At 46.4% G+C, this 46,819-nt stretch carries 50 protein-coding genes and 1 riboswitch; of the genes, 15 read left to right on the forward strand and 35 right to left on the reverse strand.

Features of this window, described 5'->3' with window-relative positions; all coding sequences use genetic code 11:
* Positions 1–100: 100 nt before the first annotated feature.
* The 14 genes from AC3WTF_RS18390 to AC3WTF_RS18455 form a co-directional block, all read right to left on the reverse strand.
* Entirely contained in the window at positions 101–1,285 is a 1,185-nt protein-coding gene (locus AC3WTF_RS18390; protein ID WP_047936043.1) for an MDR family MFS transporter, read from the reverse strand.
* A gap of 195 nt (positions 1,286–1,480) precedes the next feature.
* Positions 1,481–2,200: a YwaF family protein gene (locus tag AC3WTF_RS18395; protein ID WP_015240419.1), complete on the reverse strand. Its 720-nt coding sequence runs from the start codon at positions 2,198–2,200 to the stop codon at positions 1,481–1,483.
* A 107-nt stretch (positions 2,201–2,307) separates the two neighbouring features.
* Positions 2,308–4,248, reverse strand: a complete 1,941-nt coding sequence (locus AC3WTF_RS18400; protein WP_007408811.1) for an FtsX-like permease family protein — start codon at positions 4,246–4,248, stop codon at positions 2,308–2,310.
* Positions 4,245–5,000 (reverse strand): ABC transporter ATP-binding protein, encoded by a 756-nt coding sequence (locus AC3WTF_RS18405; RefSeq protein WP_007408812.1) that lies wholly within the window; start codon positions 4,998–5,000, stop codon positions 4,245–4,247. Before AC3WTF_RS18405 ends, AC3WTF_RS18400 begins: the two co-directional genes overlap by 4 nt.
* Positions 5,001–5,102: 102 nt before the next feature.
* Positions 5,103–6,107, reverse strand: coding sequence for a sensor histidine kinase (locus AC3WTF_RS18410; RefSeq protein ID WP_015387827.1), 1,005 nt, complete (start codon positions 6,105–6,107; stop codon positions 5,103–5,105).
* On the reverse strand, positions 6,100–6,795 hold the full coding sequence (locus tag AC3WTF_RS18415; protein ID WP_047936045.1) for a response regulator transcription factor: 696 nt from the start codon (positions 6,793–6,795) through the stop codon (positions 6,100–6,102). The genes AC3WTF_RS18410 and AC3WTF_RS18415 overlap by 8 nt, the downstream gene beginning before the upstream one ends.
* Positions 6,796–6,858: 63 nt before the next feature.
* A complete protein-coding gene (locus AC3WTF_RS18420; protein ID WP_015240422.1) occupies positions 6,859–8,169 on the reverse strand; it encodes an ABC transporter permease in 1,311 nt (436 codons plus the stop codon).
* The gene (locus AC3WTF_RS18425; protein ID WP_007408816.1) at positions 8,159–8,854 is read right to left on the reverse strand and encodes an ABC transporter ATP-binding protein; all 696 of its coding nucleotides are present in this window, start codon (positions 8,852–8,854) and stop codon (positions 8,159–8,161) included. The genes AC3WTF_RS18420 and AC3WTF_RS18425 overlap by 11 nt, the downstream gene beginning before the upstream one ends.
* Before the next feature lie 15 nt (positions 8,855–8,869).
* Complete coding sequence (locus tag AC3WTF_RS18430; protein WP_129003212.1) at positions 8,870–9,850, reverse strand: ABC transporter permease; 981 nt, start codon at positions 9,848–9,850, stop codon at positions 8,870–8,872.
* A gap of 36 nt (positions 9,851–9,886) precedes the next feature.
* Entirely contained in the window at positions 9,887–10,873 is a 987-nt protein-coding gene (locus AC3WTF_RS18435) for an ABC transporter permease subunit (RefSeq protein ID WP_047936049.1), read from the reverse strand.
* Between the two features lie 15 nt (positions 10,874–10,888).
* Positions 10,889–11,869 carry an ABC transporter permease subunit gene (locus AC3WTF_RS18440; protein ID WP_047936051.1) on the reverse strand — a complete coding sequence of 327 codons (981 nt, stop codon included), beginning with the start codon at positions 11,867–11,869 and terminating at the stop codon, positions 10,889–10,891.
* On the reverse strand, positions 11,863–12,741 hold the full coding sequence (locus tag AC3WTF_RS18445; protein ID WP_020956239.1) for an ABC transporter ATP-binding protein: 879 nt from the start codon (positions 12,739–12,741) through the stop codon (positions 11,863–11,865). Before AC3WTF_RS18445 ends, AC3WTF_RS18440 begins: the two co-directional genes overlap by 7 nt.
* The gene (gene ytrA / locus AC3WTF_RS18450; RefSeq protein WP_003152275.1) at positions 12,734–13,126 is read right to left on the reverse strand and encodes a GntR family transcriptional regulator YtrA; all 393 of its coding nucleotides are present in this window, start codon (positions 13,124–13,126) and stop codon (positions 12,734–12,736) included. The genes AC3WTF_RS18445 and ytrA overlap by 8 nt, the downstream gene beginning before the upstream one ends.
* A 347-nt stretch (positions 13,127–13,473) precedes the next feature.
* Positions 13,474–13,746 (reverse strand): YtzC family protein, encoded by a 273-nt coding sequence (locus AC3WTF_RS18455; protein ID WP_016938496.1) that lies wholly within the window; start codon positions 13,744–13,746, stop codon positions 13,474–13,476.
* 237 nt (positions 13,747–13,983) lie between these two features.
* Here AC3WTF_RS18455 and mnmL point away from each other — a divergent pair, with 237 nt between their 5' ends.
* The 3 genes from mnmL (at position 13,984) to AC3WTF_RS18470 (ending at position 15,847) form a co-directional block, all read left to right on the forward strand.
* Entirely contained in the window at positions 13,984–14,952 is a 969-nt protein-coding gene (gene mnmL / locus AC3WTF_RS18460; RefSeq protein ID WP_007408822.1) for a tRNA modification radical SAM protein MnmL/YtqA, read from the forward strand.
* The gene (gene mnmM, locus AC3WTF_RS18465) at positions 14,949–15,530 is read left to right on the forward strand and encodes a tRNA 5-(aminomethyl)-2-thiouridylate-methyltransferase MnmM (protein ID WP_032868307.1); all 582 of its coding nucleotides are present in this window, start codon (positions 14,949–14,951) and stop codon (positions 15,528–15,530) included. Before mnmL ends, mnmM begins: the two co-directional genes overlap by 4 nt.
* 122 nt (positions 15,531–15,652) lie before the next feature.
* Positions 15,653–15,847 (forward strand): hypothetical protein, encoded by a 195-nt coding sequence (locus tag AC3WTF_RS18470; protein WP_003152265.1) that lies wholly within the window; start codon positions 15,653–15,655, stop codon positions 15,845–15,847.
* Positions 15,848–15,864: 17 nt separating this feature from the next.
* Here the strand turns inward: AC3WTF_RS18470 and AC3WTF_RS18475 are convergent, their stop codons facing one another.
* From AC3WTF_RS18475 to AC3WTF_RS18485, 3 genes are all read right to left on the reverse strand, one after another.
* A complete protein-coding gene (locus tag AC3WTF_RS18475) occupies positions 15,865–16,674 on the reverse strand; it encodes a glycerophosphodiester phosphodiesterase family protein (protein WP_216448321.1) in 810 nt (269 codons plus the stop codon).
* A 110-nt stretch (positions 16,675–16,784) separates the two neighbouring features.
* On the reverse strand, positions 16,785–17,864 hold the full coding sequence (locus tag AC3WTF_RS18480; protein WP_007408825.1) for a tetraprenyl-beta-curcumene synthase family protein: 1,080 nt from the start codon (positions 17,862–17,864) through the stop codon (positions 16,785–16,787).
* 20 nt (positions 17,865–17,884) lie between these two features.
* Positions 17,885–18,664, reverse strand: coding sequence for an alpha/beta hydrolase (locus AC3WTF_RS18485; protein ID WP_003152261.1), 780 nt, complete (start codon positions 18,662–18,664; stop codon positions 17,885–17,887).
* 46 nt (positions 18,665–18,710) lie between these two features.
* On the opposite strand from AC3WTF_RS18485, the gene AC3WTF_RS18490 reads away from it, so the two are divergent.
* On the forward strand, positions 18,711–19,226 hold the full coding sequence (locus AC3WTF_RS18490; RefSeq protein ID WP_025285156.1) for a gamma carbonic anhydrase: 516 nt from the start codon (positions 18,711–18,713) through the stop codon (positions 19,224–19,226).
* 176 nt (positions 19,227–19,402) lie between these two features.
* Here AC3WTF_RS18490 and alaP read toward each other — a convergent pair whose 3' ends face one another.
* The 3 genes from alaP to metK all read right to left on the reverse strand — a co-directional run bounded on the left by alaP (position 19,403) and on the right by metK (position 24,253).
* Entirely contained in the window at positions 19,403–20,806 is a 1,404-nt protein-coding gene (gene alaP / locus AC3WTF_RS18495; RefSeq protein ID WP_017418420.1) for an alanine permease AlaP, read from the reverse strand.
* A gap of 202 nt (positions 20,807–21,008) precedes the next feature.
* Positions 21,009–22,907 (reverse strand): asparagine synthase (glutamine-hydrolyzing), encoded by a 1,899-nt coding sequence (gene asnB / locus AC3WTF_RS18500; RefSeq protein WP_492314328.1) that lies wholly within the window; start codon positions 22,905–22,907, stop codon positions 21,009–21,011.
* Positions 22,908–23,050: 143 nt separating this feature from the next.
* Positions 23,051–24,253, reverse strand: coding sequence for a methionine adenosyltransferase (gene metK, locus AC3WTF_RS18505; protein WP_003152253.1), 1,203 nt, complete (start codon positions 24,251–24,253; stop codon positions 23,051–23,053).
* Positions 24,254–24,422: 169 nt separating this feature from the next.
* A riboswitch (SAM riboswitch) is annotated at positions 24,423–24,562 on the reverse strand.
* A gap of 197 nt (positions 24,563–24,759) precedes the next feature.
* On the opposite strand from metK, the gene pckA reads away from it, so the two are divergent.
* Positions 24,760–26,343: a phosphoenolpyruvate carboxykinase (ATP) gene (pckA, locus tag AC3WTF_RS18510; RefSeq protein ID WP_020956242.1), complete on the forward strand. Its 1,584-nt coding sequence runs from the start codon at positions 24,760–24,762 to the stop codon at positions 26,341–26,343.
* Between the two features lie 42 nt (positions 26,344–26,385).
* Here pckA and AC3WTF_RS18515 read toward each other — a convergent pair whose 3' ends face one another.
* Together AC3WTF_RS18515 and AC3WTF_RS18520 are read right to left on the reverse strand one after the other, a co-directional pair.
* Entirely contained in the window at positions 26,386–26,628 is a 243-nt protein-coding gene (locus tag AC3WTF_RS18515; protein ID WP_003152249.1) for a DUF2584 domain-containing protein, read from the reverse strand.
* A 57-nt stretch (positions 26,629–26,685) separates the two neighbouring features.
* Positions 26,686–27,459, reverse strand: a complete 774-nt coding sequence (locus tag AC3WTF_RS18520) for an alpha/beta hydrolase family protein (protein WP_007408829.1) — start codon at positions 27,457–27,459, stop codon at positions 26,686–26,688.
* Between the two features lie 138 nt (positions 27,460–27,597).
* Between AC3WTF_RS18520 and AC3WTF_RS18525 the strand changes: the two genes are divergently transcribed.
* Genes AC3WTF_RS18525 through AC3WTF_RS18535 form a run of 3 tightly spaced genes read left to right on the forward strand, consistent with a single transcriptional unit; the run spans position 27,598 to position 30,183 of the window.
* Positions 27,598–28,602, forward strand: coding sequence for an ABC transporter substrate-binding protein (locus AC3WTF_RS18525; protein WP_032871656.1), 1,005 nt, complete (start codon positions 27,598–27,600; stop codon positions 28,600–28,602).
* A gap of 11 nt (positions 28,603–28,613) precedes the next feature.
* The gene (locus tag AC3WTF_RS18530; protein ID WP_007408831.1) at positions 28,614–29,396 is read left to right on the forward strand and encodes an ABC transporter ATP-binding protein; all 783 of its coding nucleotides are present in this window, start codon (positions 28,614–28,616) and stop codon (positions 29,394–29,396) included.
* Positions 29,371–30,183 carry an ABC transporter permease gene (locus AC3WTF_RS18535; RefSeq protein WP_014418698.1) on the forward strand — a complete coding sequence of 271 codons (813 nt, stop codon included), beginning with the start codon at positions 29,371–29,373 and terminating at the stop codon, positions 30,181–30,183. Before AC3WTF_RS18530 ends, AC3WTF_RS18535 begins: the two co-directional genes overlap by 26 nt.
* A 34-nt stretch (positions 30,184–30,217) precedes the next feature.
* Here the strand turns inward: AC3WTF_RS18535 and ytkD are convergent, their stop codons facing one another.
* The 3 genes from ytkD to AC3WTF_RS18550 all read right to left on the reverse strand — a co-directional run bounded on the left by ytkD (position 30,218) and on the right by AC3WTF_RS18550 (position 31,823).
* Positions 30,218–30,697: an RNA deprotection pyrophosphohydrolase gene (ytkD, locus tag AC3WTF_RS18540; RefSeq protein WP_007408833.1), complete on the reverse strand. Its 480-nt coding sequence runs from the start codon at positions 30,695–30,697 to the stop codon at positions 30,218–30,220.
* Between the two features lie 132 nt (positions 30,698–30,829).
* Positions 30,830–31,234, reverse strand: coding sequence for a phage holin family protein (locus AC3WTF_RS18545; RefSeq protein WP_007408834.1), 405 nt, complete (start codon positions 31,232–31,234; stop codon positions 30,830–30,832).
* 151 nt (positions 31,235–31,385) lie between these two features.
* Positions 31,386–31,823, reverse strand: coding sequence for a Dps family protein (locus tag AC3WTF_RS18550; protein ID WP_007408835.1), 438 nt, complete (start codon positions 31,821–31,823; stop codon positions 31,386–31,388).
* 123 nt (positions 31,824–31,946) lie between these two features.
* On the opposite strand from AC3WTF_RS18550, the gene ytzI reads away from it, so the two are divergent.
* The gene (gene ytzI, locus AC3WTF_RS18555) at positions 31,947–32,096 is read left to right on the forward strand and encodes a YtzI protein (RefSeq protein WP_007408836.1); all 150 of its coding nucleotides are present in this window, start codon (positions 31,947–31,949) and stop codon (positions 32,094–32,096) included.
* On the opposite strand, the gene AC3WTF_RS18560 is transcribed toward ytzI, so the two are convergent.
* A complete protein-coding gene (locus AC3WTF_RS18560; RefSeq protein WP_020954287.1) occupies positions 32,093–32,536 on the reverse strand; it encodes a FixH family protein in 444 nt (147 codons plus the stop codon). The genes ytzI and AC3WTF_RS18560 overlap by 4 nt on opposite strands.
* A gap of 114 nt (positions 32,537–32,650) precedes the next feature.
* Entirely contained in the window at positions 32,651–33,124 is a 474-nt protein-coding gene (locus AC3WTF_RS18565) for an S-ribosylhomocysteine lyase (RefSeq protein ID WP_003152237.1), read from the reverse strand.
* Between the two features lie 124 nt (positions 33,125–33,248).
* On the opposite strand from AC3WTF_RS18565, the gene yidD reads away from it, so the two are divergent.
* Positions 33,249–33,476 (forward strand): membrane protein insertion efficiency factor YidD, encoded by a 228-nt coding sequence (gene yidD, locus AC3WTF_RS18570; protein ID WP_007408838.1) that lies wholly within the window; start codon positions 33,249–33,251, stop codon positions 33,474–33,476.
* On the opposite strand, the gene AC3WTF_RS18575 is transcribed toward yidD, so the two are convergent.
* Positions 33,473–34,042, reverse strand: coding sequence for a beta-class carbonic anhydrase (locus tag AC3WTF_RS18575; RefSeq protein WP_216448320.1), 570 nt, complete (start codon positions 34,040–34,042; stop codon positions 33,473–33,475). The two genes, yidD and AC3WTF_RS18575, sit on opposite strands and share 4 nt — an antisense overlap.
* A 118-nt stretch (positions 34,043–34,160) precedes the next feature.
* Positions 34,161–34,409, reverse strand: a complete 249-nt coding sequence (locus AC3WTF_RS18580) for a type B 50S ribosomal protein L31 (protein WP_007408839.1) — start codon at positions 34,407–34,409, stop codon at positions 34,161–34,163.
* Positions 34,410–34,606: 197 nt separating this feature from the next.
* On the opposite strand from AC3WTF_RS18580, the gene AC3WTF_RS18585 reads away from it, so the two are divergent.
* The 3 genes from AC3WTF_RS18585 to AC3WTF_RS18595 are packed head-to-tail and all read left to right on the forward strand — an operon-like array spanning position 34,607 to position 37,217.
* Positions 34,607–35,938 carry a cytochrome ubiquinol oxidase subunit I gene (locus AC3WTF_RS18585; RefSeq protein WP_003152226.1) on the forward strand — a complete coding sequence of 444 codons (1,332 nt, stop codon included), beginning with the start codon at positions 34,607–34,609 and terminating at the stop codon, positions 35,936–35,938.
* 22 nt (positions 35,939–35,960) lie between these two features.
* The gene (locus tag AC3WTF_RS18590) at positions 35,961–37,001 is read left to right on the forward strand and encodes a cytochrome d ubiquinol oxidase subunit II (protein WP_020956244.1); all 1,041 of its coding nucleotides are present in this window, start codon (positions 35,961–35,963) and stop codon (positions 36,999–37,001) included.
* A gap of 57 nt (positions 37,002–37,058) precedes the next feature.
* A complete protein-coding gene (locus tag AC3WTF_RS18595; RefSeq protein WP_007408842.1) occupies positions 37,059–37,217 on the forward strand; it encodes a DUF1540 domain-containing protein in 159 nt (52 codons plus the stop codon).
* Positions 37,218–37,602: 385 nt separating this feature from the next.
* Here the strand turns inward: AC3WTF_RS18595 and menC are convergent, their stop codons facing one another.
* The 6 genes from menC to AC3WTF_RS18625 form a co-directional block, all read right to left on the reverse strand.
* Entirely contained in the window at positions 37,603–38,718 is a 1,116-nt protein-coding gene (gene menC, locus AC3WTF_RS18600) for an o-succinylbenzoate synthase (protein WP_492314329.1), read from the reverse strand.
* Entirely contained in the window at positions 38,715–40,178 is a 1,464-nt protein-coding gene (locus tag AC3WTF_RS18605; protein ID WP_020956246.1) for an o-succinylbenzoate--CoA ligase, read from the reverse strand. The genes menC and AC3WTF_RS18605 overlap by 4 nt, the downstream gene beginning before the upstream one ends.
* An 87-nt stretch (positions 40,179–40,265) precedes the next feature.
* Positions 40,266–41,084, reverse strand: a complete 819-nt coding sequence (gene menB, locus AC3WTF_RS18610) for a 1,4-dihydroxy-2-naphthoyl-CoA synthase (protein ID WP_007408846.1) — start codon at positions 41,082–41,084, stop codon at positions 40,266–40,268.
* A gap of 58 nt (positions 41,085–41,142) precedes the next feature.
* Entirely contained in the window at positions 41,143–41,967 is an 825-nt protein-coding gene (gene menH / locus AC3WTF_RS18615; protein WP_012118267.1) for a 2-succinyl-6-hydroxy-2,4-cyclohexadiene-1-carboxylate synthase, read from the reverse strand.
* Entirely contained in the window at positions 41,955–43,691 is a 1,737-nt protein-coding gene (gene menD / locus AC3WTF_RS18620; RefSeq protein ID WP_492314330.1) for a 2-succinyl-5-enolpyruvyl-6-hydroxy-3-cyclohexene-1-carboxylic-acid synthase, read from the reverse strand. The genes menH and menD overlap by 13 nt, the downstream gene beginning before the upstream one ends.
* Positions 43,688–45,103, reverse strand: a complete 1,416-nt coding sequence (locus AC3WTF_RS18625) for an isochorismate synthase (RefSeq protein WP_033574247.1) — start codon at positions 45,101–45,103, stop codon at positions 43,688–43,690. Before AC3WTF_RS18625 ends, menD begins: the two co-directional genes overlap by 4 nt.
* Positions 45,104–45,385: 282 nt before the next feature.
* Here AC3WTF_RS18625 and AC3WTF_RS18630 point away from each other — a divergent pair, with 282 nt between their 5' ends.
* The gene (locus AC3WTF_RS18630; protein ID WP_007408850.1) at positions 45,386–46,105 is read left to right on the forward strand and encodes a TraR/DksA C4-type zinc finger protein; all 720 of its coding nucleotides are present in this window, start codon (positions 45,386–45,388) and stop codon (positions 46,103–46,105) included.
* Positions 46,106–46,254: 149 nt separating this feature from the next.
* Positions 46,255–46,725 (forward strand): TspO/MBR family protein, encoded by a 471-nt coding sequence (locus AC3WTF_RS18635; protein WP_020956249.1) that lies wholly within the window; start codon positions 46,255–46,257, stop codon positions 46,723–46,725.
* The last annotated feature ends 94 nt before the right edge of the window (positions 46,726–46,819 follow it).

Consider the following 46,819-nt stretch of genomic DNA (forward strand, 5'->3'; position numbering starts at 1 on the left):
CTAATTTCGGATAACAACGATCCGTTTTCAAACTTGAAGGTGTTTTTTGTTTGTCTCATATTATGGGGTCAGTCCCAAACAGCGGGATTTTTTTATGTCGTCATCGCACTTGGACGTTTTGTTTATTAACGGTTTTCAGGCGTTTGTCGTACAGCACCGTCGCTGCGATGCTGACAACAAGAAGCACCATCAGGATCAACAGCAGCACGCTCATTCCGTACTGATCAACCAGCACGCCGCCAAGGAGCGGCCCGATCATTCTGCCGCCCGTCGCCGCACTGTTGACGAATCCTTGGTAAAATCCTTCTTTCCCCTTAGGCGCAAGCTGATTGGCAATGGTAGGCACGGCAGGCCAGACAAGCATTTCTCCGACGGTTAAAATCACCATTGCGGTGAGGTACATCGGAAATTGCTTGGCGCTGAGAAGCACGCCGAACGAGACGATAAAAATACAAAAGCCGATGACCATCTGCGTTTTTAACGCACCGGACCATTTTTTCAGAACAGCTCCCATGAGAGGCTGTCCGGCGACAATTAATATTCCGTTTACGGTCCAGAGCACACTGTATAATGAAAGCGGCATACCGATGCTTTGAGTATGTGACGCAACGGTTGTGGACCACTGCGAATAAGCGATCCACCCGAGAACATACCCGCCGCTCAATATGAGAAGCGCCGTAAATTTCGTTCTGCTGCTGACAGGCTCGTAGTCCAGAACAGAAACCTGGCTCGCATGCTGGGTTTTGATATTTCGAAACCCGAAAAATACGATAAGGAAAAACAGCACATACAGCAAAGCATTGGCTAAAAACACGTACGTAAACGAGTACGCCGCAACCATCCCGCCGAGTGCCGAGCCCACGGCGACACCTGCGTTCTGAGCTACATAAATCGCATTAAAAGCTCTCCGCCCGCCTTCTTTCCATACCGCTCCCGCCATGGCGTAACTGGCCGGAAACACGATACCGGAACCGAAGCCGACAATGATGAGCAGCCAAATATAAACGGGCCATTGATGAAACAGAACGAGTCCGAGAAGACTTGCCAATGTGATCATAATGCCCAGCATAATGGATTTGAATCCGCCGATTTTATCAAACAAAAATCCGCCGCATAAATTCCCCGCCACACTGGCCCCGGAATTCAGCATCAGAACAACCCCCGCAACAGTCAGCGATTTCCCTAAATGATTATGAATATAGATCGTATTAAGCGGCCACAAAAAAGATGCGCCCGTCACATTGATAAACATTCCGATGATTAATATCTTCAAAGCGCGCGGCATACCGATCCCCCTCTCTCTATAAAAAACCCCATGAAAAAACGGAAACCGCAAGCCGCGGCTCCGTATCGAACACGTTATCATAGCACATTCATTCTATCGCCGCGGACGTCTTTTTTCAACAACAGAATCTGAAAAAAATAATGCCGGAATGTTGAAAAAATTACAAATGATTGGATTCATAAAAACAGGCCGGCCTCATGCTCTTTTCCTCAGCAGCCAAAACGGAATATACAGAATGAAAAAGCTCAATATCACCGCCGCTTCCATTGATAGAAGATACCACGGCCAAGGTCCGAAAACATTCAGAAGCGAAGCGGTCTTCGGTTTTTTCATTAAATATAAGTAATTTGCATTCAGCACACGATCAATAAAAAAGACACACGCCCCGTACAGATTTACGATCAGCACAGACACCCACAGTCCGCGCGCCGACGGTCTGTACCTTTCTGAAGCGGCCATGAATAGGCAGGTAAGAAAAACACAGCCGTGGGAGACGAAAAACACGATGTACCGAAAATGAGGGAAAGAATACGCCCCTAAATCAGGTGTTGCCATCGCCTGTACGGCGCTGCCCAAACCGGCAAAATAGAGGAAGGCGAACAGTTTTTTGCTTTTTGTCATGACCATCAGCATTGCCAAATAGACGGAAAGGTCGCTCAGCTGCAGCGGCAGAGCTGTTTTCAGCGACCAGGCATGATGACAAAGCAGCCATATATGATAGCTGATCTGCGACACGGCAAGGAGAATGAACAGTACATAGCGGAAAACGCGATTCGGCCGGCCGTGATTGAGCTGTTTCCGGAATATGATCACGCACACCCCAAGCAATCCGATGACCAAAAGCGTGAAAATGTGTTCCTTGGAAAAAAGATGAAAGGCTCCTGTTTCAGATTTCAATTGAAAATACTTCTGCATAAGGCTCCCCCGCGCGAGAAAATGACGTATGTCTATTCTTTTAAAAATCGCTTTCTTCTATTCATACAAAAAAAGCCTCCGCTTATGCGGAGGCTCCTCAACTTGTTTTACAATGCGGATTGAATGACCTTTTTATAGTATAGCACCGACAGCATGCCGAAGATGGAGTACAGCAGCGTATACAGCGCCATGACGATGATCATCGGCGTCCACACTTCCGTTCCGAATAAAAACCATCCTGACTGAACGGCAAAATAGCTGTGGAACAGCCCGAGAACGAGCGGAATCCCGAAATGATACGCCTGCTTCCGGCGGATGCCTTTCAGCAGATCCCCCGTTGTGAAGCCGAGCTTCCGCAATATCGTGTAATCAGCCTTCTCATCCTCACACTCGCCCATTTGTTTAAAATAAAGGATACAGCCTGAGGTGATCAGAAAGGTTAACCCCAAAAAGCCGACAATAAACATGATCAGCCCCATGTTTTTCTTTTGGGTGTCAGCCGTTTCAAATTGTGAAAGCGCGCCGTCAGAATAGTGCTGCGCCTGAAACAGACCATCAGCTTTTTGGATGTCCTCTTCACGTTTGAGTGTAATGCCGAAAAACCGATTTGATTTTCCCTGAATGGACGGGTCGATATCTTTCTCGATCCGGTCAAATACCTGCTGCGTGACGATAACGGTCGGCAGCCCTCCGCTTGTAAATGTATATGACAGAAGGAAGTCGTTCTTCAAGCCCTTATACGCCAGCGGTATTTTATCCGTTTTGCCGTTTATATCAATGGAACCTGACGTTTTCAGGTCGAGAAATCTTTTCATCATATCATTATATCCGGTAAACACGGCTTCTCCGTCAGAAAGCTCCGTCCCTTCTGCGTCTTTCTCGCTTATAATCGGCAGCGCCAAGCTGGACGGGTCTTGTTGAAAGCTTTTCATGTCGCCGTTTATGATGTTCTTCATATTGACACCGGCTTGAATGGTCTTGATTGTTTTCACTTTGTGTTCAATTCCGTTTTTCTTCAATAAAGCGGTAAATGAGTCAGTCTCCTTTTGGTTATCAAACGCAAAGTCCGCGGCTGTATTTTGCTCAGCCGATTTTTCCGCGGAATAGTACGAGATATAGCTTAAAGACAGCAAACCGATTGCCAGCGCCGAAAGAGTCGTAATAATCGTCAGCAGGACGGCGTTTGACTTCATCCGGAACATGATGGATGACAAAGACAGCACTTCACTGACATTCAGATACCCGCCTTTTGATTTCCGGATGAGATTTGCCAGAAAGCTGACCGAACCTTTATAAAACAGATAGGTTCCGATAATGACCGAGCCGAGAATAAACACCATGGCCGAAAACAGTTCATTCATGCTCGTAAAACTGCCTCCGAATAAATCCGCGGACACGGCATAGCCGGCGATAATGGCCGCAATACCGACAACACCGATCGACATCTGCACCCAAGAAAGCCGTCTTATGCCGCTTTCTGACGATGACGCGGTTTTAAATAAAGACAAAATGCTTTGCCGTTTAATAAATAAGTAATTCATCATCATAATCAGCACGTAAATCGCCCCGAACACAATTAACGTCTGAACGAGCGCCTTGCTTGAAAAAAACAGTGAGACAGAGGCTTTCACACCGACTGTATGAAACAGCATCATCATACATAATTTCGAGAGAGAAAAGCCGGCAAAAATACCGATCCAAATCGATCCGAAATACAAAATGAAATTTTCTGTGCTGAGTATGCGGAAAATGTGCATTTTCGTCATGCCGATTAATCGGAATAAGCCGATTTCCCGGCCGCGCCGTTTAATAAAAATGGTGTTGGCGTATAAAAGAAATACCGACACGATCGCCACAAGCAGTACAGAGGCTGCCCGGATTGCCGCCGCTCCTTTTATGGAGCTTTTCATTTCATCAAGCGCAGGATCGTATTGCATCGTGACAAACGCGAAATAAAGGGCGGCGCTGAACACCAGCGCAAAAACGTAAAGGTAATAGTTTTTCAAATTCTTTTTCAGGTTCTGGAAGATCAAATGATGAATACTCATGCCTGAACCCCGCCCAATACACTTTGCGTTTTCATAATATCCTGAAAAAAGTCCGGTCTGTCCTGGCCGCCTTTATTCAGCTGTGTATACACACGGCCGTCTTTAATGAAAACCACACGTCCGGAATAGCTGGCGGCAACCGGATCATGCGTCACCATCACAATGGTGGCGCGGCGTTTTTGATTCAGACGGCTGAGTTTATTCAGTAAATCCATGGCAGCCTTTGAATCGAGCGCTCCGGTCGGCTCATCAGCAAAAATAATGCCCGGCTCGTGAATAACAGCTCTTGCGGCAGACGTCCGCTGTTTTTGCCCGCCGGAAATTTCACTTGGATACTTATGTCGCAAATCATAGATCCCAAGCTCCTCTGCCGTCTCGGCAAATCGCAGGTCCGCCTCTTTCTTAGACATTTTCGTAATGGATAACGGCAGGAGTATGTTTTCTTTCACGGTCAGGGTGTCCAATAAATTATAATCCTGAAAAATAAAGCCGAGATGCCGTTTTCTGAATTCGGCAAGCTGCTTTTCTTTCATGGATGTAATCTCCGTCTCATTCAGTTTAATGGTGCCCGCGCTCACTTTATCAATGGAGGAAAGCACATTCAAAAGGGTCGTTTTCCCTGATCCCGAAGGGCCCATAATGCTGACGAATTCCCCTTTGTGAATCTGAAGATCAATTCCTTTCAGCACCTCTTGTTTATTCAGCTTGTTTCCGTAGCTTTTTTGGATATTGCCTGCTTCTAAAATCATCACGTTCTGATTCTCCTTTTACATTGGTTATCTTTATTTTAAAAACAGAAGCCGTTTTTTTCGTTTGATTAAGCGAACAAAAGAGAAAAGCATGTGACACTTTTGTCACACGCTGAACATGCTGACGGCATCGTTCTGTTTCGGAAACACCAAGGTAAAAACCGTGCCGCTTTCCGGCTCAGAGCGCACGCTGATCTGGATAAGAAGCGGAGCCGCGGCTTTTTGAGCCAAATACAGGCCCATCCCCGTTGACGCGTGATCACGCCTCATTCGCGTCGAGGTAAATCCCTTTTCAAAAATGCGCGGAAGATCTTTGGGCTCGATGCCGATGCCGCGGTCTTCGATATCCACATGCACCCGGCCGTTTTGTTCATAGCTTTTTACGGTAATGTCATCCGCCTCACTGTATTTGACGGCATTGCTTAACAGCTGCCTGATGATGAAGGAAAGCCATTTTCCGTCACTGTGAACGTCTGGTGAATCAAGCTGAATGTCAAACCCGATCCCTTTTTGTATACACCATGATTGCAGATTTTTAATTTCTTTGAAAACGAGCGGTCTGAGCTGAATTCGCTGGAATGATAAATCATTTTCAATAAAGGACAATCGTTTCTGATGAAGCTGCTGGTCCAGGAGATGGTGAATCCGCAGCCATTCATACAGCAAAGGGGCTTTCAGCGGCTGTTCATCAAGGCGCTCGATCATGAGATGCATCGCTGTCAGCGGTGTTTTGACCTCGTGAATCCACGACATCAGATCGTCCTTTTCATGCTCTGACGCCGCCTGAAGATCAAGTGAGCTTTTTCTTAACTGCTCTGTCTGCCCTTCAATGCTTTCTTCAACGATAGACTCAAACGGACTGTCAGGCGCTTTAAGGTAAGACATGTCTAAATTGGCGTCCCACTCTCTTAAGCTTTTATAATAGGCGGTCTCTTTACGATAGCGGAACAAGAGAAATACAAGAAACACAAGAAGCGACAGGTAAACGAAATACAGCACCGAAAAAAACGGAATAGACGGATCAATATATGCCGCAAAAAGGAGCACAGCCTGCTGCAAAAGAAACATCGCGATCCAGCTCTTTCTTTCGAGCAGAAATGATTTAATCATAAAGACCGTCTTCTTCCTTTGCGATGTATCCCTGCCCCACTTTGGTTTCAATCATTTTCCCGATGCCTAATTGATCGAGTTTTTTCCGCAGACGATTGACATTCACCGTCAGCGTATTTTCACTGACGAAACGCTCATCATTCCATAGGCTTCTGATGAGTTCTTCCCGGCTGACGATTTTATTTTTCTGCTCAGCCAGCAGTTTTAAGATCAGCATTTCGTTTTTGGTCAGCTCGACCGAACCGTTTTTACGGCTTACCGTGTTGGTTTCTGTGTCAATGACCGCCCCGCACCATCTTTTCATCAGCGCAGGTTCTGTACCGTATTGATGCACACGGCGGAACACCGCCTGTATTTTCGCGATTAACACATCAAAGTGAAAAGGCTTCTGAATAAAATCATCTGCCCCGAGCTGCATCGACATGACCATATCCGCGGGATGATCGCGCGAGGACAAAAAGAGAATCGGCACGTTTGATAGGGAGCGTATCATTCTGCACCAATGAAAGCCGTCAAATTTCGGCAGCTGTACATCAATGATCACCAAATCAGGCTTAATTTCGGAAAACTCCCGGATGACCCGGCTGAAATCTTTTATTCCGTGCACCGCAAATGACCAGCCCGTTAATCTCTCTTTCATCTCATGAAACAAAGTGTTATCATCTTCTATTAACAAAATGTGAAACATGGTATCCGCCCTTTTCTGATAGATAGAGGAAAAACCGGCTGATGTCCAGCCGGCTTTTTTCCTTTACAGTTCTCTTCTTAATGCAGTCAGAACGTTGGTCTTTGTCGCTTTGCGGGCCGGATTCATACCGGAAATCACCGCGACCCCCGCACAAATGACAACTGCGATCACAACGAGGCTGAGCGGGATATAGGAGAAGGTATAATGAAGATCTTCGGCTCCGGTGTTTCCCCCTACCGCTTTCAAAATAACCGGCACAGCCAGATTGACGGCAAAACTCACTCCGTAAGAAATGATAATCCCGATGACAGAACCTAATATCCCGATATAGGCGCTTTCCATCAGGAACATTCTGCGGATGATGGACGGGCTTGCGCCAATTGCTTTCATAATCCCGATTTCCTGCGTTCGTTCCGTCACCGCCATCGTCATCGTATTGAAAATACCGATGGCAGAAATCACGACGGCGATAAAGCCGACAAAGATCAGGCCGATTTTAAAGACAAGGAAAAAGGTGTTGACGCCCTTCAGCTCGGTAGTGACAGATCTGACATAAAAGCCGTCATCCGTGAGGTCATGGGTAAGCTGATCGACATGATCGAATTTGTCCGCATACACATTGATGCTTTTTTCCGCATTTCCATTCTTCAGATCCAAGAATGTTGAGAAGTCTTTCTTGAATTGATCACTCACAAAAATATTTGTATCCTCCATCCAATCTTGGGACGGTTTTTTTGTAATTCCGACTACTTTGAAGTCGTATGTTTTCGTTTTCTCAACGTCTCCGTCTTTGTTTGTTTTGGAGATGCTCAGCTGTATCGTTTTATTAAGCAGGTCTTTCGTATAGCCTTTTGGTTTTTTCACCTCCGACATGTCGCCTTGGTGATCATTTAACTCTTTGTCGTAAGCGTCAGCCTCTTTTTTCGTCAATAGGTTCTTCGCAAAATCATAGCCGACCACGATTTCATTCTCTGTGCGGGCGACTCTTCCCTGATCAAGCTCCATATTGGCTTTGACTTCATCGTTCATGTTTGTCAGCACAATGGCTGAATCTTCATTTGTTCGGTTTCCCAATGACGCTTTGTTCGGTTCATACACTTGTGTTCTTTCAACGACAGACTTGACATTTTTATACTTTTCCAAGTCTGATTTCTTCACGGCTTTTCCGTTCTCTTGGCCGAGCACATTGATTTCCGTAACAATCTGCTGGCTCATCGTAATGTCTGTAATCGTTTTTTGGATGCCGAATCCGACGGAAGCCAGCACCACTAAAAACGCGCACGCCATTGTCGTCGCCAGCACCGTCATGAAAACACGCAGCCGGTTTTTCTTCATATTTCTTCTGATAAAGTGAATCTGATCCTTAAATCTCAACAGTAACGCCCCCTTTTAATACACCGTCATGCAGCTGGAATTTTGAATGCGCGATCGAAGCGACTTCATCGTCATGCGTAATGATGACAAATGTAATCCCGCGCTCCCGGTTCAGCTGCTGAATTAATGCAAGCACCTCAAGTTCCGTTTCTGAATCAAGGCTTCCCGTCGGCTCATCAGCTAAAATAATTGACGGATTTAAAATCAGGGCTCTTGCGATACTGACACGCTGCTGCTGGCCGCCTGACAGCTCATTCGGATAATGATTCGCATGATTCTCAAGTCCGACCCGTTTCAGCATGTCCGCGACTTTCTGCTTGCGTTCAGACGGTTTGACGCCTTTTAAGGCAAGCGGCATTTCAACATTTTCATAGGTTGTCAGACTCGGAATGAGCTGAAAACTTTGAAAAATAAAGCCGAAATGCCCGAGGCGGAACTGCGCCCACTCTTTTTCACTGAAGCCCGTCACATCAGTGCCGTTAATGACGATACGGCCCTTCGTCGGCGCTATGTATCCGGATATTAAATTCAGAAGCGTTGATTTTCCGGAACCGCTCCGACCGACGATACAGGCAATTTCCCCTTTTTCAACGGTCAAAGAGACATCCTTCAATACCGGAACCTCACTCTCTCTGCCTTTCCTGCCGATTTTAAATGAATGATCAATATGCTGTACTTCTATCACGTACACCACTCCCCCTTATATCTGTTTCGTTTTTTTATAGATGAAGTAATAACTGATGAAAAACCCGATAACCGCGCCGATAAGCATGCCGAATATGTAACCGGTATACGAACCGTTATAAGCATATCCGCATACCCCCGCACTTCCCAGCATACTGAGCGACATGACGAGCACTTGAATGGTGCGTTCAATGTGTTTGCTTAGGATAAAATGTCCGCTTCGTTCACTCGGCATTTTCAGGAAATTCACATAGCCGAATAGATAGAAACAAAACCCCATTAATGCGGAGATTAACAATGCGTGTTTCATGTAATACATCCATGATGTATGGATGTAAGCGGCAGGCATGAAATAGATCAGAAATCCGCTCCAAGGGAAATCAATATCCGGCACAGCCTGCCTGCCAAAAAGGAACTCAGCGTTTAACAGGTAAATCGTCATAACCACGATCGGAAAGACGGAAACCGTGAACGCTGTGATCAGCTGCGCCGCTAAATTGCCCGTTATCGTGCCGGCAGCTGTCACTAATGCATAAATCATCAAGCTGATGACTAGCATCCCTGCACTGAATGATTGAAAATGATGGACAGCGTCAGGTTTAAGCGCTAGAAACAATATGTCAGATACTCCGTAAGAAACAAACTGCGAGCCGGCTAACACGGCTGCTCCCAAGAAAAACTTCGTATGAAATATCCGGCTTCTTGAATACGGAAGACTCAGTGTAAACATCCTTTCAGCCCGGCCTCCTCTTATCAGAAAAAGCCCCATCATAACCGGAGGAATGAAATGAAGCCCAATCAAATTCCGATTGCTGTAATCAATGCTGAACGTACAAACTGAACCTGAATATTGATGAAGCGCACTCAAACAATCCTTATAGTGAAAATACTCATTTATAATTGCCAATGGGCCTAAGATAGATAAGAACCCCGCTGTGAGAAGCAGCAGTGTCTGCCGCTGCTTCCATTCTTTATAAAGCAAACCGCTAATCGGCACCTTGCCTTCCTCCAAACTGCTCATTTTCAAACGGTTCTACACATGCTTTGACTGCCTGTAAACCGTAAAATAACTGATGAAAAACCCGATAACCGCACCGAAGATAATGCCGGCAAAATAGCCGAACATCGTGTCTGTGACCCCATATCCGAAAACGCCGAAACCCATAACGGCAAACGCAATCACCAAAATCTGCACCGGCCGGTCCAATTTTCTCCAAAGAAAGAATCTGCCGTTCCGTTCATTCGGATATTTCAGAAAGCTGACGTAACCGATCAGATAAAAGACAAGGCTCATCACCATCGGAATGATTAAAATCAAATCCCTTTCTCTGATCCAGTCGTTCAACACATATCCAATAGGTGTTACAAATATAAAAAGACGGGATTCGATATATCTGCTGATAATAGAAAATTGATCTCCGACACTAAAATCGAAAACGACCTCCAAATTCGCGGCCGGCAGACCGATGAGTAAAAAAGGCAGACTCGTTACGGTAAACGCCGTTAACAGCTGGGCGAATACATATCCCGTTATTGCTCCGGATGCCATTAACAAGGCGTAAGCCATAAAACTGATGACAATCATTCCGATTGAGAAATGATCAAAATCGTACGTATGGCTCGGTTTCAGCAAAGATATCAGCAAAGACGCCGCTCCATAGCCTATCGCCTGGGGAACAACAATGACTGCTGCGCCAAGCCAGAATTTCGTCTGAAAGATTTGGCCTCTGCTGTAAGGCATGCTTAACAAGGCATCCATCGTTCCCTTTGTCCGTTCCAAGCCTAATAAGAAGACGGCAATGATGACACTCACAATCCAGCTGAAGGAAAGAAGCGATCCATTCGTATAATTGACAACGAATTCACAATCTTGAAGAGCTGGGTTATTCAAACATTCTTGATATGTTGAGTAGTTGTTATAAACCAAAAAAGGGTTTGCCGCCATTAAAAGAATGCCGCTGCATAAAAACAACCACTGATTTTTCTTCCATTCTGTGTACAACAATCCCCGCGGTATCATTCCGGTCCTCCTCTCTTACACATGCTTCGTTTTTTTATATATGGCAAAATAACTGACCAAAAATCCGATCGCTCCTCCGACCAGCATCCCGGCCACATACCCTGTCATCGTCTGTCCCGTCGAGTACCCCGCCAGGCCAAAACCGAGAACGGCGATTATAATCACCACAATCTGAATGGGCCGGTCAAGCTGTCTCCAGAGAAAAAAACGGCCGTTCCGTTCCGCCGGCTGTCTGACATAGCAAAAGTACCCGATGGCATAAAATACAATGCTCATCACTGCCGGGATGATTAATATATACTTGCTGGCAGATACCCAGTCCGTATTAACATACATGATCGGAATCAGATATTGAAACGAATCGTTTAGGTAAGCATTGACTGACGGCATCAGCTCATACATGCCGACCCCGAAAATGACTTCCGCATTTGTCAGCGGCAACGTAATAATCAGGTAAGGCGCTATCGACACGGCAAACGCCGTTAACAGCTGGGCGAACGTATTGCCCGTTAAGCAGCCTGCACTCGCGACCAATGCAAAAGCCAAAATACTCACAATAATCTCTCCGACGCTGTAATGGTGGAAGAAATATACGCGCTCAGGCTTTAACAGAAGAATGAGCAGCTCAGCCAGCCCGTAGCCGATCACCTGAGCGCCGGTAATGACCGCCGCCCCGAGCCAAAATTTAGTGTGAAACACCTGGGCGCGGGAATAAGGCAGACTGAAAAGCGCATCAATCGTTCCTTTCGTACGTTCCAGTCCGAATAAGCAAACCGCTAAGATGACAGCGGGCGCCCAGTTCAAGTTCAGCATTCCACTATCCAAAGAATTCACATAAAACTTACAATATGCTCCGTGGGTGTCCAGACAGCCTTGATAAACCAGATAGGTATTTAACATTTCAAATGGATTGACCGCCGCTAAAAAAATGCCGACCATCACAAGAACAGTTCGATTCTGCACCCATTCCCTGTACAGCAATCCCCTGTCTACCATCTCCGGTTCCCTCCAAACTTCGCGATGAAGACCTCTTCTAAGTTCACAGGAAGTTCATTCCATACTTTCGGCCGCAGCTCTTGCAGAAAGTTCTTTTTCTTCTCATCGTTCTTTTGAATCAGCACCGTATAAAACACACCGGCATGGTCGAGAATCGGTATGTTTTGTTCTCTGATCTTCAAGGCGACGTCCTCTTCAAATGCCATTTGGATTTTCATGTACTCTTCCTTCATATCATCCAAGTCCATCACATTCGTCAGCTGATTTCCTTCCAAAAATCCGATCCGGTTGCACATTCGCTCAATATCTTCTAAACGGTGTGAAGTAATCAGAATACTCGTTTCCCGTTCAGCCACTTCATCCACCATAAGCTGCAGCACGTCATGACGCGTTACGGCGTCAATTCCGTCCGTCGGTTCATCCAAAAGGATAAGAGCCGGGCGTGAAGCAAAGGCAAGGACGAGCGCAAGCTGTTTTTTCAGGCCTGTCGATAATTCACGGTATTTCTTCGTTTCCGGAATACCGTACCTGTTCATCAGCTCATTGGCGTAAGTCACATCAAAATTCGGATAGATTCTGCTTACAATTGCAACAAGCTGTTTATATGTATACTTGTCATAAAAAGGATTTTCAACAGGCATATAAATGATGTTCTGTTTTACTTTCGGATGCCGCTTTATTTCCACCTGATTAAATAAAACCGTCCCTTGATCCGGCAGCAGAATCTGCTGAATGAGCCGGAGCAGTGTTGTTTTCCCTGATCCGTTTCGTCCGAGCAGCCCGAAAATTTCCCCTTTTCCGATGGTGAGCGAAATATCCTTGAGCACTTCTTTACCGTCTATCGTTTTTGAGAGATTCCGCAATTCAATCATGATCCTTGCCTCCTTTCACATCAGCGCTGATTTCCTTTATCCATTCCTGCAGCTTCTCCAGCTCAACTCCCGCGTAATGGGCATCGATGATGAGCTGTTTCAATTGCTCTTTTATCATCGTCATCTTCCCTTCAACCAATGTCGTTTTTGCATTCTCCGATATATACGTTCCTCTTCCCCTCAGCGTTTCAATGACACCATCGCGTTCGAGCTCCTTGTACGCTTTGCTGACTGTGTTCGGATTGGCGATAATGATCGTTGCCAATTCCCTGACAGAAGGAAGTTTATCCCCCGGCTTCATGATCCCTTTTAAACAAAGCTCTTTCAATTGCTGTATGATCTGCTCATAAATCGGAGTTGAGCTTCTCGGATCGATTTGAATCATTTACTTCCCTTCTTTCTTTTACGAGCTGCTCTCTTTCTTTAAATGTTCTGCCATTGAAAACCGATGACGACAAGAACGACAAACAGACTGCTTGCCAAAACCGAGGCGGCGATAATAAGAGGCACATCTTGTTTTACGGATCTTTTGTTTTTCATGAAAGTTCCCCTTCCCTATGCTTAACATTTATATGTCGATTTCATTTTTTGAGTGTTTTATGTGTATTACATCAAGTAGTACACGTAATACAATAAACACACTCCGCCCTATTGTCAATTCTTTTTTAAAAGAAATACAAAAAAACCCGCCGGGATTCCGGCAGGTTTGCTGAACCATTTGAAACGGCGCGGTCAGTAATCAAAATTACGCTGCAAAATCATATTGTTTTGCAAGGTCTGCAGCTGCAATCTCATTCGGTAAAGCTGCTCTCTTTGCTGATCATTCGCAGATAATGACAGCTTGTTTAATTCATTCACCGCGTTTTCAAGCATCATTTGCGCTTCACTGTACTCATTATCATTATAATGCTCTTGTTTCGAAGCGGTTATAAATTGCTCATTCGCAAATTCATACGCCTGTTCGCTTCTTTGGAGATGTTCATCTACTGATTGTCTTGTTGCCAACGAAACCCCTCCTCAGTGAATGGGAAATCAAACTTAGTTTGAGCGGACCAAAAATAATAACACCCGAAGGTTGCAGGAAAGAGAACCAAATTTTCCGAGTTTAAACTAAAGGAATGAGAATCCTGCCTGCAGTCATAATAAACAAAAGAAAGCCGCATCCTGTTTTCAGATTGTGAACCCCCATCATTCATGCTACAATTTTAGGATGCATCTGATGTGAGGGAGGCTTTTTGAACATTGAACGAGAATAACCCTTTTCCTTATTCAAATACGGAAAAACGGTACCATACATTAAATTATCATCTGCGGGAGCATTTCGGGCATAAAGTGTTTAAAGTCGCGCTTGACGGCGGTTTTGACTGCCCGAATCGGGACGGCACGGTTGCACACGGAGGCTGCACATTCTGCAGCGCGGCGGGCTCCGGCGATTTTGCCGGCAATCGGGCCGATGACTTACTCACGCAATTTCACGATATCAAAAACCGCATGCACGAAAAGTGGAAAGACGGCAAATATATCGCATATTTCCAAGCGTTCACGAATACGCATGCTCCGGTAGAGGAGCTGCGAGAAAAATTCGAATCCGTCCTCAAGCTTGACGGCGTTGTCGGCATGTCGATCGCGACCCGTCCGGACTGCCTGCCGGACGATGTCGTGGAATATTTGGCCGAACTGAATGAGCGGACCTATTTGTGGGTTGAACTCGGGCTGCAGACCGTGCATGAGCGGACCGCCCTTCTGATCAACCGCGCCCATGATTTTGACTGCTATGTTGAGGGTGTCAATAAACTGAGAAAACACGGCATCCGCGTTTGTTCCCATATCATTAACGGGCTTCCGCTTGAAAACAGGGACATGATGATGGAGACGGCCAAAGCCGTCGCTGATTTGGATGTCCAAGGCATTAAAATTCACCTGCTTCACTTATTAAAAGGCACACCGATGGTGAAGCAATATGAAAAAGGAAAGCTGGAGTTCCTTTCTCAAGAAGAATATGTAAGTCTTGTATGTGATCAGCTCGAAATCATTCCCCCGGAAATGATCGTTCACCGCATTACGGGAGACGGGCCGATCGAATTAATGGTCGGACCGATGTGGAGCGTCAATAAGTGGGAAGTACTGGGCGCCATTCAAAAAGAGCTGGAAACACGGGGAAGCTATCAAGGAAAGCTCTTCAGAAAGATCGGGGAGGAGACCGCCCTATGACCTTGATGCACATCCTCCCTTTCAGTAAAGAATTGCTGAAGTCCGCCGCACAGGAAGGTGATATCACGGTTGACGCGACGATGGGCAACGGACATGATACATATTTCCTGGCCAGCCTTGTCGGTGAAACAGGACATGTCCATGCCTTTGATATTCAAGCGGACGCACTCGCTAAAACGAAGGAGCGGCTCGGTGCCGACTTCAGTCCGCGCGTCACGCTTCACCATAAGAGCCATGATCAAATAAAGGCATCGCTGCCTGAGGATGCGCACGGTCGTGTGGCTTGCGCCGTGTTTAATCTCGGCTATCTGCCCGGCGGCGATAAAAGCATTACGACAAACGGCCACTCAACCATTTCCGCGATCGAACAGCTCCTTGAACTGCTGAAGGAGAACGGGCTGATCGTTCTCGTTGTGTACCACGGGCATCCTGAAGGCAAGACGGAAAAAAGTGCATTACTGGAGTACTGCAGCAATCTTGATCAGGAAAAAGCGCGCGTGCTGAGCTACGGCTTTCTCAACCAGCGAAACGACCCGCCGTTTATTATAGCGATTGAAAAGAAATCTGCCGGCAAATAAAGAATCGGCCTGACATAAGCGGGCCGATTCTTTTTGTGTTTACTTTTTCTGAAAAATCAATTACTATGAAATAATGGAAAAAAGTTCATCTTTTAAGTGTAACATCTGGGAGGAGCGGCAGTTTGAATATTCTTCGCATCATATTTTCAAGTGTTCCCTATGTGATGTTCGTCATCATTTTATCAAGACATTTAGGATTTGAGTTCGCAAAAACCTATTACTGGTGGTTTGCTGCATTTTTTGTCATCGGGCTGATCGGCAAATTCGCAATGCACCTTGCGGCAAAAAAGAAACCGTTAAAAAAAGAGACAGCGTAAAATGCGCATGTCTCTTTTTATTTACTGTTTTGCAGCACGCCGCGTGTATAAGCGGGATTGTTTGTAAAGACACCATCTGCTTTTTGTTTCAGCATAATAGGCGTCAGCGTATGCTCGTCTTCCTTATCAAAAAACACGTGCACTTTCATCTTATTGTGATGAATGCGCTTCACGACTGCTTCATTTGCCAATTTGGCGTTGAGCCCGACTGTATCAGCATACGTTCTGATGGTTTGCAGCTGCTTATCATTTATCTCCTCAGCCTCGTTATCTTTTAATAATCGAACAAGAGGAACTTTTTTATCCATAGATCGAACTTTTTTTAAGCTCTTCCCGCTAAAAGACTCAATGACTGCTTTATGGCTGGAAATCAGCTTATGTTTTTGTAATATGTCAATCAGTTTCTTTTCCATCACCAGGCTGCCGTTGCTTTCTCTTGTCTCAATATAGTAATTGGCAGTTTGTCCGAATTTCTGTATGATTTCTTCTAATGTTAAAATCTTTTCTCCTTTTCCCGCATTCAGTTTCTTAATCTGAGCCAAAGACAGATCATCTGTCATCCCTTTACCATCTGTTGTCCGATCTACCGTTTTATCGTGAATTGCAATCAGATGGCCGTCCTTCGTCTTCCGTAAGTCTATCTCAATATAATCTGCTTTGTCTTTAATGGCACGCGCATAAGACAAAGCTGTATGTTCCGGCTCAATCGCAGAAGAGCCCCTGTGCGCTATCAAGACAGGATGATAGCCGGCGGAAGCATGGATGACGGAGCAGCCTCCGGAAATGGAAAGTAATGCTATGACCGCTAAATACTTTAATTTTTTCATAAAATTAAAGTATCATATTCTGCAGGCGCAAACAATGTTTCATTTCATACTTCACGTCATAAATAAAAAACTGCGCCGTCATGATTTACACGAGAGGCGCAGTTCACCCATTACGAACTTTTCGTCCAAGCCATCTTCTGAAATTTGCGGTAGGCTCTTCCGTTGATATAAAAGAAAAATGACGTTTTTCCGCTAGCCCTGATCAGCTTTCGCGCGAGGCGGCCCATTTCTTTTTGGCCGGCGACTTTGTCATCGGATAAATAGACGCCGAGCAACCCTCTGTTGATCAGCCGGTGAAAATTTTCATGCGGAATGCCTTGCAAATGTTCATCCGCTTTTTCAATAAAATGCTGCAGTCTCTGCATCATTTCTTCATGAGACTGATAATACGTACAGAAATTCAGATCGCCTTCAAGCAGATCCTCTTCCTGGTCAATTAAATAATCAAGCAGTATATGCAGCCCTTGTATGTACGGAAAATAACTGCTGCGGATTTTCTCAGCGGTATGTTCGTTAAAATCAGGCTGGAATGAGTAAGCAACGAGACAGAAAATGCCTAACGTCGATCCGGCGCAGGCCGAGAACTCAAACCACTCCATTTCCGGAAGCTGTGACCGGTACTGCTCAAACCAGCCTTTAAGCCTCGGAACGCGTTCATGCTCAACGACATGCTTATGAACCTGAAGGTCGCAATAATAATCACACAGCTCAAGCAAATAAGGTTTAATGATACCGTAATGTTCTATTGACCCGAGCACCCGCTGGCATGTTCTGACCAGCTCATGAAGATAACCGCCGTCATCCTGCTCGTCTCTGTACTGATAGTACGGCCGCACCTCGGCACCGACCGTCAGCGCGTCACGCATGGAGAGATGAAGCATGCGGAAGTCCTCGGGATCAAGCGAGGTGCTGCGGTCGCACAGATTGTCCAGATAATCACTGATTGTCTGATACGCGATGATAAATTGCACGCATTTCTGTTTCTGCTCTCCTGAAAGCAAGGCTAAAATGCCGCCGCCTTCACAATGAAACGACTTATCACGGATACTTGCGGCCGCCTGCTGCCGCAGTTCGGTATTTTTAATGGAATCTGATTTTTCCCGCCACATGTTCAATTCCTGATGAACGAGCGGAAAAATTTCCCGATACACTTTTGCCATAAGGTTAAAAGGATGTTCCGGTACTGTCAACATATGCACCCCCAGCGAATTCAAATATACTGATCTGTAAAGGCTTTTGCCGCCTTAAACACAGTTTCTCTTTCCGGTTCATTAAAAATTTCATGATAGAGCCCTTCCCATTCCCGGTACGATTTATTATGGGAAGCCACACCGGAAAACCATTTGCGGACCTTCATTTTATCGACGATTTTGTCATCACCGCCCTGCATAAGCAAAAGCGGCACCTTTAAAAACGCATCAGTCGGCACCATAGCGGCATCAATGGTTTTTAAAAGCTCTCTGTACCATCTTACGGATACCTTCGTGACATATAAAGAATCGTTTTGATCCGCTTCAATCATATCCGCATTCCTCGTTGCCATATCAGGTGATAAACCGGAATCCACTCTGAGGGACGGAGCGAGGACGTTCAGTCCTTTAGACGCAAAATCAAGGACTTTATTGACTTTTATTTGCAGACCCAGACAAGGTGATGATAAAATGAGTGCCGTAATGCGGGGATTTCTCTGCTGCTTAAACCATTCTATCGCAATCAGTCCGCCCATGCTGTGGCCCAAAAGGAAAACGGGCGCTTCAAGCGTTCTCGCTTTATCAATCCATATATCTACTTCATCAATGTATTCTTGGAAAGAGCGAATATGCCCTCTGGCGCGGGTCGACGTTCCCTGACCGGGCAAATCGCCCATCACCACGTTATATCCGGAAGATCTCCACATTTCAACGAGCCATTTATAACGTCCGTGGTATTCGCTTGCCCCGTGGATAATGACAATGGTACCGACGGGCCTGTCTGCTTTCCAAGTCCACATGCAGTTCACCTCTTACATAAATTTAGAGAAAGAAGGATGAGACATGATAATCTACCCTTATAAACAATTTACGCCTGACATACATCCTGAAGCGTTCATTGCGGATAACGCCGTCATTACGGGCGACGTCGTGATCGGAGAACAATCAAGCATTTGGTTCTCAGCCGTCATCCGGGGGGATGTCGCGCCGACAAGGATCGGAAAAAGAGTCAGCATACAAGACTTGAGCTGTCTGCATCAAAGTCCGAACCGCCCGCTTCTTATTGAAGATGACGTCACGATCGGCCATCAGGTTACACTGCACAGCGCAATCATCAAAAAGAATGCTTTAATCGGTATGGGCTCCGTCATTCTTGACGGGGCGGAAATCGGAGAAGGCGCGTTTATCGGCGCCGGAAGTCTCGTTCCTCCGGGCAAAACCATTCCTCCCGGCTGTCTTGCGTTCGGCCGGCCCGCAAAGGTTATCCGCCGGCTGACAGAAGAAGACATACGGGACATGGAAAGAATCAGAACGGAATATGTTGAAAAAGGCCGATACTATAAAACACTGCAAGAGAAATAAAAATAGATCAGCTTTGTTTTACTACTGTACCATTTTTCAAAATATTATTTAAGTAAAAACCATTTGCATTCTCCCGATTGTCAGGAAACAGAAGCAAAATGTTCAGGAATTTGTTTTATTCTTCCCCCGCCGGCCCGATCCTATGAAAAAAAGAGCCCATGTCCCGGGCTCTTTTTTTACGCTTTTTCGGCGAATGTCTGTCCGTTTTCCAGACCTATGTCTTTTCTTTTATGGAAACCTTTCCCGTAATAAGCGGCTAATAATATGCCGAACCAGACAGGACCGATAATGACGGCCACCCGGGTCTCTGCATCAAAAGCCATCAGCACAACGACAAAAGCGAGAAATGCCAATGAGATATATGAGGAAAAGGGATATAAAGGCATTTTATATTTCAGTTTTTTCCGTTGTTCCGGCTGTAAGCTTTTACGGTATTTCATTTGGGAAAGCAAAATAATCGACCATGTCCAAATCGCCCCGAACGTCGCAATGCTCGTCACCCACGTAAACACTTTTGCCGGCACCACGTAGTTCAGCAAAACGCCGATGCATAACGCGCCCGCTGAAACCAATACCGCTTTTCCCGGCACACCGCCTTTTGTGACCGTACCGTATGCTTTAGGCGCTTCATTTTGTTCCGCCAGATTGAACAGCATGCGCCCCGTGCTGAAGATCCCGCTGTTGCAGGAAGAAAGGGCCGCCGTCAATACGACAAAATTAATGATTCCGGCTGCAGCAGGTATTCCGATTTTTTCAAATGTCAAAACAAACGGGCTTCCGCCTGAACCGATTTCCTGCCACGGATAAATTGACATAATGACAAACAAAGCTCCGACGTAAAAAATGAGAATGCGCCAAAAAACAGTATCTATGGCACGCGCCAGTGATTTTTCAGGATTTTTGACCTCACCGGCTGTGACACCGATCAGCTCAATCCCGAGATAGGCAAACATGACCATTTGAAGCGACAGCAGCACCCCTTTAATCCCATTCGGGAAAAAGCCGCCGTGGCTCCATAAATTGCTGATTCCGAGCGCAACGCCTCCGTTTCCGAGACCGAATACGATCATCACCAGACCGATCGCGATCATTGACAGAATCGCCAAGACTTTAATGAGCGCAAACCAGAATTCAAGCTCACCGTACGCTTTGACCGCCAGAAAGTTGACAGCCGTCATAATGACGAGTGCACAAAGCGCCCAGATCCATGACGGCACGTCAGGGAACCAGTAGCCCATATAAATGCCGACCGCGGTGATTTCCGCCATGCAGGTAACAACCCATAAAAACCAATAATTCCAGCCTGTTAAAAACCCGGCAAGCGGACCGAGGTAATCTCTGGCATACCGGCTGAATGAGCCGGCTACAGGCTTTTGAATCGCCATTTCCCCTAATGCCCGCATAATAAAAAACATAATCAGCCCGCTGCAGGCGTAAGCGGCTAAAATCCCCGGCCCGGCAAGCTTTATGGCAGAAGCCGACCCGAGAAACAGCCCGACTCCTATCGCGGCGCCCAACGACATAAGCGAGATATGCCGCTCTTCCAAGCCGCGGTGAAGCGTTTTTTCTTTGTTTTGCATAACTCTCCCTCCCCCTGATTTTGACAAAGAAACACAAACCGAGACGAAATAGCCAGAAAACACTTTCCGGAATCTACCCGATTAGTCCTATTATAACCTTTTTCTGAATATTGCGTAATACTTTGTCGAAAACAGAGCGGAATAGACGGTTTACAAAAAACAATAGAAAAAAGGCTTTCGATAACATCGAAAGCCTTTTGGATTAAACGAAAATGACTTCTTTCGGCTGATGATTCAGCTCTTCCGGCACCAGTCTTTTTTCAACATTGATGCTGTGCCAGATCATGAAGATCAGGACGGTCCAGATTTTGCGGCTGTTGTCCGCTCTGTCGGCACAATGATCTTCCAGAAGCTGAAGGACATAATCCTTTTCAATATAAGCATCTGTTTCACTTTCACGAATGATGTTGCGAACCCATTCGTTCATCTCATTTTTCAGCCAGTGGCGGATCGGCACAGGGAAGCCGAGTTTTTTGCGGTTAAGCACATGATCAGGCACTACCCCTTCAGCAGCTTTGCGCAGAAGGTATTTCGTCGTGCCGTTTTTCGTTTTCAGTTCATCCGGAATTTTAGAAGCCACGTCAAACACGACTTTATCAAGGAACGGCACGCGCAGTTCCAAAGAGTTGGCCATCGTCATTTTGTCAGCCTTTAACAGGATGTCGCCGCGCATCCACGTATGGATGTCAACGTACTGCATTTTATTAATGTCGCTGTATGAACGGCTTTCCGTAAAGTACGGCTTCGTGACATCACGGTATGAAAGCTCTGGATTGTAATGTTTGAGCAGCTGTTTTTTCACGGGCTCTTCAAAAATCTTCGCATTACCGATATAACGCTCCTCAAGCGGTGTGCAGCCGCGGACTAAGAGGCTTTTCCCTCTCATTCCTTCAGGTATGACGGACGCCACATGAAGAAGCATTTTTTTCAGACCGGACGGAATGCGTTCAAACGGTTTAAGCGAAAGCGGTTCGCGGTAAATATTGTACCCGCCGAACAGCTCGTCCGCGCCTTCCCCGGATAACGCGACCGTTACATGTTTTTTCGCTTCTTTCGCGACAAAGTACAAAGGAATCGCCGCCGGATCTGCAAGCGGGTCATCAAAGTGCCAGACGATTTTCGGAAGCTCGTTCATATACTCCTCAGGAGAAATGACTTTGCTGATGTTTTCAATCCCGAGCGCGGCAGCCGTTTCCTTCGCTACGTCAACCTCACTGAAGCCCTGCTGCTCAAAACCGACGGAAAATGTTTTGAGGCTCGGGTGAAATTCTTTCGCAACTGAGACGATAAAAGAAGAGTCGATACCGCCGGATAGAAACGAACCGACAGGAACGTCACTTCTCATGTGAACTTTGACAGAGTCAAAGATTGCGTCTCTGACTTCTTTCACCAATTTATCTTCATCAGACTGAACAGGCTTAAAGTTCGCTTTGAAATATGTTTTAAACGCGATGTCGCCTTCCGGGCGGATCGTAAACTGGCTGCCCGGCTCAACTTTTTTCACTTCAGCGTCAAGCGTGCTCGGTTCAGGAACGAATTGGAAAGACATATATTGCTGTAAAGAAGCTGTATCAAGATCAATGCCGTTTTGAGCGGCCATTAAACTTTTTCTTTCAGATGCAAAATATACTTTATCCCCGATGGTTGTGTAATACAGCGGTTTAATGCCGAACGGGTCTCTCGCGCCGTACATGACGCGGTCAGCTTTGTTCCAGATTAAAAACGCAAACATTCCGCGAAGCTTTGAAGCAGCTTCTTCTTTATAATGACGGTATGTCGCAAGGAGCACTTCGGTATCGGAATCTGTATTGAAAGTGTAGCCTTTCGCTTCAAGCTCTTCTCTCAATTCAATGTAGTTATAGATTTCGCCGTTAAAAATGATCCAATATTTTTCGTCTTCATATGATAAAGGCTGTCCGCCGTTTTCTACGTCAATAATACTGAGCCGTCTGAAGCCGAATCCGACGTGCTCGTCATGATAATACCCATCGCTGTCAGGACCGCGGTGAACGATCATTTGGTTCATTTGTTTGATTAGCTCTTCTTGATCTGCGGTTTGAGTTAATGGATGCTTATTAAAAACACCGACAAATCCACACATAGTATAGCCTCCATAAGTGTAATTTTCTAATTGGACCCCCTTTTTATAGACGCTTTGTTACGCCATTGGTTTCACGCTATGTAAAAAATAAGCATGGCAGCATCTACAAAAAGGGAAAGCCGCTTAAGTAAGCGGCTATAAAATTATTCTCCTAGTGCTTCTTTGCGAAGCGCATCCGCCTTGTCAGTACGCTCCCAAGGAAGATCCACATCATGACGTCCGAAGTGGCCGTAAGCAGCTGTCTGCTTATAGATCGGGCGGCGCAGATCAAGCATTTTAATAATGCCGGCAGGTCTCAGGTCGAAGTTATTCCGTACGACTTCGATCAGTTTTTCTTCAGAAGCTTTTCCTGTATCAAATGTATTGATGGAAATAGAAACAGGCTGTGCCACGCCGATTGCGTATGCAAGCTGCACTTCACAAGAATCAGCAAGACCTGCTGCCACGATGTTTTTCGCTACGTATCTCGCAGCGTATGCCGCAGAACGGTCTACCTTCGTCGCATCCTTACCGGAGAATGCGCCGCCGCCGTGGCGTGCATATCCGCCGTATGTGTCAACGATGATTTTACGGCCGGTCAGACCCGCATCACCTTGAGGTCCGCCGATTACGAAACGTCCCGTAGGGTTGATGAAGTATTTTGTTTCTTCATCGATCAGTTCCTCAGGCACGACAGGATTAATGACATGCTCTTTCAGATTGCGCTGAATCTGCTCAAGCGTAATTTCCGGGTGGTGCTGAGTTGAAATGACGATCGCGTCGATGCGGACCGGCTTGTTGTTTTCATCATATTCAACGGTAACTTGCGTTTTGCCGTCAGGGCGAAGGTACGGAAGAATGTCTTCTTTGCGGACTTCGCTCAAACGGCGGGCTAATTTATGCGCCAAAGAGATCGGAAGCGGCATAAGCTCTTTCGTTTCGTTACACGCATAACCGAACATCAGGCCTTGGTCTCCCGCTCCGATTGCTTCGATTTCAGCATCGCTCATTGTGCCTTCACGCGCTTCAAGAGCCTGATCGACACCCATTGCGATATCCGCAGACTGTTCATCAATTGATGTTAAAACAGCGCAAGTCTCCGCATCAAATCCATATTTGGCGCGTGTGTAGCCGATTTCTTTAATCGTTTCACGGACTGTTTTCGGAATGTCAACGTATGTTGATGTAGTAATCTCTCCGCTTACCAGCACAAGTCCTGTCGTTACAGATGTTTCGCAGGCCACGCGCGCGTTCGGGTCATTTTTTAAAATCTCATCTAAGATACTGTCAGAAATTTGGTCACAGATTTTGTCCGGATGACCCTCAGTAACAGATTCAGATGTAAATAGTCGACGGTTTTTACTCATTCACTTTTCCTCCTGAAAAAAGATCTTTTGCAAGACCTTTTCATATGATACGGAACTCGCTCCCTCTTAATACAATGTCATACTATATCAGAGAATGTTAATTGGCATATTTTATGAAATAAAAAAACCTTTTCCACTCGAGGAAAGGGTTTGGTCTGTGTGCCTTTCACTCTTATCGCTCAAGGAAAATATTAAACCTTGCATCAGGTTAGCACCTTGGTTTCCCACAGTGTTTTCACCTGCTTTTTTACAGAGAAACCGGTTGCTGGGCTTCATCGGGCCTGTCCCTCCGCCAGCTCGGGATAAGAGTATCCGCTCAATGAAATATCTTATCGTAAAAGGGCGGAAAGTGTCAATATGAAATAAAGCGATTACGCGCCTTTATTTCGGGAAGCAATGGAAAAACACAAACAAAAAACCGCAAATAGTATAGACTATTTTCAGATATATGTTATACTAATTCCACATTCAGCGAAATACAAATAAACCGGCAAAGGAAGGTTTTTATGAAATTAGTTGATTTAACCGCAGATCTTCAAGCATTACTTGCAAGTCCGAATGTGCATCATAATTTATCGGCTCCAAAACTTACCGAAAAAGTGATCAGCCGAAATGAAGGAACGCTGACATCAACGGGCGCCGTACGCGCCACCACCGGCGCATATACAGGCCGGTCACCTAAAGATAAATTTATCGTCCGTGAACAAAGCACAGAAAATCAAATTGATTGGGGCGCGGTGAATCAGCCCATTTCTGAAGAGGCGTTTGAAAAGCTGTACGCCAAAGTCGTCAGCTACTTAAAACAGCGGGATGAACTGTTTGTGTTTGAAGGATTCGCGGGAGCGGATGAAAAATACAGACTCCCGATTACGGTCGTAAATGAATTTGCGTGGCACAATTTATTCGCGCGCCAGCTGTTTATCAGACCGGAGACGGATGAAAGAGACACGCAAGCGCAGCCTTTCACCATTCTCTCAGCTCCGCATTTTAAAGCAGATCCGGAGACGGACGGCACGCATTCGGAAACATTTATCATTGTCTCTTTCGAAAAGCGCGTCATTTTAATCGGCGGCACCGAATACGCCGGAGAAATGAAAAAATCAATATTCTCCATTATGAACTTCCTGCTTCCGCAGCAGGATATACTGCCGATGCACTGCTCAGCCAATGTCGGTGAAAAAGGCGATGTCGCCCTGTTTTTCGGCCTTTCCGGCACAGGGAAAACGACGCTTTCAGCCGATGCGGACCGCAAACTGATCGGCGATGACGAGCACGGCTGGTCAGATTCCGGCGTTTTCAACATTGAAGGCGGATGTTACGCTAAATGTATCAATCTGAGCGAGGAAAAAGAACCGCAGATTTTTCGTGCGATCCGCTTCGGGTCTGTTCTTGAGAATGTCGTGCTTGATGAAAAAACGGGTGAAGCGGATTACGACAATTCCTTCTACACGGAAAACACAAGAGCCGCATATCCGATTGAGATGATCGGCAATATCGTGCAGCCGAGCATTGCCGGCCATCCGCAGGCGATCGTCTTTTTAACGGCGGACGCATTCGGTGTGCTCCCTCCGATCAGCAAACTGACGAAGGAACAGGCGATGTATCACTTCTTAAGCGGGTACACCAGTAAACTCGCGGGAACCGAGCGCGGCGTGACATCTCCGCAAACGACTTTCTCGACGTGCTTCGGTTCACCGTTCCTTCCGCTTCCGGCGCATGTATATGCCGAAATGCTCGGGCATAAAATCGACGAACACGGCGTTCAAGTCTTCCTGGTCAACACAGGCTGGACCGGCGGAGGGTACGGAGTCGGAGAACGGATGAAACTTTCGTATACAAGAGCGATGGTCAAGGCCGCTATTGAAGGCAGACTGAACCAGACTGAGATGACGGCAGACAGCATTTTCGGCCTGCGCAGTCCCGTTCATGTTCCGGGCGTTCCGGATGAAGTTCTTCAGCCTGAAAACACATGGAGCGATAAACAAGCATACAACGAAAAAGCGCTGTTTTTGGCCAATGAGTTTAAAGAAAACTTTAAAAAGTTTTCCCATGCGGACTCGATTGCCAAAGCCGGCGGACCTCTCGTGTAATCAAAAAAGCCAAGGGCATTTATGCCCTCGGCTTTTGTTTTTTCAGTTTGTCGAATGGAGCGACGTGAGTCTGTATGTAATGCTTGTCCGGCCGTTCGCCCATTCGAGCTTTTGGACCTCGCCGGTGCCGGATTTCTCGCCGGTTTTCGTTTTGCGCACGTCCATCGGAATATCAAGAGGATAGACGCGGTAGCCCTCTTTCTCCAATAAAAAGATATTTTCCTCTATCCGTTTTTCATTGCCTTTTGTCACAATCATGGTATTAAATTCAACAGGCATTCCCAAAATGAAAATCCCCTTTCATTCTCTTATTCTTTATTATCATATCATAAATCAGGCATCTTACCGTGTCTTCATCCATTCCGCCAGCCGCCGGACAATGCGTCTGTTTTCCTGCGGCGGAAAATAATGCGTAAAACCGCTGTAATACCAAGTTTCCACCGGTTTCCCCGCCTCTTTCAGCTTGTCCTCGATCATTCGGGCGTGTTCGATCGAAACATTCTCATCATTCTCTCCATGGATGAGCAGCACAGGGGCCTGAATGCGGTCTGCGTTTTCAAACGGCGAACGCCATCTGTATTCATCCGGCACCTTTTTCGGCGTGCCTCCGATCACCCGCTTCATCATCCGCCGCATATCCTTCCGCTCTTCATAAGTAAGCACCATATCGCTCACACCGCCCCATGAAACGAGCGAAGCCGCTTGATGCCTCATTTCAATCGCGGTCAAAAGCCCCATGATTCCGCCCCGGGAAAAACCGAAAATATGCACCCGCCCTTCTCTGACGTTCGGATGCTCCCGAAGCAGGCGGAAAGCAGAAAACGCGTCCTCTCTGTCCTCTCCCGCAAAATCTTCATTTCCCTCGCCGCCCTGGTTGCCTCTGTAATAGGGCGCAAACACGACAAAGCCTTGGGAAGCGAATTGAACGATTCTTCCGGGGCGTACCATGCCGACATTTTTTATGCCGCCGCGCAAATATAAAAAACCGTCATATGTTCCCGGCGCCGCAGGCTCGGCAAGAAGCCCCTTTACCTTCAGCCCTTCTGACTCATAGCATACCTCAAAGAGGCGGATATGCGGACTCGGAGACGGGAACCTTTTCTTTTCTACCAGCAAAACAATGGCCTCCTTATATCATCAGTTTTTTTATTCTTTCCCAACGTGAATATGGGCACTCACACATTTTTTATACCCATCATACGATATGTAAAGCAGAAAAGGTTATTTTAACGCTTAAAACAAGGAGGTTACACCGTGAACAAATGGCTCAAAACGGGCTGCGTTTTTGTCATATGCGCCTTTTTCCTGCTCATTCTTCCGGCTTGCAGACAGGAAGAAAGTCTGACAAAGGTAAAGGTGGCGGAAGTCACACACTCCATCTTCTATACGCCTCTGTATGTCGCTGAAGCAAAAGGTTTCTTTAAAAAAGAAGGGCTCCAAGTGTCACTTCAAACAACATGGGGCGGAGACAAAACAATGACATCGCTTTTGTCAAACGGGTCAGACATCGCGCTGGTCGGTTCTGAAACATCCATTTACGTGGAGGCGCAGGGAGCAAAAGATCCGGTCATCAACTTCGCGCAGCTGACGCAGACGGACGGCACATTTCTCGTGTCACGGAAGGATGAGAAATCATTCAAATGGAGCGATTTAAAAGGAAAAACATTTCTCGGCCAGCGAAAAGGCGGCATGCCCCAAATGGCCGGTGAGTACGTCCTGAAAAAGAATCACATAGAGCCGAAAAAAGACATTAACCTCGTTCAAAACATTGATTTCGCCAATATTTCCAACGCATTCGCATCCGGAACGGGTGATTATGTGCAGCTGTTTGAACCGACGGCATCCCAATTTGAAAAAGAAGGCATCGGCCATATCGTCGCATCCTTCGGAGAAGCTTCCGGCCAAATGCCATACACAACCTTTATGGCAAAAGAAAGTTATTTGAAAACCAATGAAAAGACGGCGGAAAAATTCACCCGCGCCATCTATCGCGCCCAGCAATGGGTGGAAAGCCATCCGGCCAAAGACATCGCAAAAACGATTCAGAAGGAATTTGCCGATACCGATCCGGCCATTATCGAAACATCAATAGAGCGCTATAAAAAACAAAAGTCATTCTCTGCAGACCCAGTTCTGCAAAAGGATGAATGGGAACAGCTTCAATCTATTATGGATGAAGCCGGAGAGCTTCCGAAACACATTCCGTACAGCAAACTCGTCAACACAAAAATCGCCAAAAAAGTCACCTCAGAACAATAGGAGGAACATGAATGTCTTTTTTACATGTGGATCATGTAACACATACTTATTTCTCGCTGAAAGAAAAGACAACCGCCGTGAAAGATATACATTTTCAGATTGAAAAAGGGGATTTCATCTCCTTTCTCGGACCGAGCGGATGCGGAAAAACAACACTCCTGTCCATTCTGGCCGGCCTTATTACTCCTGCGCAAGGCCGGGTGCTGATTGAAGGAAGCGTGCCGAACCATAAAGAACACCAAATCGGTTATATGCTTCAGCAGGATTATTTATTTCCTTGGAAATCAATTGAGGAAAACGTGCTGCTCGGTTTACACATTTCAAAAACATTAACAGAAGAAAAAAGAGCTGAAGTTCTCAGCCTTCTGCCTAAGCTCGGATTAATCGGCGTTGAAAAGAAATACCCGAAAGAGCTGTCAGGCGGGATGCGGCAGCGGGCGGCACTTGCCAGAACTCTTGCGCCAGATCCGGGACTGCTGCTCCTTGATGAACCGTTTTCCGCGCTGGACTTTCAAACGAAGCTTTCCTTGGAAAACCTTGTCTTCAGAACATTAAAGGATTTTCAAAAAACCGCCGTGCTCGTCACCCACGATATCGGTGAAGCCATCGCCATGAGCGATACGATCTATTTATTTTCGAATCAGCCGGGCACCATCCACCAAATATTCACCGTGCCTAAGGAGCTCGCGGCTTTAGATCCGTTTGACGCGCGTCAGGATCCAGCCTTTCAGCCGCTGTTTCAAACCATATGGAAGGAGCTGAATTCCCTTGAAAAACAGCAGCGGAACGATTGAACAGCTTCATCAGCAGTTTAAGAAAAGACACCAAAAAGAAAAGCTCCGGATCCGTGCGTATCAGGCCGCCATTTTTATCGTATTTTTTGCCGGATGGGAAATATCGAGCAGGGCGGGCTGGATCGATCCGTTAATCTTCAGCTCACCCTCCGCCGTTTGCAGGCTTTTAGTTGAAAAGATTGCGGACGGATCCCTTGCGGCGCACATCGGCGTAACCTTAGGAGAAACCGTTCTCGGCTTTTTGCTCGGCACGCTCCTCGGCACATGCCTCGCCGCTTTGTTATGGTGGTCAAACAGGCTCGCCCGGGTTTTAGACCCGTACCTCGTCATTTTAAACGCGATGCCGAAGGTCGCACTCGGACCGATTCTCATCGTGGCACTCGGACCGAATTTCACAAGCATTGTCGCCATGGGAGCAGTCATCAGTGTCATTATCACGACAATCGTCGTCTTTACGGCTTTTCAGGAAGTGGATGAAAACTATATTAAGGTGATGAAAACCTTCGGAGCGAAAAGAAGCATCATGTTTAAAGAAGTCATTCTGCCGGCATGCGCTCCCGCGATTATTTCCGCGCTTAAAGTGAACGTCGGTTTATCCTGGGTCGGTGTCATCGTCGGCGAGTTTCTCGTTTCCGAAAAAGGTCTGGGCTACATGATCATTTACGGATTCCAGGTCTTCAATTTCACTCTTGTGTTCCTAAGCCTTCTGATCATCGCGATTTTTGCGACATTGATGTATCAGGGAGTCGAACTGTTAGAAAGAAAATGGACGAAAGGAAAAATTTAAAAAAGACCCGTGCGTAAACGCCGGGTCTTCGTTTTTATGATTGAAATACGCCGTCCTCTTTCAGCTTTTTCAGACTGATCGGAAGCACCGAATCTTTCATAATGAAACTGAATTTTTTATTTCGCGGGAGATTCTCCGGCAGTTCGCTGAACAGCACCGGCCCCTTTGTTTCAAAATAGTCAGCCTGTTGTTCAAGCTTTTCAATATCGGCAAAATAAATATTCTTCACGATTACCTTTTCCCTGCCGAGAACTTTATACTGTCCGACGTACTTCAGATGTCTTACCGCGGCGCCGGTTTCTTCTTTCACCTCGCGCAGGGCCGCTTCCTCCGCACATTCCATCGGCTCCACTTTTCCGCCCGGAAATTCAAACCCCCGGTCTTCGTGCTCAGTCAAAAGCCACTTATCTCCATATCGGCATATGACCCATACGTGCTTCGGGCTGTCTGAAAAAGGCTGGTGTTCAAAGGAGAGCTGAACAGTGTTCTGATAATAGTCTTTAAACTCGTACATGTTTATCCCTCTAATCCGTTCCTTCATATCTTCCATACATCATACCACAGTTGCGTTTGTTCGGAAGCCCTTTATCAAAAATTCAGAGGAAAACCATCATACCCGCTAGTATAGCCTCCTTTGAAGCAAATGTTACGGTTTGCGCTTGAATTTATTTTTCAAAGTATCCAATAGGTCGACGAGCACCTGCGGAACCGGTATGCCCAGCGAGCTTGCCGTAATCACGATCTGAACCGATTCGTATAAGATATAAAACATGATAGCCAAATTACGGATGGCGCCTTCGGTATGAAGCAGCTGGTCAAAAAAATGGCAAACTGAGACTAATGCCAGGGTCACGATTTTTTTGACCAGCCGCGCAAAAAGCTTTCTTGCGCTCAGCTGCTGCAAAAGAGATTCTTTTAAGCTTGTACTGATAAACTCAATCGCCATGACCGATAGCAAAATCAGAAACGAATACTGAAAACCTCCGAAGAAAAACCCCGCTGCCGACACGATCACTGCAAAAAACGAAAAGATGCCAAAGTCTTTGCCCACTTGATCCAACATCCTTTCACAGAAACGGCCTTACATTATTCTATGAAAAGTGAATGGAACGGACTGGATTTTTCAGAAAAATGGACAACACCTCTCTTCGGCAGCCAAATAAAAGACCGAGTGCTTTATAGCCCCGGTCTTCCCTTGTTGATTATCCCAAATACGCTTTCAGCATCCAGTTATGTTTTTCGATATTCTGGTGAATAGCAAGCAGCATATCACCGGTCGTTTCGTCTCCTACCTCATCTGCGAGATCCATGCCGCTTTTCAGCTCTTCCGCAATGACAGTGAAATCATCATAAATGTTCTGTACCATTTGTTCTGCGCTCTCATTGCCTTCCGCTTCTTTTACAGACGCTGTCTTCAATGATTCCGTCATTGTGCCGATCGGCTTGCCGTTTAATGCCAGCAGACGTTCTGCCAGATCATCAATATATGTAGCCGTTTCGTTATACAGCTCCTCGAACTTTTCATGCAATGTGAAAAAGTCCTTCCCTTTGACGTACCAATGATAATTATGTAATTTCACATACATGACCGTCCAGTTTGCAACTTGCTTATTGACTGCGTCCAATAGTTTTTCTGACATGCCTATCTTCCTCCTTTGGTTTACTATTGATATACCCTATATATCGTGTGTTAAAACAAAATTTTTAGCCCTTGATTTTACGGATGGAAAATATGTTATGATTTGTTAAAAAGGAGGGATTTCATGCTGCTTCTTCTGAGCTTCGGCTTTCTTATCGTGCTCGCCGTGCTGCTTTTATCCATCTGGTCGACTGTAAGAGCTTATAATGTAAAACATACGATTGACCCGCCGGAGGACGCATCAAAAGGCTTGACGGATAAAAAAAATCCTTAATGATGATGCGTCTGTTCCTCATGGCCGGAGGAATCATCGGCAGCTTCAGCACCCCCGACACGCACTTTTACAGTCGGCATATTATGCTGCTGTTTTGCCGTTACGTGGGATTGAACGGTATACACACCCTCTTCATCAAATTCAGTCCGCAGGTGATACGCCCCTTTTTCCTCCTTGGCCTTGCTTGTTTTGCTGCTGCCTTTTTTTCCTTCTTTCCATACTTCAAACATGACTTCATCCGCATCCGTGACACGCTTGCCGCCGTAAAAAACTTCCGCCTTGTATTCCGCTTTTTCATGCGGTGCAGTCGTTTCCGGTCCTGTAAGCTTGACCTCAAGCGCTTTAGGCTCTTCATCCGCGGAGGTTTTGTCCGAATTGCCCCCGCAGGAAGATAATAGAAATACCATACCGCACATACCTGCCAATACAGCCCGTTTCATCCCATCACTCCTTTATGTTTGCTTCTATTTTAGCAAACGCTTACACATAAGGTGTGACATTTTTTAGAAATATGTAAAAAAGCCTTTTTGCATGTCAGCAAAAAGGCCTGTTTTTTATCCGAACACTTTCAGCAAATCTTCTTTATCTTGTGACAGCCAGAAACGCATCAGGCGTTTCGCGCCTTCTAAATCATGAAGTTTCGCCTGGCCGCACTGTTTTTCGTTGGCCGCCGGAATCTCCGTAATATCGATGGCTTCTTTCAGCGTAGCGTCAAGCAGGTCTACAATTTCTTCCGCTGTCGGCTCGCCGCTGACAACAAGATAATAGCCTGTCTGGCAGCCCATCGGTGAGATATCTATGATGTCGAAGTGATCGTATTTCTCAGAATGTGTGCGAATCGTAAACGCAAGCAAGTGCTCAAGCGTATGAATCGTATCCGGCTTCATCGCCTGTTTGTTCGGCTGGCAGAAGCGAATGTCAAACTTATTCACGACGCCGTCTGTTCCGACTTTATGCACTCCGCAATGTCTTACATACGGAGCCACAACCGCATTATGGTCAAGCTCAAAACTTTCTACTGAAGGCATAATGGCACTCCCTTTTTTTCAGAATATGCATCCATTATAACACAGTTTTCCGATAAGAATTGTGGCGGAAGCTTTTCAATCTGAAATTTTTTTTCTATACTAGCATCAGAAAGGTGGTTTTTTGATGAAAACCATAATGATTGCGTTCATCCGCGGATACCAGAAGTTCATATCTCCGCTGACGCCGCCGTCATGCCGCTTTTATCCGACGTGTTCACAGTACGGAATCGAAGCCGTCAAGACTCACGGCGCATTAAAAGGCGGATGGCTGACACTGAAGCGGATTTTAAAGTGCCACCCTTTTCATCCGGGCGGTGTTGATCCCGTACCGGACAAAAAACAAAAACATTAGTCCATATGCTGGTAGCCGTCGATCACCAGATCAAGTTTACCGGTTTCAGGATCAATCACCAGACCGTGCACCGGCACATTGTCGGGGAATAGCGGATGGTGTTTAATGACGTTTACGCTGTCTGTAACACTCGCTTCTACTGAATCAAAGCTTTTCAGCCATTGATCAAGATCAACTCCTGAGTGCTTCAGCATGTCAATCCGCTCTTTCGGAACACCGCGGTCGATAATTTTATCGAGCATATCCTCGCTGTTGATTTTGCTCATGCCGCAATCATGGTGGCCGATAACGCAGACTTCATCGGCGTTTAATTCGTATACGGCCACTAAAAGGCTGCGCATGATACTTCCGAACGGGTGGGCGACAAGCGCGCCGGCACTTTTAATAATTTTCACATCGCCGTTTCGCATGTTCATCGCATGCGGAAGCAATTCTACAAGACGTGTGTCCATACAGGACAAAATCGCCATCTTTTTATCCGGGAATTTAGATGTTTGGTATTTTTCATAATCTTTGTTTTTAGTGAACTGCTCATTAAATTGCATGATATCGTTTAGAAGACTCATCTTGGTGTTTCCTTTCTGCTTTTTTATTCACAATATAACATAAGACGGGTCATTTCGTCACTCCCCGCACGAGATGACAAAGTGCTCAATAAATAAGACAAACCCCATTGGGCTTGTCTTATTTCCCCATATTGTATTTTTTGTTGAACTGTTCGACTCTCCCGCCTTTTTCGTTGAATTTTTGGCGGCCTGTATAAAACGGATGGGTATCTGAGCTGACTTCTACTTTAATCAGCGGGTATGTTTTTCCGTCTTCCCACTCTGCCGTTTCCGCTGACGTTTTCGTAGAATGGCTTAAAAAGCGATAGCCGCTGTTCACATCTTGAAAAATCACTTGATGGTTATCCGGATGAATATCTTTTTTCATGCTGATCTCCCTTTCTCAAATCGTAATAATTACGTTTTATTTTAAATCTTAAATACCCGCTTGTCAATCATATATGCCCTGATCCCTTGATTTCTAAACCCTGCACATATATGGAATCGGAAGAATAATCTAATCGCTTCAGCAAATAATATAACCACATTACATAAAACGGTAATTTAGAAAGGCGGTTTATGATCGTGGATGATTTAGTATTAGCCAGAAGTCTGTTCGGGACAACCATGGGCTTTCATATTATTTTTGCGACGCTTGGTGTCGGCTTGCCTCTGATGATTTTAATGGCTGAATTGATTTATCAAAAAACAAAAGATCCGCATTATGCCATTATGGCGAAAAGGTGGACGAAGGCGCAGGCTGTTCTGCTCGGCGTGGCGATACCGACCGGAACGATCGCGGGTACACAGCTTGCCCTTTTGTGGCCCGGATTCATGGAGGTCATCGGCAGGGTGATGTCACTCCCGTTTCAGATTGAAATTTATGCTTTCTTTATCGAAGCGCTGTTTATGTCCATTTATGTCTACGCCGCTGACCGGCTGACTCCGGCGATGCGCATCATTGCCGTTATTTTCGTTTTGATCGGCGCCGCGGCATCCGCCGTCTTAATCACAAATGTTCACGCATTTGAAGGAACGCCGGCCGGCTTTAAAATTTTAAACGGCAAAATCACTGACGTCGAACCGTGGGCAGCGTTTTTTAATCCAAGCTTTTTCACCACCGCGGGCCATGTCGTTCTGACGGCTTTCATGACCGGGGCATTTATCGTTGCGTCAGTTGCGGCTTATAAAATGCTGAGAACGAGAAAACAGGAGCAGGTATACCGCTTTCACCGAAAAGCGCTGCTGCTCGCCTTAACGATCGGCGGGATATTCTCCATTATTGCCTCTTTAAACGGTCACGAGTCAGCCCAGCTTCTTTACGAATACCAGCCTGAGAAGCTTGCGGGCGCAGAAGGGCTCTTTGAAACTAGATCACACGCTCCGCTTGCGATCGGGGGTTTTACTGATGCAAAAGAAGAAAAAGTAAAATGGGCGATAGAGGTGCCGTGGGCTTTAAGCTTTTTGGCTGCAAACAGCTTTGATACCGTCGTCAAAGGATTGAACGCGTTTCCGAAAGACGAGTGGCCGCCTTTATTCATCCATACACTGTTTAACGGAATGGTCGGCATCGGAATGCTGCTCATTTTGTACTCAATCATCGGCATCGTGTGGAGAAAAATTTTAAAGAAAGACAGCTTTCCGACTTGGCTTTTGATTTTATTTTTAACCGCAGGACCGCTCAGTCTGATCGGAATTGAATTCGGGTGGATATTCGCTTGTACGGGGCGGCAGCCATGGGTGATTTACCATCTCCTGAAAACGTCTGATGTCGTCACGACAACCGGTTCAATCGGTTTGCTGTTCATCCTGTTTACAGTGGTTTACGCCATTTTGGCAGCCGCAGTCATTTATGTGCTGCTTTATTATTTCCGCAAACATCCCGTTGAGGAGGATGTAAAAGCTGCGGAATCCTAACTATAGAAAGGGCTGAATTAAAATGGACATTACCATGGATGCTCTCATTGCGATATCAATCGTATGGGGCTTCGTGTTTATCTACGCGGTCATGGCAACGATGGACTTCGGAGCCGGCTTTTGGTCGATGATTTATTTAAATAGAGAACAAACAAAGGCGACAAACATCGCCAACCGTTATTTGTCCCCGACATGGGAAGTGACCAACGTCTTTATCGTCGCGATCGTTGTCGCCCTATTCAGCTTCTTTCCAGGGGCAACCTTCGTGCTGGGAACCGTTTTATTGATCCCGGGAAGTATTATTTTGCTGCTCTTAGCCATCCGCAGCGGCTTTCTCGTCTTCTCCAATACGGCGAAGGAAAGAAAAATCATGAGATATATCTCCGGAATTTCAGGTTTCATTATTCCCGCTGTGCTGATTTTGGTCCTTCCGGTCACACACGGAGGGTTTATTGAGAAGACGGGCGGAGTGTATCAACTGAATTTGGCAAATGTCTTTACAAGCCTTAATGCGTATGCGTTTATCGGCTTTGCCATTTTAAGCACTTTATTTTTATCTTCACTGCTTCTGGCCGATTTTTCAAATGTTGCGGAAGAGGAGCATGCGTACCGCATCTACAGACGGAGCTCTTTACTAACAGGGCCGCTGTCGCTTCTTTTCGCCTTCTTCATTATGCTGACATTACGCTCTGAAGCCGGCTGGCTGTATACGGGGATGATGAAAGACAAGACATGGCTCATTCTGTCTGTCATCACATTTATCATTGCCGGCGTGGCTCTGTTTTTGCCGAATAAGCGCTTCGGCCGCAACCTCGGCAAACCGAGAATCGCCATGATCGCCATTGCGCTCCAATACTTTCTGGCAAGCTATGCATACGGACGGGCTCATCTTCCTTATATGATTTATCCGGATATTACGGTCATGTCAGGATTTACGGAGCCGGCAACCTTCAGGGCGCTGTTTATGACGTATATCGTCGCTTTCATCATTTTGTTTCCCGGGTTTTATTTCTTCTGGAAGCTCTTTATGAAAGACAGACGTTATATCCGCCAGGAGGAATAACAAAAATCAGGGCGGCTCATACTAATGGCGTACCTTTTATCTTGGAGGGGAGCCAGCATGGACCAAAAAATTCTGTGTGAAGTCAATAACTGTTCATATTGGGGCAGAGGAAACAAATGCACGGCCGACGCGATTTATGTGGTCAGCCATACAGGCGAAACCGCTGAAAAAAGTGAAGAAACGGATTGCAAAACCTTTAAACCGCATGATTTATAAAAGAAAAGAGCTGTTTTATACAGCTCTTTTTCATTTCCGCGCCGCAAGCCTTTTTGAAATCAGCCCCTGAGCCGGAGAAAATCGCGCTGATGAAAAGCATGGAAGAAAGGCGGTTTGTCAGTAAATAGGCGGCTGCAGGCGGTACAATCAGTATCGCATTCATGACAAGCACAGAATTTTTTATCAAGATGTACATGTTTGCCCCAGCCAGAAAGCAACACCTGCGATGTAAAGCCGACACTGTTTGAAGAATAAAAAATCATCGCATTCGCCTATTAAAAAAACCGGCTGATACAGCCGGTTCAAACGGGGGAAGGGGTGATGATGAACAATTTCAATATAACAGCAGCATACAGGCAGCTCAACTCGCTGAAATGTCTTTTTATCAGTTGTTTGTCGTAAAAACGTCCATTTGGGTGACGTATTTTCTCATTATTTCCTGATTGACTTCAACACCCAGTCCGGGACCGTCCGGAACAGAGATGAATCCCTCTTCGATCCGCATGTCGGGAGTGACAATATCCTCCTCCCAGTATCGGTCTGATGAGGAAATATCACCCGGTATCGTAAATTGCGGCAGCGAAGCAAGCGCGACTGTCTGCGCTCTCGAAATGCCGGTTTCAAACATTCCGCCGCACCAAACCGGCATGTGATGCTCTCTGCATAAGTCATGTATTTTTAAAGCCTCTGTCAGGCCTCCTACACGCGCCGGTTTTATGTTAATGATTTTACAGCTCCCAAGCTCAATCGCCCGCCTTGCGTCATCATATGAGCATATGCTTTCATCAAGGCATACCGCGGTTCTCAAGTGTTTCTGCAGGTGGCGGTGATCGACAATATCATCTGCCTGAAGCGGCTGTTCTATCATCATGAGCTGGAATTCATCCAACTCTTTCAGCCTGCTGATGTCTTTCAGTTCATATGCCGAGTTGGCATCCGCCATCAGCGGTACGTTCGGAAAACGGCTGCGGATGGCTCTGACCAGATCAACGTCATGGCCGGGCTGAATTTTTATTTTTATACGTTGATAACCTTCTTTTACGTGTTGCTCAATTTCCCGAAGCATCTCATCAGCCGAAGCCAGACCCACCGCCACGCCGGCGGGCACTTTATCTCTTTTGCCCCCTAAGGCTTCTGCGAGAGATATCCCCTTTTTCTTGGCATATAGATCCCACACGGCTGATTCAAGCCCCGCTTTTGCCATGCGGTTTCCTTTGAAACGCGCGAGACTGTCAGGCACTTCTGACGGATGGAAAAACTCGCGGCCTACGACATTTGGGATGAAAAAATCTCTCAGCATATGCGCGCATGTCTGAATCGTTTCTTCTGTATACCACGGAGAAGAAAACGCCGATACCTCCCCCCAGCCGGTTCTCCCGGTTTCATCGATCGCTTCCACGATCAAAAATTTACGATCCTGCAGCGTTTCAATACTTGTTTTAAACGGTTTTTTCAGCCTCATACTTACATGATAAAGGGTGATTTTTTCAATCTTAATCATGACAATTCTCCTTTACGAAGCTCATTCAGCCGATGTCTCATCAGTTTATTGGACGCGTTCCGCGGGAGCCCGTCAACCTCGAAAAAAGCAGCCGGTATTTTATATTTTGCAAGCCGCTCACGGCAAAAGGCGGTCAGCTCCTCAGAACTGACAGAAGAAGTCAGCACGAGAAAAGCATGCGGCACTTTCCCCCACTTCGGATCTTCGGCTCCCGAAACACCGGCCTCCGCTACAGCCGGATGGGCAAGCAGCGCCGCTTCCACTTCTGCCGGGTAGATGTTTTCTCCGCCTGAAATAATGAGGTCCGACCGCCTGTCCAGCACGTATAAAAACCCTTCATCATCCAAATAGCCAAGATCGCCCGTTTTAAACCATCCATTATGAAAAGCGGCCTGGTTTGCGTCGTCACGATGGTAATACCCTTTCATTACATTCGGGCCTTTCACCGTAATTTCACCGTGTTCAAACGGCGCACAAGGGTTTCCGTCTTTTTCAATTCTAATTTCGCATGAAAACAGCGGTTTACCGGCCGAGCCGAGCTTGTCCATGCTGAATTCCGGAGAAAGCGTGACAATCTGTGAGCAGGTTTCAGTCAAGCCGTAAGATTGGAATACCGGAAATTGTTTCCTGCGGCATTCTTCGAGGAGCGGCAGCGGTGCCGGACCCCCGCCAAGCAGAATGCAGCGCAGTGATTCAGGACATTGTTCAGTTTCCGCAAGCAGGCCCGAAAGCATGGTCTGCACCGCTGAAATGATCGTGACCTGATGGGAGCTGATGCTGTCCAGCACATCAGTGACAGAAAATTTTTGATGAAGCACGACAGGCATGCCGTAAATGACCGACTTAAACAGCGCAGACAGACCGCTGATATGAAACAGCGGCAGCGCAATAAGCCAGCGGTCCCGCTCCGTGACCCCCAGATTCAGCGCAGACGATACAGCGCTGGAATAATGATTACCGAAAGTCTGCTGCACCCCCTTCGGTCTTCCCGTTGTTCCTGACGTATACATAAGAGTCGCCGTATCATCAAGCGTTACATAAGCTTCAGGTTCAATGTCTCCCGCGGCTTTGGCCTGCAGCTCGTCCACGTCCGCAGCGGCGACCGCAGATTCATAATCTTCGCGGCAAAAACCGTCCTCCGTCAATAAAAGCTTTGCCTGTGAATCTTCGAGCTGAAACAACCGTTCCTGTTTTGAGAGCTTCGTATTCAACAGCACAGCTTCCGCCCCTAATAAGAAGCAGGCGTGAACGGCATAAACCATTTCCGGTCTGTTAGAAAGCAAAATCGCGGCCCGGTCTCCTTTTTTAAGCGAGCAGTATTTGGACAGCCGCGCGGCCATTTGTTTAGAAGCATGATATAATTCTCTGAATGTCATCTGTTTGTTTTCAAATATGAGAGCGATTCTCTCTGGTGTCAGCTGAGCCCTTTGAATGAGCCAATTCGGCTGTTCTGTCAGCATGTTATCATCTCCGAGGTAAAAGTACTGTTTTTGAAAAGAAAACAGCTTGGACCAGAGCGGCTCAAGCTGTTTCGTAGTGTCATCTGATCACGGAAAACGAGGGAATTGACCGAAATCGGGACTGCGTTTCTCTTTAAAGGAATCGCGGCCTTCTTTCGCTTCGTCAGTCGTGTAATAAAGAAGCGTTGCATCTCCTGCAAATTGCTGAATTCCGGCGAGGCCGTCTGTATCTGCGTTAAATGCCGCTTTAAGGAAACGAAGGGCTGTAGGGCTTTTCTCAAGCATTTCTTCACACCATTTAATTGTTTCCTCTTCAAGTTTCTCTAATGGGACAACCGTATTGACAAGCCCCATGTCGAGCGCTTCCTGCGCGTTGTATTGACGGCACAGGTACCAGATTTCACGGGCTTTCTTATGTCCGACGATACGCGCCAGGTAACCTGAGCCGTAACCGGCATCAAAGCTTCCCACTTTCGGTCCGGTTTGGCCGAAAATCGCGTTATCGGCCGCAATCGTTAAATCACAGACGATATGAAGCACATGGCCTCCGCCGATGGCATAGCCTGATACCATTGCTACGACCGGTTTAGGAATAACACGGATCAAACGCTGAAGATCAAGCACATTCAGACGCGGGATCTGATCGTCTCCGACATATCCGCCGTGACCGCGGACTTTTTGGTCTCCGCCTGAACAGAATGCTTTATCTCCCGCTCCCGCAAGAACGATGACACCAATATTGGAGTCATCACGCGCACGAGCAAACGCGTCAATCATTTCTGATACCGTCTTAGGAGTAAATGCGTTATGTACCTCCGGGCGGTTAATTGTTATTTTTGCAATACCGTTATACGTCTCGTACAGGATTTCATCGTACTGACGTTCACTTTTCCATTCTGCAGCCATTGATATGACCTCCTTCATTTTTGCCTGAGTCCGGCCGAAAAGCTATTTTCTTTATGCTTTACAAGCCGTATAAAAACTCACTTACTATCTTACCAAAAATTCGCGGCTGTTCCACATGTACCGTGTGCCCCGCCTGTTTGACAACCTCTATTTTACTTGATGGGAGCAGGTTATGCACCTTTTGATTAATAGCGCAAAACTTTTCATCCCATTCACCGCATATGAGCAGGACGGGCGCCTTGATGCGGTGTAATGCCTCCCACCAGGAAGGCTGTGAGCCCGTCCCCATTCCGAGCAGGCTGCCTGCTAGTCCGGACGGATTATTTTTCAGCCTGCCGGCACGGATGGACGCCTTTACGCTGTCCGGCAGAGAAAGCTGCGTGGCAAACAACGGAATGCCCTCCCAATAATCGACAAAAGATGTTATACCTTCCCGCAATATAAAGTCAGCAAGCTTCCGGTCTGACTGAATCCGCTTTTTGCGTTCCTGAAGCGTGCTGAGGCCCGGGGTTGTACTTTCCAAAACAAGCGCTGACACCCGATGCGGAAATGCCTGTGCAAAGGAATAAGCAAGTCTTCCCCCCATAGAATAACCAATAAGTTTCACTTTGTGAAGTTTTAATTGATCAAAAACGGCGGCAAGGTCCGCAACCTGCCGGCTCGCACTGTACCTTGCCGCTTGCACAGGCGCGTCTGTCTCCCCGTGACCCAGGCAGTCAATCATCACCATTCGTTCGCCGGGAAACATGCCGCGTAAAAACATCCATGATTCTTTGCTGCCCGTAAATCCATGCAGACAAACGATAGCTTCAGATGATTCGTGTCCGCTATCAGCAGCACGATAGCATACGCCGTCGGCCGTTTTAACTGTTACAGTTTCCATTCTTTTTTCACTTCCCGCACTGCGGCCTGCAGCAGATCGCGATGGAATTTAACTCTTGATGTCCGATCTGTTTTCAGCTCGATTATATGAAGTCCGGGCTTGTCCGCCTGCGGCTGATACGCATCCTTAAATGCTTCCCATGTCTCAGGGCAAGTATACGTCCCGCCGTACAGTGCGGCGGCATGCCGGAAATCAAGACCCGTCGGCGTACCGAACAGTTCTTCAAAATGAGTCTTAACAGATGCCTGCGGCAAAAACGAGAAAATCCCGCCGCCATCATTGTTTATTAAAATAACCGTAAGCGGAATTCCAAGTTTTTTAGCCGCTAACAGCCCGTTTAAATCATGGTAAAACGATAAATCTCCAATGACAAGCGTGACAGGAGCTTTTGTACCTTCACACAGTCCCATAGCCGAGGAGACAACTCCGTCAATTCCGTTAGCGCCGCGGTTGGCATAAACACGGAAGGAACGATCTTGTTTTTCAAAGAACGTATCCACGTCGCGAATCGGCATGCTGTTGCCGACAAAAATCGAACTGCCTTCAGGGACAAGGTGCTGAAGCTGACGATATACATTTCCTTCAAATGATAAATCATCCATGCTCGCGTCCTGTAAATGACTCCGGAAACGCTCATTGACAAACTGCCATTTCTCAAGCCATCCGGACGGCCGCTTTCCGGTTTCAGCTGAACGGACCGCTTCCAAAAACACAGACGGATGGCAATGAATCATATGCGCGCCGGCCTGGGTGGGATCTCTCCATCCTCCGTCTTCATCGACGATAAACTGCTCAATGGCAGGATCATCTCTGAGCCATAAAAAGAGCGGTTTGGAAACCGGCATCGGGCCGAAGCGGATCACAGCGTCCGGGCGCAGCGCCTCTTTTATTTCTTCATCTTTTAAAAACGAGTCATAAGCATCAATAATCAGCGTCTTATCATGCTCCCCGTTTCGGAGGTTTGAAAGCGGGTCAGCTAAAATCGGGAACTGAAGCATCTCGGCAAGCGCGATGATTTGCTGCTTTTCTGCTTCACCGTGAATTTCGCCGCAGACGATCATACCTCTTTCGGTCCCCGCAAGACGCTCTGTAATATGACAGAGAGAATCTTGAGCAGCTGACTGAATCCCTGTTGTGACTGAGACGTGCCGCCCCTTTCTCATTCTTTCAAAAGGTCCGGCTGATAAATCCGGCATCAAAGGCTCTCTGAGCGGCACATTGATATGGACTGGCCCCATCGGGCGCTTCCCGGCTTCACTTACGGCTCTGCCGGCCAATGTTCTGATATAGCTCAGCATTTGAGGATTTTCTTCAGGCAGAGCCGAGTCTGTGAAAAACTTAACAAAGTTACCGAACAGAAAATGCTGGTTAATCGCCTGAGGCGCCCCCACTTCCCTCAATTCATGAGGCCGGTCAGCAGTCAGGACAATAAGAGGCACTCTTGAATAATGAGCTTCAATCACGGCCGGATAGAAGTTAGCCGCCGCCGTTCCTGACGTACAAATCAGCATGACCGGACGCTGGCGGGCTTTTGCAAGACCGAGTGCGAAAAAACCTGCGGATCGTTCATCAATCTGTATATGGACTTGAATATCCGGGTGGGCCGCCGCCAAAACCGCCAAGGGAGTTGACCTCGATCCCGGGCAAACAACCGCGTCGGTGACACCCGATAGGGCGAATTCATCAATAAAGCTTCCGATATAATGTGTAATCGGGTTTGTCAAAGCCTTTCACCTCCTAAAGCAGAGATCATCGGCTTTAGTTTAATTTGTGTTTCTTCATATTCTGATTGCGGATCTGAATCTTCAACAATGCCGCAGCCTGCGAAAAGCCGCGCACTTTTGCCTTCAATCAGCCCTGATCGGATAGCCACGACAAATTCTCCGTTTTCCCTGCCGTCCATCCAGCCGATCGGGGCCGCGTACCATCCGCGTGTCATCGGTTCAATATCAGCGATAACTTCAACAGCTTTCTGCTGGGGAGCTCCGCCCAATGCCGGTGTGGGATGCAGCTTTTCAATTAAATCAAACAGGGAAGCGGACGTTTTAAGATGGCCTGTGATCGGCGTATATAGATGCTGAACACTTTTCGTTTTATATAATTGCGGACCTGCAGGCTTTTTCACATCGCTGCAGCTCGACAAGAAAGAATCGTGTATCATCTGAACCACAAAATCATGTTCCGCAAGATTCTTTTCGTCATGCAGCAGCTCTTTGCCGAGACGGTCATCTTCTTGTTGACTTTCTCCGCGCTTAATAGAACCTGCCAGGCAGGTAGACATGACGTCTTTGCCGGATTTTTTGATCAGCCGTTCCGGTGAAGCGCCGACAAAGCATTTATCTCCCTGCTCAATCGCAAAAACATAGCTTGTCGTTTGGTCCGTCAAAAGCTTGCGGACAACGCTCTCCGCCGGAATAGGCCCATCATATGACAAAACGACTTCCCTTGCCAGCACGACTTTATCATATTGATTTGCTTTCATATCATTTGTTGCTGTTTTAATGGCTTCAAGCCAGTTTTCCACATCAAGTTCTTCCGCTTTTGTTAAAACAGGATATTCTTCATACTCGATTGAAGAAACTGAAAAAGCTTCCGAAAAAGATTTCAGACGTTTCAGCGTATCTTCTGCCTGATTACCGTCTGCCGCCCATTGATTGACGGTTAAATAATCACCATCTGCCGTCTTTGTCAGCATGAGTGAGGGGATAAAGAACAGTCCTTCTTCGAACCCGTTCCATTCGTCTCCTCTCTCTTCAGCGGGATTAAATGAAAAACCTCCGAATAAGACAGGGCCGACCGCGGTATGCGCCGCCTCTTCTTCTTCATGAATATGAAAAGCCGTCTTTTTAAAGCGCTCCCATTGTTCAAAAACGTCGTGATAACGCTTTCCATTTTTTTCATTCGATTGGAACAGCGCTTCTGTGCCAAGACCGACTATTGTTAATTCACTACCGGGTTCTGACCAAAAAAATCGTTTGCCTTTATATTTTTTTGCTCCGTCTTTGAAAAATGATAGAGGGTCTAAAGACGCAATACGTCTTGAATAGCTCAATAAGACAGCATGGTTGACTTGTTTGGCTTTATGTAATGCATGATCTGCTTCCTCTCGGAACGTATGCTGCACCGTTGTCACCATGAGACATTCCTCCATAATCCGTTAAATGCTTTTAATACAATACACCTGAGATGACTTTGTGTCAAACACACAGATGTGAGCACGACAAAATGCCTGCATTTCTTATTATAAACCTTTTTGCGCAAATGAATAAAGAAACAAACTTGAATTTTCTTTCCCCACTCTCGGCAATCACTGTATCCTTTTACTTCCTCATGGGAAAATGACTATTTTTATCCACCATTTTTCTGCGCAAAAGCGTTCATACTAACAGTAAGCATCACATAGAAACGAGGGATTGATGTGCTTACAAACGAACAGATCACACACTTAAAAAAAGAATTGGAAGAAGCCAGACATGATATTTTAAGCCGCTTTAAAGAAAATGATCAATTTCAGTTAGCTGATGAATTCCCGTATCAGTCATCCGGCGAATTGTCTTCCTATGACAATCATCCCGGCGATCAGGCGACCGAATTATATGAGCGGGAAAAAGACCTGGCTCTGCTCGACCATGAACGGGAGCACCTTCGCGATATTGATTACTCTCTGAAACAAATTGAAAACGGCACATACGGCACATGTGAAGTCAGCGGCAAGGACATTCCTTATGACAGACTCGAAGCTCTGCCGACGGCTACGACATTGGCGGAATATTCCTCGCAGGATGCCGTTTCCAAAGACAGGCCGATTGAAGAGGAAACACCGTTCGGACAGTTTGAATTTGATGATGATGAATCAATCCGGGCGACTTACGATAGTGAAGATGCTTATCAGGATGTTGAGGAATACGGAAACTCAGAAACGCCTCAGGATTTAGAGGATCCTCCGCTCAGCTATGGGGATATGACAATGAACTCAGAAGAAAACATCGGCTATGCTGAGGATTATGAAAACTTTATCGCGACAGATATTACTGGAAAAAACATTTCCGTGTATCCAAGCAAAGCACACGAAAAATATGAACAGGAACTGGACGAAGAAGGAATTATGACGACCTTTGGCGATCTTCATGCTGATTAAAACCCCGGCCTGCCGGGGTTTTTGAATACAAATAAATGGTTTGCTGCATTTTTACACTGATACACTTAATGATGCATGAACCTTTTAAAAGGTTTAATATTTCCAAAAAAGGGAACTAACGTATTGACATTGAATGACGGAGGGAACAAATGAAAAAGAAGTATATCGGTGCGATTATTGTATTTATCATTACATATGTCTTGTTTTCTTTAGCGGGGGTTCTCTTTCCCATCGACCGTGAATGGTATGACGCGCTGCAAAAACCTGACTGGACGCCGAGCGGATCAGTGATCGGTATCATATGGGCGGTTTTGTTTGCGCTTATTTCGCTCTCAGCAGCCTTGATATACGCAAAGTTTTCATGTAAAGAATCCAAAGCTTTTTGGGTGATGCTTCTCATCAATTATATCGTGAATCAAGGATTCAGCTATTTTCAATTCACACAGAAAAATTTGCTTGCTGCATCTATCGATTGCCTGCTTGTGGCTGTGACAACACTCATTCTGTTGCTCATTGCCGGTAAATACAGTAAAGCTTCAGCCTGGCTTCTGGTCCCTTATTTATTATGGAGCGCTTTTGCCACATACTTGTCTTTTACCATTTACACTATGAACGCATAATAAAAAAACCTTGCATAGTGGGACTGACCCCATAATATGAGACAAACAAAAAACACCTTCAAGTTTGAAAACGGATCGTTGTTATCCGAAATTA

This window comes from Bacillus sp. EB106-06-01-XG163, assembly GCF_058791615.1.

What these genes read in the sequence shown, in the direction of transcription:
- AC3WTF_RS18395 (WP_015240419.1), bottom strand. Translation starts at nt 2,200, where the DNA reads ATGCAGAAGTATTTTCAATTGAAATCTGAAACAGGAGCCTTTCATCTT.
- menH (WP_012118267.1), bottom strand. Translation starts at nt 41,967, where the DNA reads ATGGAAACTGTAACAGTTAAAACGGCCGACGGCGTATGCTATCGTGCT.
- alaP (WP_017418420.1), bottom strand. Translation starts at nt 20,806, where the DNA reads ATGCAAAACAAAGAAAAAACGCTTCACCGCGGCTTGGAAGAGCGGCAT.
- AC3WTF_RS18410 (WP_015387827.1), bottom strand. Translation starts at nt 6,107, where the DNA reads ATGATTAAATCATTTCTGCTCGAAAGAAAGAGCTGGATCGCGATGTTT.
- AC3WTF_RS18485 (WP_003152261.1), bottom strand. Translation starts at nt 18,664, where the DNA reads ATGTGGACTTGGAAAGCAGACAGGCCCGTCGGTACCATTGTCATTATC.
- AC3WTF_RS18560 (WP_020954287.1), bottom strand. Translation starts at nt 32,536, where the DNA reads ATGAAACGGGCTGTATTGGCAGGTATGTGCGGTATGGTATTTCTATTA.
- AC3WTF_RS18445 (WP_020956239.1), bottom strand. Translation starts at nt 12,741, where the DNA reads ATGATTGAATTGCGGAATCTCTCAAAAACGATAGACGGTAAAGAAGTG.
- metK (WP_003152253.1), bottom strand. Translation starts at nt 24,253, where the DNA reads ATGAGTAAAAACCGTCGACTATTTACATCTGAATCTGTTACTGAGGGT.
- menC (WP_492314329.1), bottom strand. Translation starts at nt 38,718, where the DNA reads ATGATTAAGATTGAAAAAATCACCCTTTATCATGTAAGTATGAGGCTG.
- asnB (WP_492314328.1), bottom strand. Translation starts at nt 22,907, where the DNA reads ATGTGTGGATTTGTCGGTGTTTTTAATAAGCATCCATTAACTCAAACC.
- AC3WTF_RS18580 (WP_007408839.1), bottom strand. Translation starts at nt 34,409, where the DNA reads ATGAAAAAAGATATTCATCCGGATAACCATCAAGTGATTTTTCAAGAT.
- AC3WTF_RS18475 (WP_216448321.1), bottom strand. Translation starts at nt 16,674, where the DNA reads ATGAAAAAATTAAAGTATTTAGCGGTCATAGCATTACTTTCCATTTCC.
- AC3WTF_RS18415 (WP_047936045.1), bottom strand. Translation starts at nt 6,795, where the DNA reads ATGTTTCACATTTTGTTAATAGAAGATGATAACACTTTGTTTCATGAG.
- mnmM (WP_032868307.1), top strand. Translation starts at nt 14,949, where the DNA reads ATGACCTTGATGCACATCCTCCCTTTCAGTAAAGAATTGCTGAAGTCC.
- AC3WTF_RS18390 (WP_047936043.1), bottom strand. Translation starts at nt 1,285, where the DNA reads ATGCCGCGCGCTTTGAAGATATTAATCATCGGAATGTTTATCAATGTG.
- ytkD (WP_007408833.1), bottom strand. Translation starts at nt 30,697, where the DNA reads ATGTACGAGTTTAAAGACTATTATCAGAACACTGTTCAGCTCTCCTTT.
- AC3WTF_RS18625 (WP_033574247.1), bottom strand. Translation starts at nt 45,103, where the DNA reads ATGGTGACAACGGTGCAGCATACGTTCCGAGAGGAAGCAGATCATGCA.
- AC3WTF_RS18530 (WP_007408831.1), top strand. Translation starts at nt 28,614, where the DNA reads ATGTCTTTTTTACATGTGGATCATGTAACACATACTTATTTCTCGCTG.
- ytzI (WP_007408836.1), top strand. Translation starts at nt 31,947, where the DNA reads ATGCTGCTTCTTCTGAGCTTCGGCTTTCTTATCGTGCTCGCCGTGCTG.
- AC3WTF_RS18595 (WP_007408842.1), top strand. Translation starts at nt 37,059, where the DNA reads ATGGACCAAAAAATTCTGTGTGAAGTCAATAACTGTTCATATTGGGGC.
- AC3WTF_RS18565 (WP_003152237.1), bottom strand. Translation starts at nt 33,124, where the DNA reads ATGCCTTCAGTAGAAAGTTTTGAGCTTGACCATAATGCGGTTGTGGCT.
- AC3WTF_RS18435 (WP_047936049.1), bottom strand. Translation starts at nt 10,873, where the DNA reads ATGATACCGCGGGGATTGTTGTACACAGAATGGAAGAAAAATCAGTGG.
- AC3WTF_RS18590 (WP_020956244.1), top strand. Translation starts at nt 35,961, where the DNA reads ATGGACATTACCATGGATGCTCTCATTGCGATATCAATCGTATGGGGC.
- AC3WTF_RS18605 (WP_020956246.1), bottom strand. Translation starts at nt 40,178, where the DNA reads ATGCTGACAGAACAGCCGAATTGGCTCATTCAAAGGGCTCAGCTGACA.
- AC3WTF_RS18400 (WP_007408811.1), bottom strand. Translation starts at nt 4,248, where the DNA reads ATGAGTATTCATCATTTGATCTTCCAGAACCTGAAAAAGAATTTGAAA.
- pckA (WP_020956242.1), top strand. Translation starts at nt 24,760, where the DNA reads ATGAAATTAGTTGATTTAACCGCAGATCTTCAAGCATTACTTGCAAGT.
- AC3WTF_RS18440 (WP_047936051.1), bottom strand. Translation starts at nt 11,869, where the DNA reads ATGGTAGACAGGGGATTGCTGTACAGGGAATGGGTGCAGAATCGAACT.
- yidD (WP_007408838.1), top strand. Translation starts at nt 33,249, where the DNA reads ATGAAAACCATAATGATTGCGTTCATCCGCGGATACCAGAAGTTCATA.
- ytrA (WP_003152275.1), bottom strand. Translation starts at nt 13,126, where the DNA reads ATGATTCAAATCGATCCGAGAAGCTCAACTCCGATTTATGAGCAGATC.
- AC3WTF_RS18635 (WP_020956249.1), top strand. Translation starts at nt 46,255, where the DNA reads ATGAAAAAGAAGTATATCGGTGCGATTATTGTATTTATCATTACATAT.
- menB (WP_007408846.1), bottom strand. Translation starts at nt 41,084, where the DNA reads ATGGCTGCAGAATGGAAAAGTGAACGTCAGTACGATGAAATCCTGTAC.
- AC3WTF_RS18550 (WP_007408835.1), bottom strand. Translation starts at nt 31,823, where the DNA reads ATGTCAGAAAAACTATTGGACGCAGTCAATAAGCAAGTTGCAAACTGG.
- AC3WTF_RS18575 (WP_216448320.1), bottom strand. Translation starts at nt 34,042, where the DNA reads ATGAGTCTTCTAAACGATATCATGCAATTTAATGAGCAGTTCACTAAA.